This is a genomic window from Thiomonas bhubaneswarensis, from assembly GCF_001418255.1.
GTDB classification, from domain to species: domain Bacteria; phylum Pseudomonadota; class Gammaproteobacteria; order Burkholderiales; family Burkholderiaceae_C; genus Thiomonas; species Thiomonas bhubaneswarensis.
This window is the reverse complement of record NZ_LIPV01000006.1, coordinates 111,591-167,995: the sequence shown is the minus strand read 5'-3', so window position 1 is coordinate 167,995 and position 56,405 is coordinate 111,591. Positions and strand designations below refer to the sequence as shown.

Annotated in this window: 53 protein-coding genes (2 of these 53 cut by a window edge); 20 read left to right on the top strand and 33 right to left on the bottom strand. The window is 63.9% G+C overall.

From position 1 onward, the window contains the following. Positions 1–642: the 3' portion of a metallophosphoesterase gene (locus ASC45_RS09690; RefSeq protein WP_055450832.1), read on the top strand. Its footprint begins 126 nt before the window's first position; only the last 642 of its 768 coding nucleotides appear in the window; its start codon lies beyond the left edge, outside the window; it ends in the stop codon at positions 640–642. Positions 643–681: 39 nt separating this feature from the next. Here the strand turns inward: ASC45_RS09690 and tsaD are convergent, their stop codons facing one another. Next, positions 682–1,710 (bottom strand): tRNA (adenosine(37)-N6)-threonylcarbamoyltransferase complex transferase subunit TsaD, encoded by a 1,029-nt coding sequence (tsaD, locus tag ASC45_RS09685; RefSeq protein WP_055450831.1) that lies wholly within the window; start codon positions 1,708–1,710, stop codon positions 682–684. On the opposite strand from tsaD, the gene ASC45_RS09680 reads away from it, so the two are divergent. The 9 genes from ASC45_RS09680 (at position 1,709) to ftsB (ending at position 9,336) form a co-directional block, all read left to right on the top strand. Beyond that, positions 1,709–2,950: a BaiN/RdsA family NAD(P)/FAD-dependent oxidoreductase gene (locus tag ASC45_RS09680; protein ID WP_055450830.1), complete on the top strand. Its 1,242-nt coding sequence runs from the start codon at positions 1,709–1,711 to the stop codon at positions 2,948–2,950. The genes tsaD and ASC45_RS09680 overlap by 2 nt on opposite strands. Before the next feature lie 164 nt (positions 2,951–3,114). Next, the gene (gene rpsU / locus ASC45_RS09675; RefSeq protein ID WP_055450829.1) at positions 3,115–3,327 is read left to right on the top strand and encodes a 30S ribosomal protein S21; all 213 of its coding nucleotides are present in this window, start codon (positions 3,115–3,117) and stop codon (positions 3,325–3,327) included. 97 nt (positions 3,328–3,424) lie between these two features. After that, a complete protein-coding gene (locus tag ASC45_RS09670) occupies positions 3,425–3,874 on the top strand; it encodes a GatB/YqeY domain-containing protein (protein ID WP_055450828.1) in 450 nt (149 codons plus the stop codon). A gap of 37 nt (positions 3,875–3,911) precedes the next feature. Further along, positions 3,912–4,745: an alpha/beta fold hydrolase gene (locus ASC45_RS09665; protein ID WP_055450827.1), complete on the top strand. Its 834-nt coding sequence runs from the start codon at positions 3,912–3,914 to the stop codon at positions 4,743–4,745. Positions 4,746–4,773: 28 nt separating this feature from the next. After that, the gene (locus ASC45_RS09660; protein WP_055450826.1) at positions 4,774–6,423 is read left to right on the top strand and encodes a CTP synthase; all 1,650 of its coding nucleotides are present in this window, start codon (positions 4,774–4,776) and stop codon (positions 6,421–6,423) included. Positions 6,424–6,437: 14 nt separating this feature from the next. After that, entirely contained in the window at positions 6,438–7,304 is an 867-nt protein-coding gene (gene kdsA, locus ASC45_RS09655; protein ID WP_055450825.1) for a 3-deoxy-8-phosphooctulonate synthase, read from the top strand. A 13-nt stretch (positions 7,305–7,317) separates the two neighbouring features. Then, positions 7,318–7,605: a DUF1330 domain-containing protein gene (locus ASC45_RS09650; protein ID WP_055450824.1), complete on the top strand. Its 288-nt coding sequence runs from the start codon at positions 7,318–7,320 to the stop codon at positions 7,603–7,605. Between the two features lie 73 nt (positions 7,606–7,678). Beyond that, positions 7,679–8,962, top strand: coding sequence for a phosphopyruvate hydratase (eno, locus tag ASC45_RS09645; protein ID WP_055450823.1), 1,284 nt, complete (start codon positions 7,679–7,681; stop codon positions 8,960–8,962). A 26-nt stretch (positions 8,963–8,988) separates the two neighbouring features. After that, positions 8,989–9,336, top strand: coding sequence for a cell division protein FtsB (gene ftsB / locus ASC45_RS09640; RefSeq protein WP_055450822.1), 348 nt, complete (start codon positions 8,989–8,991; stop codon positions 9,334–9,336). On the opposite strand, the gene hslO is transcribed toward ftsB, so the two are convergent. After that, positions 9,330–10,271, bottom strand: a complete 942-nt coding sequence (hslO, locus tag ASC45_RS09635) for an Hsp33 family molecular chaperone HslO (protein ID WP_055450821.1) — start codon at positions 10,269–10,271, stop codon at positions 9,330–9,332. The two genes, ftsB and hslO, sit on opposite strands and share 7 nt — an antisense overlap. Continuing rightward, positions 10,268–10,795 carry a gamma carbonic anhydrase family protein gene (locus tag ASC45_RS09630; RefSeq protein ID WP_055450820.1) on the bottom strand — a complete coding sequence of 176 codons (528 nt, stop codon included), beginning with the start codon at positions 10,793–10,795 and terminating at the stop codon, positions 10,268–10,270. Before ASC45_RS09630 ends, hslO begins: the two co-directional genes overlap by 4 nt. A 24-nt stretch (positions 10,796–10,819) precedes the next feature. On the opposite strand from ASC45_RS09630, the gene aat reads away from it, so the two are divergent. Beyond that, positions 10,820–11,563 carry a leucyl/phenylalanyl-tRNA--protein transferase gene (aat, locus tag ASC45_RS09625; protein ID WP_055450819.1) on the top strand — a complete coding sequence of 248 codons (744 nt, stop codon included), beginning with the start codon at positions 10,820–10,822 and terminating at the stop codon, positions 11,561–11,563. Next, positions 11,560–12,315, top strand: coding sequence for an arginyltransferase (locus ASC45_RS09620; RefSeq protein ID WP_055450818.1), 756 nt, complete (start codon positions 11,560–11,562; stop codon positions 12,313–12,315). The genes aat and ASC45_RS09620 overlap by 4 nt, the downstream gene beginning before the upstream one ends. Positions 12,316–12,327: 12 nt before the next feature. Here the strand turns inward: ASC45_RS09620 and ASC45_RS09615 are convergent, their stop codons facing one another. Both ASC45_RS09615 and ASC45_RS09610 read right to left on the bottom strand, forming a co-directional pair. After that, complete coding sequence (locus ASC45_RS09615; RefSeq protein ID WP_055450817.1) at positions 12,328–13,749, bottom strand: LutB/LldF family L-lactate oxidation iron-sulfur protein; 1,422 nt, start codon at positions 13,747–13,749, stop codon at positions 12,328–12,330. A 2-nt stretch (positions 13,750–13,751) separates the two neighbouring features. Further along, a complete protein-coding gene (locus ASC45_RS09610) occupies positions 13,752–14,483 on the bottom strand; it encodes a (Fe-S)-binding protein (RefSeq protein WP_055450816.1) in 732 nt (243 codons plus the stop codon). A 171-nt stretch (positions 14,484–14,654) separates the two neighbouring features. Between ASC45_RS09610 and ASC45_RS09605 the strand changes: the two genes are divergently transcribed. After that, positions 14,655–15,464: an IclR family transcriptional regulator gene (locus tag ASC45_RS09605; protein WP_055450815.1), complete on the top strand. Its 810-nt coding sequence runs from the start codon at positions 14,655–14,657 to the stop codon at positions 15,462–15,464. Positions 15,465–15,548: 84 nt separating this feature from the next. Here ASC45_RS09605 and pbpG read toward each other — a convergent pair whose 3' ends face one another. The 11 genes from pbpG to acuI form a co-directional block, all read right to left on the bottom strand. Further along, the gene (gene pbpG / locus ASC45_RS09600) at positions 15,549–16,892 is read right to left on the bottom strand and encodes a D-alanyl-D-alanine endopeptidase (RefSeq protein WP_055450814.1); all 1,344 of its coding nucleotides are present in this window, start codon (positions 16,890–16,892) and stop codon (positions 15,549–15,551) included. A gap of 228 nt (positions 16,893–17,120) precedes the next feature. Beyond that, entirely contained in the window at positions 17,121–18,860 is a 1,740-nt protein-coding gene (gene soxB / locus ASC45_RS09595; RefSeq protein WP_055450813.1) for a thiosulfohydrolase SoxB, read from the bottom strand. Positions 18,861–18,944: 84 nt separating this feature from the next. Further along, positions 18,945–19,595 carry a sulfur oxidation c-type cytochrome SoxX gene (gene soxX, locus ASC45_RS09590; RefSeq protein WP_055450812.1) on the bottom strand — a complete coding sequence of 217 codons (651 nt, stop codon included), beginning with the start codon at positions 19,593–19,595 and terminating at the stop codon, positions 18,945–18,947. Between the two features lie 16 nt (positions 19,596–19,611). After that, the gene (gene soxA, locus ASC45_RS09585) at positions 19,612–20,460 is read right to left on the bottom strand and encodes a sulfur oxidation c-type cytochrome SoxA (protein ID WP_055450811.1); all 849 of its coding nucleotides are present in this window, start codon (positions 20,458–20,460) and stop codon (positions 19,612–19,614) included. A gap of 70 nt (positions 20,461–20,530) precedes the next feature. Continuing rightward, on the bottom strand, positions 20,531–20,842 hold the full coding sequence (gene soxZ / locus ASC45_RS09580) for a thiosulfate oxidation carrier complex protein SoxZ (protein ID WP_055450810.1): 312 nt from the start codon (positions 20,840–20,842) through the stop codon (positions 20,531–20,533). Between the two features lie 75 nt (positions 20,843–20,917). Then, the gene (gene soxY / locus ASC45_RS09575) at positions 20,918–21,391 is read right to left on the bottom strand and encodes a thiosulfate oxidation carrier protein SoxY (protein ID WP_055450809.1); all 474 of its coding nucleotides are present in this window, start codon (positions 21,389–21,391) and stop codon (positions 20,918–20,920) included. A gap of 50 nt (positions 21,392–21,441) precedes the next feature. After that, positions 21,442–22,566: a c-type cytochrome gene (locus tag ASC45_RS09570; protein WP_055450808.1), complete on the bottom strand. Its 1,125-nt coding sequence runs from the start codon at positions 22,564–22,566 to the stop codon at positions 21,442–21,444. Further along, on the bottom strand, positions 22,544–23,923 hold the full coding sequence (soxC, locus tag ASC45_RS09565) for a sulfite dehydrogenase (protein ID WP_055450807.1): 1,380 nt from the start codon (positions 23,921–23,923) through the stop codon (positions 22,544–22,546). Before soxC ends, ASC45_RS09570 begins: the two co-directional genes overlap by 23 nt. Before the next feature lie 14 nt (positions 23,924–23,937). Continuing rightward, positions 23,938–24,336: an ArsR/SmtB family transcription factor gene (locus ASC45_RS09560; RefSeq protein ID WP_055450806.1), complete on the bottom strand. Its 399-nt coding sequence runs from the start codon at positions 24,334–24,336 to the stop codon at positions 23,938–23,940. A gap of 83 nt (positions 24,337–24,419) precedes the next feature. Further along, positions 24,420–26,348, bottom strand: coding sequence for a propionate--CoA ligase (locus tag ASC45_RS09555; protein WP_425427621.1), 1,929 nt, complete (start codon positions 26,346–26,348; stop codon positions 24,420–24,422). Positions 26,349–26,390: 42 nt separating this feature from the next. Further along, positions 26,391–27,368, bottom strand: coding sequence for an acrylyl-CoA reductase (NADPH) (acuI, locus tag ASC45_RS09550; RefSeq protein WP_055450804.1), 978 nt, complete (start codon positions 27,366–27,368; stop codon positions 26,391–26,393). An 81-nt stretch (positions 27,369–27,449) separates the two neighbouring features. Here acuI and ASC45_RS09545 point away from each other — a divergent pair, with 81 nt between their 5' ends. Next, complete coding sequence (locus ASC45_RS09545; protein WP_055450803.1) at positions 27,450–28,106, top strand: C40 family peptidase; 657 nt, start codon at positions 27,450–27,452, stop codon at positions 28,104–28,106. A 53-nt stretch (positions 28,107–28,159) separates the two neighbouring features. Here ASC45_RS09545 and lpdA read toward each other — a convergent pair whose 3' ends face one another. The 3 genes from lpdA to aceE are packed head-to-tail and all read right to left on the bottom strand — an operon-like array spanning position 28,160 to position 34,168. Next, positions 28,160–30,007, bottom strand: a complete 1,848-nt coding sequence (lpdA, locus tag ASC45_RS09540; protein WP_055450802.1) for a dihydrolipoyl dehydrogenase — start codon at positions 30,005–30,007, stop codon at positions 28,160–28,162. A 13-nt stretch (positions 30,008–30,020) separates the two neighbouring features. Further along, on the bottom strand, positions 30,021–31,451 hold the full coding sequence (aceF, locus tag ASC45_RS09535) for a dihydrolipoyllysine-residue acetyltransferase (RefSeq protein WP_281173298.1): 1,431 nt from the start codon (positions 31,449–31,451) through the stop codon (positions 30,021–30,023). Next, a complete protein-coding gene (gene aceE, locus ASC45_RS09530) occupies positions 31,448–34,168 on the bottom strand; it encodes a pyruvate dehydrogenase (acetyl-transferring), homodimeric type (RefSeq protein ID WP_055450801.1) in 2,721 nt (906 codons plus the stop codon). The genes aceF and aceE overlap by 4 nt, the downstream gene beginning before the upstream one ends. 205 nt (positions 34,169–34,373) lie before the next feature. Here aceE and ASC45_RS09525 point away from each other — a divergent pair, with 205 nt between their 5' ends. The 5 genes from ASC45_RS09525 to ASC45_RS09505 all read left to right on the top strand — a co-directional run bounded on the left by ASC45_RS09525 (position 34,374) and on the right by ASC45_RS09505 (position 41,370). Further along, the gene (locus ASC45_RS09525; RefSeq protein WP_245610017.1) at positions 34,374–36,899 is read left to right on the top strand and encodes a PAS domain S-box protein; all 2,526 of its coding nucleotides are present in this window, start codon (positions 34,374–34,376) and stop codon (positions 36,897–36,899) included. 30 nt (positions 36,900–36,929) lie between these two features. Then, on the top strand, positions 36,930–37,544 hold the full coding sequence (locus ASC45_RS09520) for a response regulator transcription factor (RefSeq protein ID WP_055450800.1): 615 nt from the start codon (positions 36,930–36,932) through the stop codon (positions 37,542–37,544). 107 nt (positions 37,545–37,651) lie between these two features. Beyond that, positions 37,652–38,512 carry a bifunctional methylenetetrahydrofolate dehydrogenase/methenyltetrahydrofolate cyclohydrolase FolD gene (gene folD, locus ASC45_RS09515; protein WP_055450799.1) on the top strand — a complete coding sequence of 287 codons (861 nt, stop codon included), beginning with the start codon at positions 37,652–37,654 and terminating at the stop codon, positions 38,510–38,512. 44 nt (positions 38,513–38,556) lie between these two features. Further along, entirely contained in the window at positions 38,557–40,620 is a 2,064-nt protein-coding gene (locus tag ASC45_RS09510) for a M3 family metallopeptidase (protein WP_055450798.1), read from the top strand. 105 nt (positions 40,621–40,725) lie between these two features. After that, the gene (locus ASC45_RS09505) at positions 40,726–41,370 is read left to right on the top strand and encodes a glutaredoxin family protein (RefSeq protein WP_245610016.1); all 645 of its coding nucleotides are present in this window, start codon (positions 40,726–40,728) and stop codon (positions 41,368–41,370) included. A gap of 33 nt (positions 41,371–41,403) precedes the next feature. On the opposite strand, the gene rpiA is transcribed toward ASC45_RS09505, so the two are convergent. Further along, positions 41,404–42,066 (bottom strand): ribose-5-phosphate isomerase RpiA, encoded by a 663-nt coding sequence (gene rpiA / locus ASC45_RS09500; RefSeq protein ID WP_055450797.1) that lies wholly within the window; start codon positions 42,064–42,066, stop codon positions 41,404–41,406. Positions 42,067–42,141: 75 nt separating this feature from the next. Between rpiA and ASC45_RS09495 the strand changes: the two genes are divergently transcribed. Next, positions 42,142–43,188, top strand: a complete 1,047-nt coding sequence (locus ASC45_RS09495; protein WP_055450796.1) for a quinone-dependent dihydroorotate dehydrogenase — start codon at positions 42,142–42,144, stop codon at positions 43,186–43,188. A gap of 108 nt (positions 43,189–43,296) precedes the next feature. On the opposite strand, the gene ASC45_RS09490 is transcribed toward ASC45_RS09495, so the two are convergent. The 13 genes from ASC45_RS09490 to ASC45_RS09430 form a co-directional block, all read right to left on the bottom strand. After that, entirely contained in the window at positions 43,297–43,554 is a 258-nt protein-coding gene (locus tag ASC45_RS09490; RefSeq protein ID WP_055450795.1) for a hypothetical protein, read from the bottom strand. Positions 43,555–43,696: 142 nt separating this feature from the next. Beyond that, the gene (gltX, locus tag ASC45_RS09485) at positions 43,697–45,106 is read right to left on the bottom strand and encodes a glutamate--tRNA ligase (protein ID WP_055450910.1); all 1,410 of its coding nucleotides are present in this window, start codon (positions 45,104–45,106) and stop codon (positions 43,697–43,699) included. Positions 45,107–45,154: 48 nt separating this feature from the next. After that, a complete protein-coding gene (locus ASC45_RS09480) occupies positions 45,155–46,369 on the bottom strand; it encodes an O-succinylhomoserine sulfhydrylase (protein ID WP_055450794.1) in 1,215 nt (404 codons plus the stop codon). Beyond that, positions 46,366–47,868, bottom strand: a complete 1,503-nt coding sequence (purF, locus tag ASC45_RS09475) for an amidophosphoribosyltransferase (protein ID WP_055450793.1) — start codon at positions 47,866–47,868, stop codon at positions 46,366–46,368. Before purF ends, ASC45_RS09480 begins: the two co-directional genes overlap by 4 nt. 39 nt (positions 47,869–47,907) lie before the next feature. Then, positions 47,908–48,399, bottom strand: a complete 492-nt coding sequence (locus ASC45_RS09470; protein WP_055450792.1) for a CvpA family protein — start codon at positions 48,397–48,399, stop codon at positions 47,908–47,910. Next, entirely contained in the window at positions 48,396–49,259 is an 864-nt protein-coding gene (locus ASC45_RS09465) for an SPOR domain-containing protein (protein ID WP_055450791.1), read from the bottom strand. Before ASC45_RS09465 ends, ASC45_RS09470 begins: the two co-directional genes overlap by 4 nt. Continuing rightward, positions 49,256–50,662, bottom strand: a complete 1,407-nt coding sequence (locus ASC45_RS09460; protein ID WP_055450790.1) for a bifunctional folylpolyglutamate synthase/dihydrofolate synthase — start codon at positions 50,660–50,662, stop codon at positions 49,256–49,258. Before ASC45_RS09460 ends, ASC45_RS09465 begins: the two co-directional genes overlap by 4 nt. 48 nt (positions 50,663–50,710) lie before the next feature. Next, the gene (gene accD / locus ASC45_RS09455; RefSeq protein ID WP_055450789.1) at positions 50,711–51,586 is read right to left on the bottom strand and encodes an acetyl-CoA carboxylase, carboxyltransferase subunit beta; all 876 of its coding nucleotides are present in this window, start codon (positions 51,584–51,586) and stop codon (positions 50,711–50,713) included. Positions 51,587–51,598: 12 nt separating this feature from the next. Further along, positions 51,599–52,396 (bottom strand): tryptophan synthase subunit alpha, encoded by a 798-nt coding sequence (trpA, locus tag ASC45_RS09450; protein ID WP_055450788.1) that lies wholly within the window; start codon positions 52,394–52,396, stop codon positions 51,599–51,601. Beyond that, positions 52,393–53,625, bottom strand: a complete 1,233-nt coding sequence (gene trpB, locus ASC45_RS09445) for a tryptophan synthase subunit beta (protein ID WP_055450787.1) — start codon at positions 53,623–53,625, stop codon at positions 52,393–52,395. The genes trpA and trpB overlap by 4 nt, the downstream gene beginning before the upstream one ends. Positions 53,626–53,673: 48 nt before the next feature. Then, a complete protein-coding gene (locus ASC45_RS09440) occupies positions 53,674–54,327 on the bottom strand; it encodes a phosphoribosylanthranilate isomerase (RefSeq protein ID WP_055450786.1) in 654 nt (217 codons plus the stop codon). Between the two features lie 6 nt (positions 54,328–54,333). Beyond that, entirely contained in the window at positions 54,334–55,110 is a 777-nt protein-coding gene (gene truA, locus ASC45_RS09435) for a tRNA pseudouridine(38-40) synthase TruA (RefSeq protein WP_055450909.1), read from the bottom strand. A gap of 34 nt (positions 55,111–55,144) precedes the next feature. Next, a protein-coding gene (locus ASC45_RS09430) for a motility hub landmark protein FimV (RefSeq protein ID WP_072243029.1) crosses the window boundary here: on the bottom strand, positions 55,145–56,405 show its 3' end. It continues 1,406 nt past the right edge of the window; 1,261 of the gene's 2,667 nt are visible here — the last part of the coding sequence; its start codon lies off the right edge, out of view — the gene reads right to left on this strand; its stop codon occupies positions 55,145–55,147.

The following is a 56,405-nucleotide window of genomic DNA, read 5'->3' as shown; positions in this document are numbered from 1 at the left end:
TTTCGCGACTGGCCGGTTCCGGTCATCTACATCGTCGGCAATCACGAGCACGACCGCAAGGATTTCGATCAAACCATCGACGCCTTGCGGGAGAGGTGCCATCGCCTGGGGTTCACCATGCTGCATCGTGAGCAGACTCGGCTCGTTCACGAGGGAAGAAAGATCCGGGTGCTCGGCACCACGCTCTGGAACGACTTCGAACTGTTTGGCCCGGAGGGCGTCGAGCGCAGCATGCGCGCGGCTCGCTACTTCGCCGAACAGGTGCAATGCGCCACGCGCCACGGCCGCCCCATGGGCGTGGCCGAACTGCGCGAGGAGGGCGTGCTCTGCCGCGACTGGCTGCGAGACCAGTTGACCAATCCCGCGCATCGTTCAGACCAGGACGATGCGACCCTGGTCATCACCCACTTCGCCCCCAGCCTGCGCAGCAACGATGCCCGCTATCCCGTCAACGCCTCGACCGCGAGCTTCTGCAACGCCTACGACGACCTGATTCCCCATTGCACCCTCTGGATGCACGGGCACTTGCACTGCCGCCACGACTACCGCGTGGGCCAGACCCGCGTGGTATGCAATTCCCGCGGCCTGGCAAGCAAGGGCGAAGACAGTGATTTCCAGCCGCAAGGGGTTTGGGAAATCTGATCCACCCGGCTACCGTAACGGGTTGCTCTTCCTGACGGTTCAGACCGAACCGGCCTGCGTCAGATCCCATCTCGGCAAAACGTCGAACGCCCCGGCGGGGCGAGCCGCTTGCGGATTTGCCGCCAGGCGCATGGCACCGGCCAGCGCGATCATTGCGCCGTTGTCGGTGCACCATTCCAACTCGGGGAAGAACAAGGCCACGCCGCGCGCCGAAAAGACGGCGCCGAGTTTCTCGCGCAAACGCCGGTTGGCCCCGACGCCGCCCGCCACCACCACAGTGCGCCTTCCCGTCACCTGCTGCGCGCGCGCCGTCTTGTGCGCCAGCACGTCGGTGATCGCCTCCTGCGCTGCTGCGGCCAGGTCGGCCCTGGCCTGCTCGCACAGACTCGAGCCCAGTTTGCTCACCTGGGTCAGCACGGCCGTCTTCAGGCCCGCGAACGAAAAATCCAGATCGGGGCTGTGCATCTTGGGGCGCGGAAGATCGAAAGAGGCCGGCTGGCCAAAAGCGGCCAGCCGGGCAAGCTCCGGCCCGCCGGGATAGCCGAGTCCCAGCAACTTGGCAGACTTGTCGAACGCCTCGCCAGCCGCATCGTCCACCGTCTCGCCCAGCAGGGTGTACCTGCCGAAGGCCTGAACATCGAGCAGCATGGTGTGCCCGCCGGACACCAACAGCGCCAGAAACGGAAAGTCGGGCGGCTGTTTCGACAGCAGCGGCGACAACAAATGCCCCTCCAGATGATGCACGCCGATCAAGGGTATGCCCAGCGCCATGCCCAGCGCCGAGGCCACTCCGGCCCCGACCAGCAGCGCCCCGGCCAGCCCCGGCCCGCGGGTATAGGCAATCGCATCGATCTGCTTCAAGCTCACGCCCGCCTGTTTGAGCGCGAGGTCGGTCAGGGGCAGGAGTCGGCGGATGTGATCGCGCGAGGCGAGCTCGGGCACCACGCCACCATAGGCTTGGTGCATGTCGACCTGCGAATGCAGCGCGTGACCCAGCAGCCCCGCTTCGGTGTCGTACAGTGCGGCGGCGGTTTCGTCGCACGAGGTTTCCATTCCAAGAACCAGCATGACCGGCAGTCTAGCCTTCCCATCCCCTTCCCGCCCCGCGAGTTCGTCGCCGTCGCCACGCTTCGATGCCATTGTCATCGGCGCCGGGGCTGCCGGCCTGCTCTGCGCGGCGATCGCCGGTCAGCGCGGGCGGCGGGTGCTCCTGCTCGATCACTGGCCCAAGGTGGCCGAAAAAATCCGCATCTCGGGCGGAGGCCGCTGCAACTTCACCAATCTGCACACGCAGCCTGAGAACTTTCTCTCCGACAACCCTCACTTCTGCAAATCGGCCCTGTCGCGCTTCAAGCCGCAGGACATCATCGCGCTGCTGCGCAAGCACCGCATCGCCTTTCACGAAAAACACAAAGGACAGTTGTTTTGCGACGACTCGGCAGAGCAGCTCATCACCGCCCTGCTCGACGAATGCGCCGCGGGTCAGGTGACACACTGGCAACCCTGCGCCGTCGAAGCCGTCGAGGCCACTCATCCCGGCTTTCGCGTGCGAACGGCCAAGGGTTGGGTGAGTGCGCAAGCGCTGGTCGTCGCCACCGGAGGACTGTCGATCCCGCAAATCGGCGCCAGCCCGTTCGGTTACCGGCTCGCCGAACAGTTCGGCCTGCCCATCGTGCCTCCGCGTCCCGCCCTGGTACCCCTGGCGTTCGATCCGGCACAGTGGGCGCCGTTTGCCGACCTCAGCGGCGTTTCGCTCGAAGTCGATATCGAGACGGATCATGCACACCGCGTGGTGCGCTTTCGCGAAGACCTGCTGTTCACGCACCGCGGGCTCAGCGGCCCGGCGATTCTGCAAGCGTCGAGCTACTGGCAGCCGGGCCAAGCCCTGCGCATCGACCTCATGCCGGGCCTGTCCGAGATGGCATGGATCCAATCCAAACACGGCAATCGCCGCACCCTTGTGGGAGAACTCGGCCAGCACCTGCCGCAACGCCTCGCGCATGCCTTGTGCGCGCAGACCGGTGAAGCCGATCGCCGCATGGCCGATTTCAGCGACAAAGCCCTGCGCGCGCTCTTGCAGCACTGGCACGCCTGGCCGGTGCGCCCCAGCGGCACTTTGGGTTGGCGCAAGGCCGAAGTCACCGCGGGCGGCGTGGATACCCGCGCCCTCTCCTCCACCAGCATGATGGCGCTGAACGTCCCAGGCTTGCACTTCATCGGCGAAGTGGTCGACGTGACCGGCTGGCTGGGCGGATACAACTTTCAGTGGGCCTGGAGCTCTGCGGCGGCCTGTGCGCAGGCTCTATGAGCGCCCCCCGTGAAGCTCGGGGCGGCCCTGCGTTTCGCGGTGAGCGCCACCGAAGCGAAGCGGTTGTCCTGTCAGCATTTTGCAGGTATCATCTTCAGCTTTTATTTTCAACACCCGACGCGGCTGGCTTTTTCAGCCTGCCTCTTCCAGTCTGAAATACATCGATGACCACCATTCGCGTTAAAGAAAACGAGCCTTTCGACGTCGCTCTGCGCCGCTTCAAGCGCACCATTGAAAAACTCGGCCTGCTGACCGAACTGCGCGCACGCGAGTTCTATGAGAAGCCCACCGCCGAGCGCAAGCGCAAGAAGGCCGCTGCGGTCAAGCGCCATTACAAGCGCATCCGCAGCCAGATGCTGCCCGAGCGCAAATACTGAATTCGAGCGATCCGATGCGCGCCCATCCATTCGGCGCTCAGCGGAACACGCATCAAACAGCCCGCCTTCGCCGCGGGCTTTTTGCATTGGACCTGCCATGACAATCAAAGACCGTATTCAAGATGACATGAAGGCCGCCATGCGCGCCAAAGACGCGCCCCTGCTCGGCACCATCCGCCTGCTGATGGCGGCGATGAAGCAAAAAGAGGTGGACGAGCGCATCGACCTCGACGATGCGGCCATCGTGGCGATCATCGACAAGATGATCAAGCAGCGGCGCGACGCCATCGCCCAGTTCACCACGGCCGGTCGGCAGGATCTGGTGGACAAGGAGACCGCCGAGATCGGCGTGCTCGAGCGCTACCTGCCGCAGCGTCTGGATGCCGATGCGATCGATGCCGAAATTCGCACCTTGATGGCCCAGACCGGCGCGAAAGGCCCTCAGGATTTGGGCAAACTCATGGGGCCGCTCAAGGCGCAGCTCGCAGGCCGTGCCGACATGGCGCTTGCAGCAGCACGCGCCAAAGCCCTGCTCAGCGGTACTTGAGCGCGCGTGAGGCGCCGTGAACCCATCTTCCGACGTCATGCCCCGACCCTTGTTGGTGTTCTCCCACGCCAACGGCTTTGCAGCCCCGGTCTATCGCAAACTGTTCCAGGCGCTGGACCCTGCCTTTCGGGTTCGGGCCGTACCGCTCTACGGACACGACCCCCGCTATCCCGTGCGCGACGGCTGGAAGGCGCTGGCGCAACAGCTCGCCGATTACCTCAGGAACGACTGCCACGGCGAGCCCGCCGTGCTGGTGGGGCACTCGCTCGGCGGCTACCTCAGCCTCATGGCGGCGCTAGCGCACCCCGAACTGGCCCGGCAGGTCATTCTGCTCGACTCTCCCGTGGTGGCCGGTTGGCGTGCGCGGCTGCTGTGGCTGTCCAAACGCACGGGGCTGGGCGAGCGTTTCTCGCCCGCTGCGGCAGCCAAGCGGCGGCGCACGCAGTGGCCCGATCTAGAGGCCGTGCGCGCGCATTTCGCCTCGAAGGCGGCCTTTCGGCAGTGGGACCCCGACATGCTCGACGACTACTCGGCTTTTGGCACCACGGCGGCTGCGCAAGGCCGGTCGCTGGCCTTCCGGCGCGATATCGAATACCGCATCTACAAGACCCTGCCTCACCAGCTTGGCGCCCTTGCACGCCGACCATTTCCGGTGCCGGTGAGCTTCATCGGCGGGCGCTCGTCACGCGAAATCCGCATGGCCGGTCTGGGGGCGACCTTGCGACTGGCACGCCATCGCGTGCACTGGATCGACGGCTCGCATCTGTTCCCGTTCGAGTCGCCACTTGAAACCGCCCGGCTCATCGAGCGAGCCTACGAAGAAGTGGCCGCAGGGCCGTGTCATCCAAGTCTCAAAACCTGCTCCCTATAATGCGCTTTTACCGGCATTCGTCGCGGCTATGACCAAATATGTGTTCGTCACCGGCGGAGTGGTGTCCAGCCTAGGCAAAGGCATCTCATCCGCATCTCTGGCTGCGATTCTCGAATCGCGCGGCCTCAAAGTCACCCTCATCAAGCTCGATCCCTACATCAACGTCGATCCGGGGACCATGAGCCCATTCCAGCACGGCGAGGTGTTCGTCACCGAAGACGGCGCGGAAACCGATCTCGACCTGGGCCACTACGAGCGTTTCATCACCACCCGCATGCGTCGGGTGAACAACTTCACCACCGGCCAGATCTACGACAGCGTGCTGCGCAAGGAGCGCCGCGGCGAATATCTGGGCAAGACGGTGCAGGTGATTCCTCACATCACCAACGAAATCCAGGATTTCATCCGTCGCGGCGCGGGCGAAGGCACCGCCGACGCGGTGGATGTCGCCATGGTCGAGATCGGCGGCACGGTGGGCGACATTGAATCGCTGCCTTTCCTCGAAGCCGCGCGGCAGATGAGCCTGCGCATGAAACGGGGCGACTGCGCCTTCGTTCATCTCACCCTGGTGCCCTACATTCCGGCGGCCGGTGAACTCAAGACCAAGCCCACCCAGCACAGCGTGCAGAAGCTGCGCGAGATCGGCATCTCGCCCGACGCCCTGCTCTGCCGTGCCGACCGCCCGATTCCGGATGACGAACGCGCCAAGATCTCCATGTTCTCGAACGTGCGCGAAGACGCGGTGATCTCGGTGTGGGACGTGGACACCATCTACAAGATTCCGCAGATGCTGCACCAGCAGCATCTCGACGACATTCTCTGCGACAAGCTCGGCATCACCGCGCCGCCCGCCAACCTCAAGGTCTGGGACGATCTGGTGCAGGCGCTCGAACATCCCACGCACACCGTGCGCATCGCCATGGTGGGCAAGTATGTCGATCTGTCGGACTCGTACAAATCGCTCAACGAAGCTCTGCGACACGCCGGCATCAAGACCGGTTCGCGCGTCGAGATCACCTACCTCGATTCCGAAACCCTGGAACCCGCCAACATCGCCCAGCTCGAGGCTTATGACGCCGTGCTGGTGCCGGGCGGATTCGGCAAGCGCGGCATCGAGGGCAAGATTCTCGCCGCCCAGTACGCTCGCGAACACCGCATTCCCTACCTCGGCATCTGCCTCGGCATGCAGGTGGCCACCATCGAGTTCGCCCGTCATGTGGCCGGGCTGCCGCAGGCCAACAGCACCGAGTTCGATCCCGACACACCGCAGCCCGTCATCGCGCTGATCGACGAATGGCTCGACCGCGACGGCAGCGTGCAGAAGCGCCACGCCGGGTCCGACCTCGGCGGCACCATGCGCCTGGGCGCCCAAAGCTCCGATGTGAAGCCCGGCACCATCGCGCACAGCATCTACGGCAATGTGGTCACCGAACGCCATCGCCACCGCTACGAGGCCAATGAGCACTATCTGGCTGCGCTGCAAAAGGCCGGGCTGGTCATCTCGGCCATCACCCAGCGCGAGCACCTCACCGAAATGGTCGAACTGCCCCAGGCGGTGCACCCGTGGTTCGTCGGCGTGCAGTTTCACCCGGAGTTCAAATCCACCCCCTGGGGCGGCCACCCGCTGTTCACCGCCTTCGTTCAGGCCGCGCTGCAGCGCCACGCGGCCCGGGCCTGAACCGACCTCACGCCATGTCCAACACTCAGAAGCTCTGCGGATTTCCGGTCGGTCTCGACCAGCCTTTTTTCCTCATCAGCGGCCCCTGCGTGGTCGAGTCCGAGCAGTTGCAGATGGACGTGGCAGGGCAACTGCGCGACATCTGCCGCTCGCTCGACATTCCGCTGATTTTCAAATCCAGCTACGACAAGGCCAACCGCTCCAGTGGCACCTCCTTTCGCGGGCCAGGCATGGAGCAAGGGCTGGAGATCCTGGCCAAGGTTCGGCGCGACATCGGCGTGCCGGTGATCACCGATGTGCATACCGCCGAGGAAGCGCCGCGTGTGGCCGAAGTGGTTGACGTGCTGCAGACCCCGGCCTTTCTCTGCCGCCAGACCGATTTCATCCATGCGGTCAGCAGCTTGGGCAAGCCGGTGAACATCAAGAAGGGGCAGTTTCTCGCGCCGGGTGACATGAAAAACGTCATCGCCAAGGCGCGCGCCGCCGCAGCGCAGGCAGGGCATCCCGACACCCTGTTCATGGCGTGCGAACGCGGTGTGAGCTTTGGCTACAACAATCTGGTCTCCGACATGCGTGCGCTAGCCATCATGCGCGAAACCGGCAGCCCGGTGGTGTTCGATGCCACCCATTCGGTGCAGTTGCCCGGTGGGCAGGGCACGAGTTCAGGCGGGCAACGGGAGTTCGTGCCCGTGCTGGCCCGCGCCGCGGTGGCCGCTGGCGTCAGTGGGGTGTTCATGGAAACCCACCCCGACCCGGCCAAGGCTCTGAGCGACGGGCCCAACGCCGTGCCGCTGCACCACATGCGCGCCCTGCTCGAAAGCCTCAAAGAGATCGACGCCGCCGTCAAGCGCCGCGGCTTTCTCGAAACCCACTTCAACTGAAGAACACTTCGCCATGAGCGCCTACATCATCGCCGACGTCGACGTGACCGACCCGCTGCAGTACGAGCAGTACAAGGTGCTGTCGTCCAGGGCCATCGCTGCGCATGGCGCGGAAATCTGTATCCGTGGCGGCGCGGTCGAGGTGCTCGAAGGCGGCTGGTCGCCCAGCCGCATCGTGCTGCTGAAGTTTCCCGACATGGCTGCTGCGCGCGCCTTCTACGACAGTGCCGAATACCACTTGGCAAAGCAGGCGCGTGCGGGAGCGGCCACCATGCGCATGATTGCCGTCGAGGGTCTGTAGGCCACGGCCACGCGCTTCCCGTTGCGAATGCCTTTTATCTTCCCTTTTCACATTTCCCCGAACAGGAGTTTTCATGAGTGCCATCGTTGACCTCACCGCACGCGAGATTCTCGACAGCCGCGGCAACCCCACCGTCGAATGCGACGTGGTGCTGGAGACCGGGTTCATCGGCCGCGCCGCGGTGCCGTCCGGGGCTTCCACCGGCACGCGTGAAGCCATGGAGCTGCGCGACGGCGACAAGTCGCGCTATGGCGGCAAAGGCGTGCTGCGTGCGGTCGAGCACATCAACACCGAAATCACCGAAGCGGTGATGGGCCTGGACGCCACCGAGCAGACCTTCCTCGACCAGACCCTGATCGACCTCGACGGCACGCACAACAAGTCGCGCCTGGGCGCCAACGCCATCCTCGCCGTCAGCATGGCGGTGGCCAAGGCCGCGGCCGAAGAGGCCGGCATGCCGATCTACCAGTACCTGGGCGGTTTTGCCGCGCGCGAGCTGCCGGTGCCGATGATGAACGTGATCAACGGCGGGGCCCACGCCAACAACAGCCTGGACATGCAGGAATTCATGATCATGCCCGTGGGCGCGCCCAGCTTCCACGAAGCCCTGCGCTATGGTGCCGAGGTGTTCCACGCGCTCAAGGGCATTCTGAACGATCGCGGCATGCCCACGACCGTGGGCGACGAAGGTGGCTTCGCCCCCAACGTGGCCAACCACGAAGCGGCGCTGCAACTCATCGTCGAGGCCATCGAAAAGGCGGGCTATCGTCCCGGCGAACAGATCGCCATTGCCCTCGACCCGGCTTCGAGCGAGTTCTACAAGGACGGCAGGTACCACCTCGAAGGCGAAGGCCTGGTGCTCTCCACCGAGGAGATGGTCGATTTCTACGACAACTGGCTGGGCAAGTATCCCATCGTGTCGATCGAAGACGGTCTGGCCGAGCAGGACTGGGACGGCTGGAAACTGCTCAATGAGCGCCTGGGCAAGAAGGTGCAGCTGGTGGGCGACGACATTTTCGTCACCAACACCTCCATTCTGAAAAACGGCATTTCCGACAAGCTGGCCAACTCCATCCTCATCAAGGTGAACCAGATCGGCACCCTGACCGAGACCTTTGCCGCCATCGAGATGGCCAAGCGCGCGGGCTGGACTGCGGTCGTGTCGCATCGCTCGGGAGAAACCGAAGACAGCATCATCGCCGACATCGCCGTGGCCACCAACGCCGGGCAGATCAAGACCGGCTCGCTGTCGCGCAGCGATCGCATCGCCAAGTACAACCAGTTGCTGCGCATCGAGGAAAACCTGGGCGAGACCGCCCGCTTCCTCGGCCGTGACGTGTTCTACAACCTGCGCTGACCACGCCACGTGAGGCCGATCGCACCATGCGCTGGGTCACCATCCTGCTCGTCAGCCTGCTGGTGCTGTTGCAGTGGCCGCTGTGGTTCGGCGAGCGGGGCTGGTTTGCGGTGCAGCGCCTGGAAAACCAGCTCAGCCAGCAAAATCAGGCCAACGCGCTGGCGCAGCAGAGCAACGACCGCCTAGCCGCCGAGGTGCATGATCTGAAGGAGGGCCTGGGCGGCGTGCAGGATCAGGCCCGGCGCGAGATGGGCATGGTCAAGCCCGATGAAATCTTCGTGCAGATCGTGCCGCCCAAGGGGGCCGCACCCGCCATGCCCAGCACGGCGGCGGCATCATCGCCGACTGGAACGTCGGCGTCGGCCCATCAATGACGGTTTGAGGTCACCGGCGGCTGCGCGAGGGTGTTGACGAACACCTGCGCTGCGTCGATGGCATCGAAGGCGTAGCCCTGACCGCAGAACTCGCAGCGCACGTCCACCTCGCCCTGTTCTGCCAAAATCGCTTCAACCTCTTCTCGGCCCAGCATCCGCAGCATGCCGGCCACCCGGTCGCGCGAGCAGGTGCAATGAAAGCGCGGGGTCTGCGGTTCGAAAACCCGGGCGTTCTCTTCCCAGAACAGGCGTCTGAGAATCTCCTCGGGCGCAAGCTGCAGCAACTCATCGTCAGACAGGGTGGCGGCCAAATGGCGGGCCCGGCCGAAGTTCTCATCGGCCTGCTCGGCGTCGTCGGGGCTCTGCGACGTGCCGGGCATGCGCTGCAGCAGCAGGCCGCACACGGCCTGGTCGTTGCTGGCCAGCAGGAGCAGTGAATCGATCTGTTCCGACTGCGCCAGATATTGCTCGAGCATGGCCGCCAGCGAAGGCAAGGTCTGCCCCTTCGCGTCGGTCAGCGCCACGATGCCTTGATACGGCTGCAAACCCGACTCGGGGTTGCGCGGATCCAGGGTGATGGCGCACCGCCCCTTCCCATGCGCGTTGACCCATGCGGCGAGGTCTTTCGGCAACGGTGCATCGTCCTGGCCCTCGTCGGCCATCTTGGCCGTCGCCCGCAGGCCGAAATCAGGCTGGCACTCGGCGACCGCGAGCTTCAGCGGGCCGTCGCCCTGAATCTGCAGAATCAACGCGCCGTCGAACTTCAGGCTCCCCGAGAGCAAGGCGCTGGCCGCTGCCATCTGCCCGACCAGCGCAGCGATGGGTTTGGGGTAGGTGCGGCGCTTCTGCAGTTCGGCCCAGGTGGCCTCGAGGCGAACGAGAACGCCGCGAACATGGCCAGTGCCCAGCATGAATTTGACGAGTTGATCGTTCATGGATGAATCGGTTGAAGTTCCTGAGCGAAGCGCCGGGCGCGTTCGACATAGTGCTGGGCGTTGGCTTGCATGGCTGCAATGGCCTCCGGGCTGAGTTCGCGCGCCACGCGCGCGGGCGTGCCCAGAATCAGCACACCGTCGGGAAACACCTTGCCTTCGGTCACCAGCGCGCCCGCGCCCACCAGACAATTGCGGCCGATCTCGGCACCATTCAAGACCACTGCGCCGATGCCGATGAGGCTGCTCTCGCCCACAGTGCATCCATGCAGCATGGCTTGATGCCCGATGGTCACGCGCGCGCCCACGGTCAGCGGAAAACCCGGATCGGTATGCAGTACCGCGCCGTCCTGCACATTGGCCTCCTCGCCGATGTCGATGAACTCGTTGTCACCGCGCAGCACCGCCGAAAACCAGACACTGGCTCGGGCATGCAGGCGCACCTTGCCCATGACATGAGCCCCTGGCGCCACATAGGCATCGGCCGCGATTTCGGGCCGCCAGGCACCGTATTGGTAAATTGACATGATGAAACACTCCAGACATGGTTCATGAACTGGCAAATTGCCCGACTGGCGCCGGGTGAGGATTTTCCGCCCGCATCGCAGGCTCTACCCGCATTGTCGCCTTTCCCCGGCCTGCTTGCCGTTGGCGGCCGGCTCGATGCCGACACGCTGGAGCGCGCCTATCGCCGGGGGATCTTCCCGTGGTTCAGCCCGGGTGAGCCCGTGCTGTGGTGGAGCACCGATCCGCGCATGGTGCTGCAGCCCGAACGACTGCACGTCACCCGCTCGCTCAAGCAATCAGCGCGGCGATTCGCCCGTGCGCAGGACTGGCATGTTCGGATCGACTCCGCGTTCGAGCTCGTCATGCAGCAGTGCGGCGCCGTGCGCGCCGCCGAGGGCACCTGGATCACCCCCGACATGCTGCAGGCCTACGGCGCACTGCATGCTCGCGGTCTGGCGCACAGCTTCGAACTGTGGGAAAACGATAAGCTGCGCGCCGGGCTCTATGGCGTTTGCATCGGCCGCATGTTTTACGGCGAGTCGATGTTCACCCAGGTTTCCGATGGCTCGAAAACACTGCTGATGGCGCTTTGCGGTTTCTGCCTGCGCCAGGGCATCGAGCTGATCGACTGTCAGCAGCAGACCGAGTATCTGGCGCAAATGGGTGCAGCGCCGATTGCGCGCGACGAATTTTTGGACCATGTCGCCAAGTCCACCCGCCTGCCGCCGGTACCGAGCTGGCAGTATGATGATTTGACCTTTCTCACCGACTGCGCACGCTGGCTGTGACCTACCCCAAAGAGCTTCCGCTCACGACCCTGCAGTTCTACGCCACGGCGAGCTATCCATGCAGCTATCTGCCGGGTCGCATGGCGCGTTCGCAGGTCGCCACGCCCAGTCACCTCATCAATGCCGATGTCTATTCCGACCTGGTGCGTGCCGGGTTTCGACGCAGCGGCCTGTTCACCTATCGGCCGCAGTGCGAGGACTGCCAGGCCTGCCTACCCATTCGCATCCTCGCCTCGCGGTTCTCGCCCAACCGCACCCAGCAGCGCGTGTGGAAGCGGCATGGCGACCTGACGGTACGCGTGCTCAAGCTCGGCTTCATTCCCGAGCACTACCAGCTTTATCTGCGCTACCAGGCCGCCCGCCACTCGGGCGGCGGCATGGATCACGACAGCATCGATCAATACGCCCAGTTCCTGCTGCAAAGCCGGGTGAACACCCGCTTGGTGGAGTTCCGCGCCCCCGCGCCGGACGGCGAGACGCTCGGTGCGCTCAAGATGGTTTCCGTGGTCGATGTGCTCTCGGACGGTCTGTCGGCGGTCTATACCTTTTTCGAGACCGCAGACGAGCACAGCAGCTACGGCACCTACAACATCCTCTGGCAGATCGAACAGGCGCGGGCCATGCAGTTGCCCCACGTCTACCTCGGCTACTGGATCGCCCACAGCCGCAAAATGGCGTACAAGTCGAACTTCACGCCGTTTGAAATTCACAAGGAAGGTCGCTGGTTCGATCCGCTCGAAAACAGTGCCTGATGCACCCGGCGATTACACCGGATTTCTGTCCTTGGCACGTTGCGCGAATTGCTGCTTGAACGTCGCCTGAGACGGCGTGGGCAGATCGCGATAAGACGTCCAGCCCGCGGCACCCGCGAGATGATGCACGCGCCCGCGCTCCCCACCCAGCAAGCGCAGAAACCGCGAGGCCAGCCTCGCTCCCGGCCGGTAAAGCCAGGGATGGCGGGCGGCATAGCTCCACAGGCGCAAGGCCCAGCGTTCCATGCCCGGGCGCAGGTCGCGTTCGAACTGTTGCTCGCGCATTTTGCGCAGCAGATCGGGCAGGGGAATTTTCATCGGGCACACGACCTGGCACTGCCCGCATAGCGTGGCGGCCTGCGGCAAGTCCTGCGTGCTCTCGATGCCTTGGTAACTCGGCGTCAGCACCGAACCCATCGGGCCCGGGTAGACCCAGCCGTAGGTATGGCCGCCGATCTTCTGATACACGGGGCAATGGTTCATGCAGGCGCCGCATCGAATACAGCGCAGCATCTCGGCAAATGCGCCGCCCACCAGACTGGTACGCCCGCCATCGAGCAGCACCACGTACATATGCTCCGGGCCGTCGCGGTCGCCCTCGCGGCGCGGCCCGGTCAGGACGGAAAAGTAGTTGCTGATGGTCTGGCCCGTGGCCGAACGGGGCAGCAGACGCATCACCGCGGCCAGATCTTCAAGTGTGGGCAACACCTTCTCCACACCCGTCACCGCCACATGCACCCGGGGCAAGATGGTGCACATACCTTCGTTGCCTTCATTCGTCACGAGGGCGACGGAGCCGGTCTCGGCCACGACGAAATTGCCGCCGGTGATGCCCATGTCGGCCGACAAAAACTTCGCCCGCAGCACCTCGCGCGCCTCACGCGTCATCTCGGGAATATCGGTCTTGCGCGCCGTGTGGTGGGTGCGCGCGAACAGATCGGCGATTTCCTCTTTGTCCTTGTGCACCACGGGCGCGATGATGTGGGACGGCGGCTCGTTGCCGTTGATCTGCAGGATGTATTCGCCCAGATCGGTCTCCGTCACCTGCACCCCGGCCGTCTCGAGCGCTGCGTTCAGGCCCATTTCTTCCGACACCATGGACTTGGTCTTGATCGCCTGTGTGCAACCGTGGTTGCGCGCGATTCTCACCACCAGATCGGCGGCCTCCTGCGGAGTCTGCGCCCAGAGCACGGTGGTACCCCGGCGCTTGGCCTCGGCTTCGAAACGCTCCAGCCAGACATCTAGGGTGTTCAGGGCGACATTGCGGCGTTTGACCGCGGCGTCCCGTATCTGCTCGAAGCCGTCGAGCGCGGCGATCGCAGCCGCCCGGCCGGTCACGAACTTGGTCGAGAGCTTCTTGAGATTTTGCTGCAGACGCTGATCGGCCAGTTTCTGGCCTGCGCGCGCTTTGAAGTGCAGAGTCTGTGATTCCATGGTCAGCGCTTTCCCGTGAGGACTTCGGCGATGTGCAGCACCTGCGTCGTGTTGTCTCCCTGCCGACGCAAGCGCCCCTCGATCTGCATCATGCAGCCCAGATCGCCCAGAACCACGGCTTGCGCCCCGGTGGCCTTGATGTTGGCGCACTTGTCATCTGCGATGGCCGCTGAAATATTGCCGTATTTGACCGCGAAGGTGCCGCCGAACCCGCAGCATTGTTCGCATTGCTCCATTTCCTTCAGGCTCAGGCCGGGCACGAGCGCCAACAGCTGCCGCGGCTGCTGCTTGATGCCCAACTCGCGCAGACCCGAGCAAGAGTCGTGATAGGTCACTTCGCCTTCGAAGCGACCGGGCACCTCGGCCACCTTGGCCACACGAACCAGAAAATCGGTCAGCTCGAACAGCCGGGGCTGCAGGGCCGCGAAACGGCGCAGCAGATCGGGCTGATCCTTGAGCACATCGGGATAGTGAGTCTTGATGGTGCCCATGCACGAGCCCGATGGCGCGACCACGTAGTCGAAGGCCTCGAATTCATCGAGAAACTTTTCGGCCAGCGCCAGGGTGGTGCGACGATCACCCGAGTTGTAGGCCGGTTGGCCGCAGCAGGTCTGCGACATGGGCACGTGCACTTCGAAGTGTGTCGCCTCCAACAGTTCCACGGCCGCCATGGGAATGCCGGGTCGCATGACATCGGCAAGACAGGTAATGAACAGACCCACACGTTTTTTCATGGGCGCATTATCGATCGACGAACTTTCGGCGGGTTGACACTCTGTTAGGAGCCAGTCGTGCTTGGGTCGTGATCCTCAAGCCCGACAGGCTCCGAGGGGGGCAGAAGAAGCCATTGCCATCCCCGTCATTCCGATATACAAAAGCTCATTCCAAGATATAAAATTTTTGCAATGCAGCATTCTTCCCACTCCCGCAAGCCAGATCCGCCCGCATCGACCGCAGAGCCCGCCATTCAGGTGCTGGGACGCGCTTTTGCGCTGCTGGATGTGCTGGCGCAGAACCCCGATCCGATGCAGCTCAAGGACATCGGCGCCGCAACCGGCCTGCACCCCTCCACCGCGCATCGCATCCTCAACGATCTGGTCGTCGGCCGCATGGTCGAGCGGGTCGATGCCGGCACCTACCGCCTGGGCATGCGCCTGCTCGAGTACGGCAATCTGGTCAAGGCCCGCCTGAGCGTGCGCGATGCGGCGCTCGGGCCCATGCGCGAACTTCACCGGCTGACGCATCAACCCGTCAACCTGAGTGTGCGGCAAGGCGACGAAATCGTCTATATCGAGCGCACGTTCAGCGAGCAGTCGGGCATGCAGGTGATCCGCTCCGTCGGTGGCCGCGCGCCCTTGCACCTGACCTCCGTGGGTAAGCTCTTCCTGGCGGCGGACGACGCGGCTCGCGTCAAGGCCTACGTTCTGCGCACCGGACTTGCTGGTCAGACGCGCAACAGCATCACGCAACCGCAGCAGTTGGAGCGCGAGCTGGGAAAAGTCCGCGTCGACGGGTTTGCACGCGACAACGAAGAACTCGAACTGGGGGTGCGATGCATGGCCGCCGGCATCTACGACGACGCGGGCGATCTGGTGGCGGGTCTTTCACTTTCCGCCCCTGCCGACCGTCTGATGGAAGACTGGCTGGAGAAAGTTCAACTGACCGCGCAACGCATTTCCGCATCGCTGGGCTACAAGGGAGCGCGGCGCAAATGAGGCCAGGTGGGCTTTCGTCGTTGAACGGTGCGTCGCCCTGCTCGCGCCTAATGAACAATCTGGGCTGAACCTACCGCATCAGGCTCACTCACCCATACGGGCAGGCGAGACCTTCTCAATGTAGGCGGTACGCACCAGAGTCGGATGGCCCACACCGCGATCCACACCGGCGCTGGCCAATGGATCGCGCAGGCCGTCAAAGCCCTTGGCCTCGAGCCAGTTGCGAATGCGCTGGGCATCGCCGAAGTGCGAGTACTTGCCCCAGGCATCGAGCAACACCACGATCACGCGCCGTCCTTCGAACTTGGTCTGAAGCACGAGGCAATGGCCGGCCTCGTTGATGTAACCGGTCTTCTGCATCAGGATGTCCCATCCGCGATTGAACACCAGATGATCCGTGTTGCGGAACTGCAAGGTTCGCTGCCCCACATCGACCTCGCTCTCGGGATGCGTGGAGAACTCGCGGATCAGGGGGTAGTGATAAGCCGCCTTGACCAGCAAAGCGAGGTCATGCGCGGTCGACTCGTTTTCCGGTGACAGGCCCGTTGGTTCCACATAGCGCGTGGAGTTCATCCCAAGCGCACGCGCCTTGGCGTTCATCGCCGGAATGAAGGCCGCCAGACCGCCCGGATAATTGCGGGCCAGTGCATGCGCGGCGCGATTCTCGGAGGACATGAGCGCCAGTTTGAGCAACTCTTCGCGCGTGAGCTTGGTGCCGGGGCGCAAACGCGAGGAACTCCATTTCAGGGTGTCGATATCGGCATCCGTGATTTCGATGACCTGATCCATGGGCTGATGCGCGTCGAGAATGACCGCGGCCGTCATCAACTTGGTCAGCGAGGCGATCGGACGGGCGGTATCGGCATTTTTGCTGAGGAGCACCCGATCCGTTCCCTCGTCGACGACAAGGGCGGAACCCGATCGAAGTGCCAGCGGATCATCGTTGCTTGCCGTCGACGCGGCAGAAACCTGCAGCTTATCCGTTGCGCGCACCACTGAAGAAGCGGCACCAGAGACGAGTGCCGTCTTCAGCATTTGCGGATCCGGACGCCTTGCCGCGGTCCGGGTCGCCTCCACTCGCCGCACCACTCGGGGAGTCTTGTCGCGCCGCACCGTGGAGGTTCGCTTCTCGGCCGCGACCTTTGTTGCGACGCCTCGGCGCTTGGCCTGCTGCATGGCCCTGCGCTGTGGGCGGGCCTGCTTGTCGACCGTCTTGCGCTCGACACTCGCCTCGGAGTTGATGCGAGCGCGCTGACTTTGACGGGACTGCTGCGCCGACTGCTTCTTCGCATCGATGCTCTTCACCGAACGCGCCGCCTCGGTATTCGTTGCCGCCATCGTGGGCAGCGCCGACATCAGGAATGCAAACAGCGCAGCGAGCAGCAGACCCGACCGGAACGACACAACGCGAGAATGAGGCAACTGCATGGCACCAGCGGGGCAAGATGAAAAGAATGTGACTAGCCTAACAAAGGCCTTAAAAACAAGCAAGATCAAAAACTTGGATAGAGTTTTTGAACTCAAATGATTGAATCGAGAAGCTGGGGTCTTGTCAAGACTCGTTGAAAAACAGCTAGAGGGCCTGCGCATACGGCAGGAACAAAGCAAACGGCCCACATTCGGAATGTGGGCCGCGTAGCTGAAGCAGGTCAGCGATCAGAACATCTTGTTGTAGTTCGCAAGACCCGGGTTGCCCTTCACGCCGATGAGCTTGGGCTCATTGACCTTCAAGGGCTTGATGACCTTCTGGTGCTTCAGATACTCCTCGACGATATCCCAGATCGGTGGATTTTCGGGCGTGGCGCTGGCCTGCTGCACAGGTGCCCAACCCGCGACCTTGTAGGTCTTTTTCGGATCGATGGGCTTGCCGCCCAGACGCATGTCTTGAATGCGGTTGCCGATCTTCTCCTTGGGCGCGCAACTGTACTCGAGCGCGCCAAGGCGCACCATGTCGCCGCCCTGCTGGTAGTAAGGATCAGGGTTGAACAGGTTGTCGCACACGTCTTCCATCACGTTCTTGACCGTCTCGCCAGTCATTTCGGAGAGGGTGCAGTACGGATAGGTGATGGCGAGTTGGGTCATCATGTCCTCGCGGGTGATCGGCGAGTTCGGCAACAGGCTGCCGCCCCAGCGGAAGCCCGGCGAGAAGGCCAAGTCGCCTCCGCGCACAGCCAGCATCGCATCGACGACGAGTTGATCCCAGGTGCCGTTGAAGTTGCCGCGGCGGTAGAGCAAGCCTTCAGTGTGCGCCAGCACTTCAGTGAGCTTGCTCTCATAGGGGGCGCGCAGTTTGTTGATCAGCGCCTCCATTTCCGGATCGGCGGGCAGCAGTTCGGAGAACACCGGCAGCAGGCGGTACTTGTAGCCCACCATCTTGCCGCCTTGGACATCGAAGTCCATCACGCCCATGAACTTGCCATGTGAACCGGCGTTCGTCACCAGCGTCATGCCGCCCGAAGGACGGCGGATTTCGACAGCGACGGCCTCGCCGTCATGCGTGTGGCCGCCGAAGATGCAGTCGATGCCTTCGACCAGGCTGGCCATCTTGCGGTCGACGTCCATGCCGTTGTGCGAGATGACCACGACCAGCTGCGCACCCTTCTGCTTGACTTCCTTGACCACCTTCTGCATGTGATCGGTGTCAATGCCGAAAGTCCAGTCGGGAATCAGATAACCGGGGTTGGCTATCGGGGTGTAGGGGAAGGCCTGGCCGATGATGGCGACCTGCACGCCGTTCATCTGCTTCATCACATAGTTGGGGAACACCGGATCGCCGAAATCGGCAGTCTTGACGTTCTGGGCGACGAAGTCGATCTTGCCCTTGAAGTCCTTGTTGACGATTTCCTTGACGCGGTCCTGGCCGTAGGTGAACTCCCAGTGCGCGGTCATCACATCGACCCCGAGCTTGAGCTGGGCGTCGACCATGTCCTGGCCCTTGGTCCACAGCGACAGCGCTGTGCCCTGCCAGGTATCGCCGCCATCGAGCAGCAGGGCACCAGGGCGCGAGGCCTTGAGCTGCTTGACCAGCGTGGCGATGTGAGCGTAGCCGCCCATCTTGCCGTACTGCTTGGCCGCACGCACGAAATCGAGATAGGTGAAGCCGTAAGACTCGCGAGTATTGGGCTTGAACCCGACACGCTTCAGATAGTTGGTACCGACGAGGTGAGGCAGATGCCCCTCCATGGTGCCGATGCCGATGTTGACATTGGGCTCACGGAAATACACGGGGCGCAAATGAGCATGACTATCCGTCATGTGCAGGAAGTGCACATTGCCGGTCTTCGGCGGGTTGTACAGATTCTTGACCTCGGCAGCGGTCGCTTCACGGGTCATGGGGAAACCAGTGGCTGCTGCAGCTGCAAGCACACCCATAAATTCACGACGGGTCAGGCTCATTCAAATATCCTCATCAAAAAATAAAAAGCCCGCCAAATCCATAGCGATCAGGCGGGCGCCACTCAAATTGGAGCTTTTTTATTGTTAGTTTGCGTTGACGGGCGACTTCGGATCCATCAGCAGCGCCATGACATCCTTCATCTGTTGCTCGGTGAGGATCTTGTGCGCGCCGAAAGAGGGCATCCAGCTGCAGGCGTTGAAGGCGGCAGAGTCATAGATGCGGCCCCAGGTGTATTTGAGGATCGCCTCACTGTTGCCACGCAGCTTGCCGTAATCGACCAGCGAAGGGCCGATATTGCCTTGCGACGGATCGTTTTTGACCATCTCATGGCAAGCCAGGCAGTTGCCACCGCTGGGCTTGTCGGGATTGTCACTCCACTGCTTGCCCTTACCGTCCTGGGCAATCTTCAGACCAGCCTTCCAGTCGCCCAGATATTGGTTGTCTTTCGGATAGACGATGCCCGCGAGCGCTTCGGATTCAAGCTTCTTGCGCATGTCTTCAGGCATGGGCTTGCCCAGATACTCGTACTTCGAGCACTCGTATTGCTGCTTGGTCTGCACCAGGCGATCCAGACCGGCCTGACCTTTCGCTTGGAAGTCGTTTTTCAGAATGCTCTGAAAAGAGGCGGTCGCAAAGGGGTCGCCACCGCTGGAGGCGGATTGGTTCATGCCAGCACAGCCGCCCAGCACGCCGGCCGCTGCCGTCATGAGCACGAACAAAGTGGTTCTTTTCATGTTGTCTCCTCAGGTCTCAGCGCTTGAACGACGGCGTGTGCAGCGTGGCGCCGTTCGAATTCACACCCATGTAGGTAATCAGGTCGATAACGGCATTGGACGTCATCTTCGGCATGGGGAAGCGTTGCTGGCGGAAGCAGGCCAACATACGCCATTCGAGCGTACGGGCGACGCCCTGCGAGTTCGGATAAGCCGGCCAAGTAGCATACGACACACGAGCACCGTTCGGGCCGCTGTCAACCAGATCCGGCAGGGCCGAGATCTTGATGCGCTTACCCTTTTCCGAGTGGCAGGTGGCGCAGGAGAAGCTGAACGGGCCGCCACGGTAGAAGAACAGCTTCTTGCCGTTTTCATAGGCCAGCTTTTCTTCAGGCGTGTTCTGCGGAATGTCGATCTTCATGCCATCGGACTCGTGCGCGACGTACATGGCCATGTTGACCAGTGGCGTGGCGTTTCCGCTTTCCTTGGCAAAGGCGTCATGCTCGGCCTGTTGTTCGGTGAAGCCCTGCAGTGTTTCCATGCAGGTGATCAGACGGGATTCGAGATCCTGCACTTTGCCGGTATCGGCAAAGTAACGGGGAAGTTGAGCGTAAGCGCCCTTGAGCACGCCGGGGCCGAGGCCCAGGTTGCATTGCTCCATCGTGGCGTTCTTGGGGCCGCGCTTCTCTTTCCAGAGTTTCTTGCCGTCATCGATATTGAAGTCAGCGGGGTTGCCACCCATTTCGTTCATCAAGGCAAGATAGGCGTTGCCTTCCTGGGTAACGGATTCGGCGGCCTGCGCCTGATGGGTCAGTGCACCCGCCCACATCATGGCAGGCAGAGCAACACCGGCCAGCATTGCAGCTTTTTTTGTACGGTTTCTCATAGTCTCCTCGCAGCGGTGAATAAATCAGAATGCGCGAGACCGAAGGTCTCAGCCTCGCGCACAAGATGCATCAGGACACCGTGGTGTCTGCAGTGGACGTATCGCCCTTGTTGTCGATCCAGGACACGGTCACCTTGTCGCCGGACTTGCCGCCCTTGAAACGGAACTCCAGGAATGGGTTCTTGGAGATGGCCGTACCCCAGTCGCAGGTCAGCACCGTCTTGTCACCGCTTTTGCAGGTCACGGTCTGGATGAAGTGGGCGGGAATGATCTTGCCCTCTTTGTCTTTCAGAAGGCCAGTTTCTTCGGGGTGGGTCATCAGCACGCGCACCACAACTGCGTCGCCTTCGACGTTTGCCCGCATACGCATCGGGAAAGCCATAGTCTTACTCCTTTATCTGAGTGAGTGCCGTGTTGTCAGCACCCAAAATTTCGATGAAAACGCGTTGAGGTGCGATCAGCCGCCGCAGCCACCGAGGGTGACCTTGATCTCTTTCTTGGTGTACAGCAGCTTGTCACCCACTTTCGCGACAGCGTAAACGTTGGAGGTTTGCGCCATTTTGATGCGGGTGGCCACATTGGGCACAGACGCATCGGTCATGTTGAACTGGGCAACCAGCGAAGTCGGGTTTTTCTCGACCACAATGCCCAGCGCCGTGGTGCCGGCTGCGTTGCTCTTCACACCCACCGGAACCACGGCACCGTTTTCGGCGATGTCCGGACCGATGATGGAGACATCGGTGCTTTCCGTGGGCGTGGCACCCCAGATCTTGGCCACGTCGGCGAACGACTTGGCTTCGAACAGCGGAGCATTCCAGCCCGGGGCGTCAGCGGCCAGGGCGATATTGGGCATGAGACCAGCGGTTGCAGCAACGCCCATGGCAGCAGCGCCTGCACCGATCTGCATGACCTGGCGACGAGTTTGATTCATCAGTCTTCTCCTTAAAGTGAACAGGACGGGTCCTGCATCTTGATAACGTATTACTGCTTCGCGCCGTCGACAATCCACTGCGCAATCATCTTGGCATCGGCTTCGCTGATGGTCTGCGGCGGCATGGGGATGGAACCCCAGACACCTGAACCGCCCTTGATGATGCGTGTGGTCAGCTCGGCGACCATGTCCTTCTTGCCGCCGTATTTGGCCGCGACTTCCTTGTAACCAGGCCCGACCAGCTTGGTGTCACCCAGGCTGTGGCAAGCCAGGCAGGACTTGTCCTTCAAAAGAGCAACCACCTTGGCACCGGGATTATCGGCAGCCGCGGCTTTTTCCTTGGCTTTCTTTTCCTGCTCTGCGGCCGACTCGGTCACCATGCCGCGGATCGGACCCCAGGTACGGTATTGATCCGCGAGGTTACCGTTGTTGTTCAGCGCAAACTCAGGAATGAAGCTGGTGATTTTGGGAGCTGGAGCGCAGTTTTTCATGCAATCCTTGTTGTGGGTATCCGGGATACCCCCATTCCCGATCTCCTTGCCGGGCCACATGCCGTGGTTCCAGATCATGCCATTGCGGTTGGGCAGCATGTCTTGAACCTGTTGCACGTTGTCGCGGGTCAGCACGAAGTTGCTGGGCACCACGTTCGCCAGGTTCAGCAGATAGGCGACCAGCGCGTAGGTGTCGTCCCAGGTGAGCGAGCCAGGCTCGTTCCAGGGCATGGCACGGTGGATGTAGTCGAACAGCGTGGACACCGTGGACAGCTTCTCGATGGTGGTTGCCCCATCGTTGATGTCCGCCAGCTTGGCGACACGACCCGTCTTGATGTCCTGCTTGGTGGCCTGGTAAGCGCCAACCAGGGGAGGGAACACCGCGTTGGAGTCGGCGAAATCACCGTGGCAGGACGCGCACTTGGCTTCCCACAGCTTGGTGCCCGTGGCGACACTGCCGGAGCCAGCGGGCAAGCCCTGGAAGTCGGGACGCACGTCGATGTTCCACGCCTTGATTTCATCCGGCGTGGCAGCACGGCCCAGGCTGCCGTCGAGCTTGACATCCTTTGCAGGAACTTGGGGATGGATCGGCACACCTGCGGCCTGCGCCAGCGTGGCACCGGCGGTGAACACGCCACCCAGAATGACCGCCAGCGCGGCTTTACGAATTCGCGAGTTGGACATTGCGAACATCTCCATTTTCTTCAACTTGCCAGGTTTGGATTGCGTTGTTGTGATAGACAGACCGGGTGCCGCGCACTTTGCGCAACTCTTCGTAGGTGGGTTGCACCATGCCGGTTTCGTCGATCGCACGACTCTGCATGAAGGCGACTTGGCCTTTCCAGACCCAGGGAACATTGAATCGGGTGAAAGCTTTGCTCTGGATGGGGCCTTCAAGGCGGGCAGGCTGCCAGTTCACGCCACCATCGAACGACACATCGACGCGCTTGATCTTGCCACGGCCCGACCAAGCCAGGCCCGAGACGTTGTACAGACCTTTGTCGAGCAGCACCTGGCCACCGGAAGGCGATGTGATCACCGACTTGACTTCCATCACCGAGGTGTACTGGCGCAGACGGCCGTCCGGCATCAGATCGACGTAGCCCACGGTTTCGTCCTTGGTGGCGAAAGGCTGGGTGCCGAGCTTGATGCGACGCAGGTACTTGATGTTGGACACACCTTCGACACCCGGCACCACCAAGCGCAGCGGGTAGCCGTTTTCAGGGCGCAGCATTTCGCCGTTCTGACCGTAGGCCACGAGCACCTCGCCGGACAGCACGAGCGACATCGGGATGGTGCGGTTTTCGGTGGAACCGTCCGCGCCTTCGGCCATGATGAAGCGCACACCCTTGAGGTCGGCGCCGCAGTCTTCGAGGATGTCGATCAGCGGCACGCCGGTGAACTCGGAGCAGGACACCATGCCGTGCGTGTATTGCACGGTTGGCAGGGCCACGTTACCCCATTCCATCGCGGAGTTGGCGCCGCACTCGATGAAGTGGAAACGCGACACCGGCTGCATGCGCATGATGTCGCCCACGGTGTAGACCTTGGGATTCTTGATGAGGTTCTTCTCACCCATCACCATGAAGCGGAAATCTTCAGGGTTGATGTCGTACCAGCCCTGGTGCGAGCGGTTGAAGTGCAGACCCGCGGGAGTGACGATGCCGAACATGCCCTGCAGCGGCGCGAAGGCCACGTTGGCCTGATTCACCGCGGCCAGACCGGGGCTGATGCGGCGGACCAGGTCCTTTTCGTACTTGGACGGCATGCCGTAGGGCGGCTCGTTGACCGGGGCGCCTAGAGTGGTGCGCCACTCCTGTTCCTTGAGGATGAACTTGCTGCCCTTGTCACCCTCCCAGTCCTTGCGATCCGCGGCATAGACATTCGCTGCACCTCCAGCGGCCATGGTGGCGCTGGCGGTCAGAAATGCCTTACGCAAAAAATCGCGGCGGCCTCCCTGAACCTGGGCAATCTGCTCAGCGCTCAGGAAGTTTTCCGGTGCTTTACGCAGCCGGCCTAGCTTCTTTGTGTAGTCACTCATCCTCTTTCTCGCTCTTAGTAAGCACGTCGGGCCAGTCGATCCGTCTGCGAAACCGATTCGGGATCATCGAGCTCGATGGCAATTTGAGTACACACGGTCCGGCACAACTGCACTGCCTTCTCGCTCTGCACACGGTAATAAACCAGATTGCCGACGCGGCGCTTGGCGACGACACCGGCTTGATACAACACCTTGAGATGCTGGGACACGTTGGGCTGGGTCGAATCGACCGAGTCCATGATTTCTGTCACGCTTTTTTCGCCTGTACAGATGGAATTGAGGATGCGCAAGCGCAGGGGGGTGGCGAGGACACCGAAGAGTTCGGCGGCTGAATCGAACACCCGTTCCGCGTCGACCGAGAGATCATCTGCGGGCGGCGTCACCAGTTCCGGGAGCGTGTCGTTTTGCGGCATATGGATTTGCTTATAAGCAAGCACTGATATTTTTCAAACCATCCCCAGGCTTGTCCACCCTTGTCGGCTAGGAGTTTCCCTAGTCAGGGACGCGCAATTGCATCTGGAATTTGCTGGAGGGCAAGCGGGTCTTCCAGTGTAGTGAGGTCGCCGGGGTCACGGCCTTCACAGATCGCCTGAATGGCACGCCGCAGCATTTTGCCGGAGCGGGTCTTGGGCAAGGCCGTGACCAGGCAGATGCGCTGCGGACGGGCCACGGCGCCGAGCTGGGCATCGACATGAGCGGCGATGGCGGCTTGCAACGACGCCTCGGAAACACTCTCTTGTCCCGGGCGTGGCACCACGAAGGCCCAGGCCGACTGCCCCTTGAGCGCATCCTGCACGCCGACCACTGCCACTTCAGCCACCGCCGGATGCGCGCTGATGCTCTCTTCGATTTCGCGGGTGCCGAGGCGGTGGCCGGCCACGTTGATGACGTCGTCGGTACGTCCGAGGATGTAGATGTAGCCGTCCGCATCCTGGCGCCCCCAGTCGAAGGTCGAATACACCTGCCTGTTGGGGTATGTACTCCAGTAGGTATTCACATACCGCGTGTCATCGCCCCAGATGGTTTGCAGACACCCGGGAGGCAGCGGCCAGTCGATGGCCAGGACGCCCTTCTCGCCGACCCCGACCGGAGCGCCGTCGGTCTCGTTGCGCAGACAGACCTTGTACCCCGGCATCGCCACGCCCGGCGAGCCCATGCGAGATGAAACCTCCGGAAAGGCTTGGGGGGTCGCCAGAATGGGCCACCCGGTCTCGGTCTGCCAGTAGTTGTCGATCACCGGCTTGCCCAGAGACTCGGCCACCCAGCGCCCGGTGGGCTCGTCCAGCGGCTCACCGGCCAAAAAGATCGCCCGCAAGCTGGAGAGATCGTGCCGATGCAACAGGGACGGGTCGTGGCGTTTGAGCACCCGCATCGCCGTGGGCGCGGAAAACATCAAATTGGCGCGGTACTGTTCCGCCACCCGCCAGAACACGGCAGCATCGGGGCGCAGTGGCGTGCCCTCGTACAGAATGGTGGTCATCCCGCACAGCAGGGGCGCATAGACGATGTAGCTGTGCCCGACGACCCAGCCGATGTCGCTGGTGCAGAAAAAGGTCTCTGCCGCCTTGCCGCCGAACACCGCTCGCATTGAAAGTTGCAGGGCCACGGCATACCCCCCGGTATCGCGCTGTACGCCCTTGGGTTTGCCCGTCGTGCCCGAGGTGTAGAGGATGTAGCTCGGATGGGTGGACTCGACCCAGACGCAAGGCACCTCGGCATCGTGGTGCTGCGCCCGCAGATCGGCATAGCTGATGTCGCGCAAGGCCTCGCGCGCCCAGCCGACCAGACCGCGATCGACCACGACAACTTGCTTGGGCGGATGTTGCGACAGACGCAGCGCCTCGTCGAGCAGGGGCTTGTACGGAATGACCTTGCCCCCGCGCGAACCGGCATCGGCGCTGATGATGGCCTTGGGACGCGCGTCGTCGATCCGCGCGGCCAGGCTCACCGAGGCGAAGCCGCCGAACACCACCGAATGCACTGCGCCCAGACGCACGCAGGACAGCATGGCGAAGACGGCTTCGGGAATCATCGGCATATAGATCAGCACGCGATCGCCGCGGCCCACGCCCAGACTCTGCAGACTCGCCGCCATGATCTGCACTTCGCGGTGCAGGTCGGCATAGCTGTAAGTGCGCTCCTGGCCGGTTTCGGTCGAGACATAGACCAGGGCCGCTTGATCGGCTCGTTCTGCCAGATGCCGATCAACCGCGTTGTGACAGAGATTGGTCTGCCCACCCACAAACCAGGCAGAAAACGGCGGATGGCTGCGATCGAGCACCGTATCCCAGGGCCGATGCCAGTCGATGGCCTGGGCCTGCTCGGCCCAGAACGACTCCGGCGCATCGATGCTGCGGCGATAAAAATCGGCGTAAGTCCCGTCGGCCATGGCGTGATCTCCTCTGATGTTGTTTGCGCGAACCAGCCTAGGAACGGGCGCTGACGCCGGACTGACGCGACTCCGACTTCAGATTTTCACGACGATGCGCCCGCGCACCTGACCATCGAGCAGGTTCTGCGCCGCCGTCGCGGCCTGATCGAGCGGAATTTCCTGCATGATGCGGTCGAGCACGGCCGCGTCGATCTGTTCGCTCAGCCTCTGCCAGGCCTTGAGCCGGGCGTCCCGGGGTTGCATCACGCTGTCGATGCCCGCCAGCGTGATGCCGCGGAGAATGAACGGCGCCACCGTGGTCGGAAAATCCATGCCTGCGGCCAGCCCGCAGGCGGCTACCACCCCGCCCCAGCGGGTCTGGGCGCAGGCATTGGCCAGGGTGTGGCTGCCCACCGTATCCACCACGGCGGCCCAGCGCTCTTTCTGCAGCGGCTTGCCCGGAGACGACAGGGTGTTGCGGTCGACGATCTCGGAGGCACCGAGTGCGCGCAAGTACGCCTCCTCCTGCAACTTGCCGGTGGAAGCCGCAACCGTCCAGCCCGATGCAGCCAGCAACGCCACCGCCACACTGCCCACGCCGCCCGTCGCGCCGGTGACGAGCACTGTACCCTGCGAGGGCTGGGCGCCCTGACGTTCGAGCGCCAGCACGCACAGCGCCGCGGTGTAGCCCGCCGTCCCCAAGGCCATGGCCTGGCGCGCCGTGAACGCCTTGGGCAACGGGATCAGCCAGTCGGCCCGCAGTCTCGCCCGCTGGCTCAGGCAACCCCAGTGCGTCTCACCCACGCCCCAGCCGTTGAGCAGCCAGCGGTCGCCCGCTCGCCAATCCGGGTGCTTGCTCTCGATGACGGTTCCGGCTCCATCGATCCCGGGCACCATCGGCCATCGCCGCACGACCGGCCCACGGTTGGTCAGCGCCAGGGCGTCCTTGTAATTCAGGGTGGAATACTCCACCGCCACCGCCACATCCCCGTCGGGCAGTTCGCTGTCCTCGCATGGAACCAGAGCGGCCTTGAAGCCCTGATCGGTTTGTTCGAGTCGCCAAGCGGTAAACATGATTCGGTCTCCTCACGGGCGCCCGTGTTGCGCCGCACAATGTTTGACACAAAAGGCCAATTTACCTAAATTCGCGCGCTTATGCGCGTCAATCCCCTGTTCGTCCAGATTGCCTTGGCCTGCTGCCTGATGAGCGGCACGTCGGCACGGGCCGATCCGACGGCGCTGCCTCGGGTCGACCCTGCCCAGCCCTCGGAGCAGGCGGTGCGCGACGTGCAGAACGCCCAGCGCGATGATGCCTCCCTGCGCCAGTGGCTGACGCAGAACGGATTCGTGCATCAGGTCTCGACCCGCGCCTCCGATCTGGTGGTCAATGCGCTGAGCTTTCTTGGCGTGAAGTATCGCTACGGGGGCGATTCGGCGCGCAGCGGCTTCGACTGTTCGGGTTTCGTGCGCTACGTCTATGAAGAAACGCTGGGCACGGTCTTGCCCCACAATGCCGCGCAGCAGGCCCGGGAAGGCGAGAAGATTTCGGAGAATCAGCTCAAGCCCGGTGATCTGGTGTTTTTCAACACCTTGCGCCGGGCGTTCTCGCATGTGGGCATCTATATCGGCAACGGCCAGTTCGTTCATTCGCCTCGCCCGGGCCAGACCGTCCGGGTGGAAAATCTGGACTCGCCCTACTGGGCGAAGCGCTTCGATGGCGCACGCCGCATCTTGACGGGGCAGCAGACGGAAGTGGCGCAGGACGACGCCACCAGCGCTTCTGGAAACGTGCCGGTGCCGAGCGGTCAGTAGGTCGCGCCTGCCCCCGGCAGGCCGCGAGCGCAGCTGCCGCCACGCCTCGATTTTTATCGCCTGGGCGGCGGCAGGTCGGTACAACTTCCCTCGGCCGCCTCGGCGGCCAGACCGATCGACTCACCCAAGGTGGGGTGAGGATGCACGGTGCGACCGATGTCCACCGCGTCCGCCCCCATCTCGATCGCCAGCGCGATCTCACCGATCAGATCGCCCGCATGGGTGCCGACGATGCCGCCGCCGACGATGCGGTGCGTGGCCTTGTCGAACAGCAGCTTGGTGAAACCCTCGTCACGCCCGTTGGCGATGGCCCTGCCCGATGCCGACCAGGGAAACAGCCCCTTGGTCACGGCGATGCCCTGCGCCTTGGCCGCGTCTTCGGTCAGGCCGACCCAGGCAATCTCCGGGTCGGTATAGGCCACGCTGGGAATCACCCGCGCATCGAAGGCCGTCTTGGCCAGCGCCTCGTCATCCTTGAGTTCGCCCGCGCAGACCTCGGCGGCGACATGGCCCTCGTGCACCGCCTTGTGCGCCAGCATGGGCTGACCGACGATATCGCCGATGGCGAAGATGTGCGGCACGTTGGTGCGCTGCTGCACATCGACGGGAATGAACCCGCGCTCGTTCACCGCCACCCCCGCCTTGTCGGCGGCGATCTTGCGGCCATTGGGCGAGCGCCCGACGGCTTGCAGAACGAGGTCGTAGCGCTGCGGCTCTGTCGGTGCGCCATCGCCCTCGAAGGTCACCCAGATGCCGTCGGGTCTGGCTTCGGCCGCAACAGTCTTGGTGCCCAGCATGATGCGGTCGAAGCGCCTGGCATTGATCTTCTGCCAGACCTTCACCAGATCGCGGTCGGCGCCCGGCATCAGACCTTCGAGCATTTCCACCACGTCGAGGCGCGCCCCGAGGGTGGAATAGACCGTGCCCATCTCCAGCCCGATGATGCCGCCGCCGACGATGAGCATATTCTTCGGCGCATGGTCGAGCAGGAGAGCGCCGGTGGAATCGACGATGCGCGGGTCTTCGGGCAGGAAAGGCAGGCGCACGGCCTGCGAGCCTGCGGCGACGATGGCCCGTTTGAACTGCACCGTCTGCGTGGCGCCGGTCTTGTTCTGGCCTTCGCCCTCGGTCAGTTCCACCTGCACATGATGCGCATCGACAAAAGCGCCGTAGCCGCGCACCACCGTGACCTTGCGCATTTTGGCCATGGCGGCAAGGCCACTGGTGAGCTTGCCCACCACCTTGCCCTTGTGCGCGGCGAGCTTGACCCGGTCGACCTTGGGCGGCTCGAACGTCACGCCAAGCTCGGCGAAATGCGCGGTTTCGTCGATGACCGAAGCGACGTGAAGCAGCGCCTTGCTGGGGATGCACCCCACGTTGAGGCAGACCCCGCCCAGCGTGGCGTAGCGCTCGACCAGCACCACGTTCAGACCGAGATCGGCGGCACGGAACGCGGCTGAATAGCCGCCCGGACCGGCACCCAGCACGAGCACATCGCAGCTCAGATCGACCTTGCCGTCGTAGGCGGCGGTCGTCCGTGGTGTCGGCGGGGTTTCGGATGCCGCCGCAGGAGTCGCGGAGACTGCGACCGACGCCTGCTGCGCGGGCGCAGCCGACGCGGCAGGGGATGCGTCAGGTTTTGCGTCAGTCTGAGCGCCAGCGCCCTGCGCCTCGACTTCGAGCAGCACCGAGCCCTCGCTGACCTTGTCGCCCAGCTTCACCCGCACGGCCTTGACCAGCCCCGCCGTGCTGCTGGGAATCTCCATGCTCGCCTTGTCACTCTCCACCGTGACCAGCGACTGATCCACCGTGATCGTGTCCCCGGCTTTCACCAGAACCTCGATCACCTCCACATCCTTGAAATCCCCGATGTCGGGAACCTTAACTTCGACTGTCGCCATGCCTCGCCCCCGATCAGATCAGCACACGCCGCAGATCGGCGAGCAGATCGCCGAGCAGGGTGGTGAAACGCGCCGCCATCGCGCCGTCGATGACGCGGTGGTCGTACGACAGCGAAAGCGGCAGCATCAGCCGCGGCTGGAACGCAGCGCCATCCCAGACCGGTCTGATCTGCGACTTGGACAAGCCGAGAATGGCCACTTCCGGCGCATTGATGATGGGCGTGAAGGCCGTGCCCCCCACCCCGCCAAGGCTGGAGATGGTGAAGGTCGCGCCCTGCATGTCCGAAGGCTTGAGCTTGCCTTCGCGCGCCGTGGCGGCGAGTTCGCCCATTTCCTTGGCGATCTGCGCCAGGCCCTTCTTGTCCACATCCTTGAGCACCGGCACCACGAGGCCCTGCGGCGTGTCGGCGGCGAAACCGAGGTGGATGTAGTCCTTCAGGATGAGGTTCTCGCCGGTTTCGTCGAGCGAACTGTTGAACGCCGGCATGGTCTTCAATGCCGTCACGCATGCCTTCATCACGAAGGCCAGCATGGTGAGTTTCACGCCCTGCTTGGCCATGCGCTCGTTGCTGGCCTTGCGGAATTCCTCAAGCTCGGTGATGTCGGCCTCGTCGAACTGAGTGACATGCGGAATCATGGCCCAGTTGCGCGCCAGATTGGGGCCGGAGAGCTTTTTGATGCGCGACAGCGGCTCGGTGCGAACCGGGCCGAACTTGGCGAAGTCGACCTTGGGCCAGGGCAACAGGTTGAGCCCGCCAAGCGTTCCGCCCTTGCCCGCCGAACCCGCTGCGCCCACACCTGCCGATGCCGCAGCCTGGGTGACCGCCTGGCCAGCCATCACCGCCTTGACGAAGGACTGCACATCCTCAGCGTTGATGCGACCTTTCGGGCCGCTGCCCTTCACTTCGGCCAGCGGCACGCCCAGCTCGCGCGCCAGCTTGCGCACGCTGGGCGAGGCGTGCGGCAACTGCGCCGCAGAAGCCGCGGGGACTGGCGGTGGCAGAGCGGCAGTAGGCGGCGTGTGCTGACGCGGCTCGGAGGCAAAACCCACGCCGACGGCAGCGGGTGCCACGGCAGGCGTCGTCACCTCGGGCTCGGGCGTGGCTTCGGCCGCCGCAGGTTCTACGGCAGCTGAGGCAACGGGCGTCGCGGCCGCAGCATCGCCTTCGGATTCAACTTCGAGCAGCACCGAGCCTTCGCTGACCTTGTCGCCCAGCTTCACCCGCACGGCCTTGACCAGCCCCGCCGTGCTGCTGGGAATCTCCATGCTCGCCTTGTCACTCTCCACCGTGACCAGCGACTGATCCACCGTGATCGTGTCCCCGGCTTTCACCAGAACCTCGATCACCTCCACATCCTTGAAATCCCCGATGTCGGGAACCTTGACTTCGACGACAGCCATCTTGCGTGTCTCCTGTTGTGTGTGCGTGCGGCCGTCGCTCAGGCGTAGAGCGAGAACATCTTTTCCGTGTCGATGCCGTACTTGGCAATGGCCTCGGCGAGCTTGGCCGCTGGCAGCGTGCCGTCATCGACCAGACCTCGCAGGGCGGCCAGCACGATGTAGTGGCGATCGACCTCGAAGTGACGGCGCAGTTCGGTGCGGGTGTCCGAACGGCCGAAGCCATCGGTGCCGAGCACGCGGTAGCCGCGCCCCTTGGGTAGGAAGGGACGGATCTGCTCGGCGAACAGGCGCACATAGTCGGTGCTGGCCACCACGGGGCCCGCATGTTTTTCCAGCTGCTGCGCGACAAAAGGCACGCGAGGCGTCTCGCCAGGATGGAGCAGGTTCCAGCGCTCGGCGGCCTTGCCGTCGCGCGCCAGTTCGTTGAAGCTGGGGCAGCTCCAGACGTCTGCGGCCACGCCCCAGTCCTGTTCCAGCAATTCCTGGGCAGCGAGACTCTCGCGCAGGATGGAACCCGAGCCGAGCAACTGCACGCGCTGCTTGACGCGGGCCTTGCCCGGCTTGCACAGATACATGCCCTTGAGAATCTGCTCCTCCGTGCCCTTCTGCAGCCCGGGCTGGGCGTAGTTCTCGTTGAGCAGGGTGAGGTAATAGAAGACGTCTTCCTGGTTCTCGACCATGCGCTTGAGACCCGCGTGCAGGATGACCGCCACCTCGTGCGCGAAAGTTGGGTCGTAGCTGATGCAGTTGGGCACGTTGGCCGCCATGATCTGGCTGTGGCCGTCTTCGTGCTGCAAACCTTCGCCATTGAGCGTGGTGCGCCCGGAAGTGCCGCCCAGCAGGAAGCCACGCGCCAGCATGTCACCAGCGGCCCAGATCAGGTCGCCGATGCGCTGGAAGCCGAACATCGAATAGAAAATGTAGAAGGGAATGGTGATGCGGTTGCTGTGCGAGTAGCTGGTGGCCGCGGCAATCCACGAACTCATGCCACCGGCCTCGTTGATGCCTTCCTGCAGGATCTGGCCCTGCTTGTCCTCGCGGTAATACATCACCTCGCCGCGGTCGACCGGGGTGTATTTCTGCCCTTCCGGGGCGTAGATGCCGATCTGGCGGTAAAGACCCTCCATGCCGAACGTGCGGGTTTCGTCCACCAGGATGGGCACCACGCGCGGGCCCAGCGTCTTGTCGCGCAGCAACTGGTTGAGGCAGCGCACGTAGGCCTGGGTGGTGGAAATCTCGCGACCTTCGGCCGTGGCCTCAAGCATGGGCTGGAAGATCTCCTTCAGATCGGGCACCGGCAGGTGCTCGTCGGCCTTCTCGCGGCGCTGCGGCAGCGGGCCGCCCAGCGCCTTGCGGCGCTCGAGCAGATACTTCATTTCCGGGGTATCGTCGGCCGGCTTGAAGAAGGGCAGTTTGGGCAGGTCGCCGTCGGAGATGGGAATGTTGAAGCGGTCACGAAACTCGCGGATGTCGTCGTCGGTGAGCTTTTTCACCTGGTGGGCGACGTTGCGCGCCTCGGCCGCGCGGCCCATGCCGTAGCCCTTGATGGTCTTGACCAGCAGCACCGTGGGCCCGCCCTGATGGTGGGCCGCAGCGTGGAAGGCGGCATAGACCTTTTGCGGATCGTGGCCGCCGCGGTTCAGGCGCCAGATGTCCTCGTCGCTCATGTGCTCGACCATTTTCAGCAGGCGCGGATCGCGGCCGAAGAAATGCTTGCGCACGAAGGCGCCATCGTTGGCCTTCATCGCCTGATAGTCGCCGTCGAGCACGTCCATCATCACCTGGCGCAGGATGCCGTCCTTGTCGCGCGCCAGCAGCGGGTCCCAGTACGAGCCCCAGATCAGCTTGATGACGTTCCAGCCCGAGCCACGGAACTCGGCTTCGAGTTCCTGGATGATCTTGCCGTTGCCGCGCACCGGGCCGTCGAGCCGCTGCAGGTTGCAGTTGACGACGAACACCAGGTTGTCGAGCTTTTCACGCGCCGCCAGGCCGATGGCGCCGAGCGACTCGGGTTCGTCCATCTCACCGTCGCCGCAGAACACCCAGACCTTGCGCTTGCTTGTATCGGCGATGCCACGGGCATGCAGATACTTGAGAAAGCGCGCCTGATAGATGGACATGATCGGTCCCAGGCCCATGCTCACCGTGGAAAACTGCCAGAAATCGGGCATCAGCTTGGGATGCGGATAACTCGACAGGCCCTTGCCTCCGGCTTCCTGCCGGAAATGCGCCAGTTGCTCTTCGCTCAGCCGCCCTTCCATGTAGGCGCGGGCGTAAATGCCTGGCGAACTGTGACCCTGGAAGTAGATCAGGTCGCCGCCATGCTCGGCCGTGGGCGCGTGCCAGAAGTGGTTGAAGCCCGTGCCGTACATGGTGGCCAGCGAGGCGAACGACGCCATGTGCCCGCCCAGATCGCCCCCATCCGCCGGATGCAGGCGATTGGCGCGCACCACCATGGCCATCGCGTTCCAGCGCATGTACGCCCGCAGACGTTCCTCGATCTCGACGTTGCCAGGGCTGCGCACCTCTTCATCGGTGGCGATGGTGTTGACGTAGGCGGTGTTGGCCGAAAAGGGCATGTCCACCCCGCTCTGGCGTGCCTCGGAAATCAGCGACTCCAGCACGAAATGCGCCCGCTGCGGGCCTTCGGCGGCGATCAGCGCATCCAGCGCGTCCAGCCACTCGCGGGTTTCCTGCGGATCGGTATCTCCCGTCGCAGCGGACAATGAGCTGGGTTGCATTTCGGGTAAGGCAGCCATGATGTTCTCCTCGTAAGTGTTCCGCAGTATCGCAAACAAATTTTCAAATCACAATAATGAATTCCGCAATGCGAAATTCAGCGCCGTCTTTTTTGCGGCATATCCATCTCTCCGGGCAGCCTCGTGCACGGAGCTGCGCCAACGCAATTTCCGACCCGCAGATCCGGCAGTCCGACCGTCTCGTTACAAGCCCTAGACTGTGACCGTGGATCATCCCAAGCCCCTCACCCCCCTGCGTCGCCGCAAATGGTCCCAGCGTCTGGGTGTGCTGCGCGCGCGCGCGCTGCTGCGGCGCATGCAGTCCGACCGCGTGCTGCTGGTATTGCCCTTGGTCGTGTTCATTCTGTTTCTGGCGGCCATGGCCGCGTTGGTGAGTTACTCCCAGCAAGCCGATCTGCAACGCGACAAGGACAATCTCCAGCGCGACAGCGAATGGGCGCAGCAACGCATCAGCCTCGACCTCACCCTCGCCCAGGATCAGGTGCAGGCCATTGCCAACAGCCTGTCCCTGCACGAAGACCGTCCTGGCCCCTTCGACGTCCAGTCCCTGCGGCTGTTGCGGCGCTACCCGCAGATCTTCCTCGTCTATTACGCCCATGCCGATGGCACCGTGGTCTTCAAGAAGGGCAGTCCCAATCTCGCCACCGAGCAGATCAACTCCCTGGTCGGCAAGACCCTCAAGCGGGCCAACAGCCTGCAATTGGTGCAACAGGCTTTGGTTAGCCAGAAAACCGCCTACTCGACACCTTTCAAGAGCGCAGACAACGGCTGGCTGCTGGAAACCGCCACCCCCGTCATGCGCAACGATCAGCTCGCCGGTGTCGTAGGGGTGGTTTACTCCGTCGAGGGCATTCTGCGCAACTCGGTTCCTGAAGACCTCAACGCCAGCTATGCCGTTTCGCTGCTCGGCCCCGACAACCAGTTGATCGCCAGCGCCTCGAGCCAGCCCATACGCGACAAGGCCCTTCAATACCGGGCGCCGTTGCCGCCCTTCGAGCCCGGCCTGGTGCTGCAGGTCAGCAGCTACCGCAGCAGCCCGAGCTGGACGACCAAGGGGCTCTACTGGAGCGTCTTTCTCCTGTCTGCCCTCACGCTCTGGACGCTGCTGACAAGCTGGAACCAGCTGCGCCAGCGCCTCAGCGCCCAGGAGGCGCTCACCCGCGAAACCGCGTTCCGCCGCGCCATCGAAAATTCGCTATCCACCGGCATGCAGGCGGTGGACATGCAAGGACGCATTCAATATGTGAATCTGTCGTTCTGCCGCATGACCGGCTTTGAGGACAGCGATCTCATCGGCAGCCAGCCGCCCTACCCCTACTGGCCGGCGCAGCAGGGCGCCGAAATGGCCCTGGCCATCCAGCAAAGCCTCGACGGTCTGGCGCCGCCTTCGGGCTTTGCGCTCAAGATCCGCCGCAAGAACGGCAGCGAGTTCGACGCGCGCGTGTACGTCTCGCCGTTGATCGATGTGCGCGAGAAGCAGACCGGCTGGATCATGTCGGTCACCGACATCACCGAACCCACCCGCATCCGCCAGGAACTCGCCGCGTCGCACGAACGCTTCGTCGCCGTGCTCGAAGGGCTGGACGCTGCCGTCTCCGTGATCTCGCTGGGTACCGAAGAGCCGCTGTTCGCCAACAAGCTCTACCGTCAGTGGTTCGGCGCCTCGGTGCATGGCCACCTGATGCTCAACGGGGGTCAGATGACCTCGGTGGGTGACGACGATCACGCCGACACCGTCGATTCCTTCGCCGGCCTGCCCGCCGACGAAATTCTCGAAGGGCACGCGAATGCCCACGAAACCTACGTCGAAGCGCTCGATCGCTGGTTCGACGTGCGTCAACGCTACATGCAGTGGGTGGACGGCCGCGTGGCCCAGTTGCTCATCGCCACCGACATCACCCCGCGCAAACGCGCCGAAGAAACCGCGCGCAAGCAGGAAGAGAAGGCCCAGATCACCAGCCGCCTCATCACCATGGGCGAGATGGCCTCGTCGCTTGCGCACGAACTCAATCAGCCACTCACCGCCATCAGCAACTATACCTCGGGCATGATCGCCCGCGTCAAGACGCACGGCATGGCGCAGCATGAACTGGTGGATGCGCTGGAAAAGACCGGCAGGCAGGCGCAGCGCGCCGCCGGGGTCATCAAGCGCGTGCGCGACTTCGTGAAAAAGAGCGAGCCCGCGCGCGTGTCCTGCCGCGTGCAGGACATCGTGCGCAACACCCTGGAGCTGGCCGAGATCGAACTCACACGTCGCAACGTGAGGCTGCTCAACTTCGTTGCGCCGGGCATTCCCACGCTGTATGCCGACCCCATTCTGATCGAGCAGGTGCTGCTCAACCTGTTGCGCAATGCCGCCGAGTCGGTGGACAAGGCCGGGCGGCAGGGCAATCTGCGCAGCATCGAGCTCAAGATCATGCACGACACCGAGCGCGTGACCTTCACCGTCAAAGATCACGGCACCGGCATCGACGAAGCCGTGATGGAGCGGCTGTTCGAGGCCTTCTACACCACCAAGGCCGAGGGTCTGGGCATCGGCCTGAACATCTGCCGCTCGATCATCGAGTATCACCAGGGGCGTCTCTGGGCCGAGAATTACTACAATCAGGGCGTCATCGCAGGGTGCATTTTCAGCTTCACCCTGCCACTCGGAGCCCCCCGGGAGCGGCCTCGGCCACCCGCCCCTGCGGGCGATTCGGCGCCCCCTGATTTCCTTCCGTCACGGTTCTGACGTTCTGCTTCCCACACCTATCGATCGCTTATGAAAACTGCCAACAAGGGTACCGTCTATGTCGTGGATGACGACGAGGCCGTACGCGATTCGCTGCAGTGGCTGCTCGAAGGCAACGACTACCGCGTGCGGTGCTTCGATTCTGCCGAGAGCTTTCTGACCCGTTTCGATCCGCGAGAAATTGCCTGCCTCATCGTCGATGTGCGCATGCCCGGCATGAATGGCCTCGAACTGCAGGACGAGCTTCTGCGACGTGGCTGCACCATGCCGCTGGTCTTCATCACCGGCCACGGCGATGTGCCCATGGCGGTGGACACCATGAAAAAGGGCGCGATCGACTTCATCGAAAAACCGTTCAACGAAGTGGTGCTGCGCGACCTGGTCGATCGCATGCTGCAAAAGGCGCGTCTGACCGCCGATCAGCAGCAGGCCGAAGCCAGCCGAGGCGCCTTGCTGGGGCGGCTCACCGCGCGCGAATCGCAGGTGCTCGAACGCATCGTGGCAGGCCGCCTCAACAAACAGATCGCCGACGATCTCAACATCAGCATCAAGACGGTCGAGGCGCACCGTGCCAACATCATGGAAAAGCTCAACGTCAGTACCGTGGCCGACCTGCTGAAGATCGCACTCGGCGCCCCCAAGTAAATCCGGGCAGCGTCCCCACATCCGGCCCGCGTCCAGGGGCTGAAGAGATCCCGGGTCGGTTCGGGGTCTGTGTGGCGGGCCTTGACCCCTTCCACAAGCCCCCTCCCATGACAGCCCAACGCATCGACGGCCTTGCCCTCTCCGCCCAGATCCGCCAACAGGTCGCCCAGCGCGCCCAGGCCTGCGCCGCAGCCGGACATCCGCCCGGTCTCGCCGTCATTCTGGTCGGCGACAACCCGGCCAGCCAGGTCTACGTGCGCAACAAGATCAAGGCCTGCGAGCAAACCGGCATCCGCTCGGTGCTCGAGCAATACGGCGCCGACCTCGAGGAGGACGCGCTGCTGCAGCGCATCGCCGCGCTCAATGCCGACCCTGGCATCCACGGCATCCTGGTTCAACTGCCGCTGCCACGGCACATCGACGCGCACAAGGTGATCGAGGCGATTGATCCGACCAAGGATGTCGACGGCTTTCACGTCGCCAGCGCTGGCGCGTTGATGGTGGGCCAGCCGGGCTTCAAGCCCTGTACGCCCTATGGCTGCATGAAAATGCTCGAATCCATCGGCCTGCACGATTTGCGTGGCAAGTCCGCCGTGGTGGTCGGGCGTTCGAACATCGTCGGCAAGCCCATGGCGCTGATGCTGCTGGCGGCCAATGCCACCGTCACCATCGCGCACAGCGGCACCAGCGATCTGAGCGCCGTCTGTCGCCAGGCCGACATCCTGGTGGCCGCCGTCGGCCGCGAGAACCTCATCACGGCCGAGATGGTCAAGCCAGGCGCCGTCGTCATCGACGTGGGCATGAACCGCAACGCCGCTGGCAAGCTCTGCGGTGATGTGGATTTCGAGGGCGTGAGCGAAGTCGCGGGCTGGATCACCCCGGTGCCCGGCGGCGTGGGGCCGATGACCATTGCGATGCTGCTGGTCAATACCCTGGAGTCGTGCGAGCGAGCCCACGCCCGCCCATAATCGACTCATCTTCCTTCACCCGCCGCACAGCCCCGATCGACACCATGACGCCTGCACTGCCCACCGACAACCCACTGTGTGATTTCAGCGGGCTTCCCAACTACGCCGCCGTCAAGCCCGAGCACATCGAGCCCGCCATCGACGCGCTGATGCGCGCGGCCGAGCAGACTCTGGATCAGGTCACCGCCGAATCCACACCGGCCACCTGGCCGGACGTGATCGAACCTCTGGAACGCGCCACCGAACAACTCGGACGCGCCTGGGGTGTCGTGGGGCATCTCAACGCCGTGGCCGACACCCCCGCCCTGCGTGCGGCCTACAACGCCATGCTGCCCCGAGTCACCGAGTTCTGGACCCGCCTGGGCCAGAACGAAGGTCTGCTGCGCAAGTACCAGGCCCTGCATGACGGCGCCGACTTCCGCCATCTGAGCGCAACGCGCCAACGCATCATCGACCATGCCCTGCGCGATTTCCGCCTCAGCGGTGCACTGCTCGAAGGCCCCGCACGCACCCGCTATGCCGAAATCCAGGAGCGCCTAGCCGCGCTCAGCCAAACCTTCTCAGAGCATGTGCTCGACGCCACGGCAGCGCATGCGGAGTATGTCGGCGAAAGCGAGATCGCGGGCATTCCCCCCGACGTGCTGCAGGCCGCGCGCGAAGCCGCCGAACGCGACGGCAAACCCGGCTACAAGTTCACCCTGCACTATCCGTCGTACATGCCGGTGTTGCAGCATGGCGAACACCGACCGCTGCGCGAGCGGCTGTACCGTGCCTATGTCACCCGCGCAAGCGAGCTGGGCAATCCGCAGTTCGACAATTCTGCGGTCATGGCCGAAATCCTCGCTCTGCGGGACGAAGAAGCGAAGCTTCTGGGCTACAAGAACTACGCGGAAGTCTCGCTGGTGCCGAAGATGGCCGACACCCCCGAGCAGGTCATGCACTTTTTGCGCGACCTCGCCAGCCGCGCCCGGCCCTTCGCTCAGCGCGACCTCGACACCCTGCGCGCCTTCGCCAAGGACGAGCTGGGCATGCCCGAGCTCGAAGCCTGGGACATCGCCTGGGCGTCGGAGAAACTGCGCCAGTCGCATTACGCCCTGTCCGAGCAGGAAGTCCGCCAGTACTTCACCCTGCCGACCGTGATTGCCGGGCTCTTCCGCGTCATCGAAACCCTGTTCGGCGTGAAGCTACGCAAGGTCGAGGGTGACATCCGCGCCTGGCACGCCGATGTCGATCTGTACGAGATTGAGGGCGCCGGGGGTCAGAGCGTCGGCCTGTTCTATCTCGATCTCTATGCCCGGGACGGCAAGCGCTCCGGCGCATGGATGGATCATGTGCGTTCGCGCTGGCTGCGAAGCGACGGTGCGCTGCAAACGCCGGTCGCCACGCTGACCTGCAACTTCCCCTCACCCGTCGGCGGCAAGCCCGCGCTGCTCAGCCATGACGACGTGCAGACCCTGTTCCACGAATTCGGGCACGGCCTGCATCACATGCTGACCCAGGTGGACGACATCGCCGTGTCGGGCATCTCGGGCGTGGAATGGGATGCCGTGGAACTGCCCAGCCAGCTCATGGAAAACTTCTGCTGGGAATGGGAGGTACTGCGTTTTCTCACCCGCCACGTCGATTCCGGCGAGCCCATGCCGCGCGCGCTGTTCGACAAAATGCTCGCGGCCAAGAACTTCCAGTCGGGCATGCAGACCCTGCGCCAAGTCGAGTTTTCGCTGCTCGACATGCGCCTGCATCACGACCTGTCGGCCTTCACGCCAGCCGCCATCGAGGCCCTGGTCGAAGAAAACCGCCGCGAAGTGGCCGTGCTCCAGCCCCCCGCGTTCAACCGCTTCGTCTGCAGCTTCTCCCACATCTTCGCCGGTGGCTATGCCGCCGGGTACTACAGCTACAAATGGGCCGAGGTGCTCTCCGCAGATGCCTACGAGCGCTTCGAGGAGGAAGGCCCGCTCAGCCCCGCAGTCGGCCAGAGCTACCAGCAAACCATACTCGCAGTCGGCGGCAGCCGCGACGCGATCGACTCCTTCAAGGCCTTCCGTGGCCGCGAACCGCGCATCGACGCCCTGCTGCGCCATGGCGGCATGACAGCCCAGGCCGCCTGAGACATCCCGACCGCCCCGTCTGTGGCGAAAACACCGCGCCGCGTCCCCGGCGCGGTGCACTCGTGGCAAACTTGCGGCTTGCGCCTTCACCATCTGTCCAGAGTGATGAAACCTACCTTACGCAGTGCGTCCCTGTTGTCCGCCGCCTTCGCGCTGAGCCTGGCGGCCACGACTCCGGCCTGGGCCATTTACAAGATCGTCGGCCCCGATGGTTCCATCACCTTCAGCGACGTTCCGCCCACCGATGCGCAGGGTCAAAAGGTGCAGTCACTGTCGGCCACTGGCGCGCCCGCCCCGAGCTCGATCGACCGTTTGCCCGCGGGCCTGCGTGAAGCGGCACGAAAATATCCGGTCACGCTCTACACCGCCCCACAGTGCAGTGCCTGCGACGCGGCACGCGATTACCTGAAGCAGCGCGGCATTCCGTTTTCGGAAAAGACCATCACCACCAACGCCGACATCCAAGCCTACAAGGCCCTTTCGGGCGGCAGCGACAAGCTGCCCTTGGTCATCATCGGGAGCACCAAACTCACCGAGGGATTCAGTTCGAGCAACTGGGATATCGCGCTCGACGCGGCGGGCTATCCCAAGAAGAACGAGTTGCCGCGCGATTTTGTTCGCCCTCAGCCTACCCCGCTCGTTCCGCCGGCCGCGCCGCAACAGGCCGCCAGCAAACCCGCAAGCACCCCGGCGTCGCCGCCGGTCCTGCCTCCGCCGAATCCGAACGCCCCGAAGGGCTTTCAGTTCTGACGGGCAACGAGTCGCGGTTCAGCCAAGCTTAGGTCAAACAAAATCTTTACGCTGCACACCCTCTGCGGTACCGATCAGGGCCACATTGGCGCCACGCAGCGCGAACAGACCGACGGTCACGACGCCGGGAATCTGGTTCACCCGGGCTTCGAAGTCGCGCGGCTGCGCGATTTGTAGCCCATGCACGTCGAGAATCAGATTGCCGTTATCGGTGATGTAGCCTGAGCGCTCGCGCGGGTCGCCCCCAAGAGCGCGCAAACGACGGGTCACCAGCTCGCGCGCCATCGGCACCACTTCGACCGGCAAAGGAAATTTGCCCAGCACCGGGACCAGCTTGCTCTGATCGACGATGCAGATGAAGCGCTCAGCGGCTTCGGCGATGATTTTCTCGCGGGTCAGAGCACCGCCGCCGCCCTTGATCATCGCGCCGCTGGGGTCGATCTCGTCGGCACCATCGACATAAACCGAGAGCTTCTCGACCTCGTTGAGATCGACCACGGTGATGCCATGCGCACGCATGCGCTCGGTCGAGCGCTCGGAGCTCGACACGGCGCCCTTGATTCGGTCCTTGATGCCCGCCAGCGCATCGATGAAGAAATTCACCGTCGAACCTGTGCCGACGCCAATGATTTCGCCGTGTGGCACATGGGTGAGCGCGGCCGCGGCGACCTGCTGTTTGAGTTCGTCTTGCGTCATGTCGGGTCTTCACGAAAAATGTCAGTCTTCATTATCGCTGCGCCATCCGGGCCGCGGCGACCTTCCCTGTCCTCCATGCCGATCTCCTATCGCCTGATTCGCCCGATTTTGTTCCGCCTCAATCCCGAATGGGCGCATCAGCTCACGCTGAACGGCATTCGCCTGGCGCATTCTGCCGGGCTGTCGATTCTGTATGCCCACCCGATGGTGCGCGATCCCGTGGAACTGCTCGGCCTGCGCTTCGCCAACCGCGTCGGCCTGGCTGCCGGGCTCGACAAGAACGGCGAGGCCATCGACGCGCTCGCGGCCATGGGTTTTGGTTTTGTCGAGGTTGGCACCGTCACGCCACGGCCGCAGCCCGGCAACCCCAAACCGCGCATGTTCCGGATACCGCAGGCTCAGGCCCTGATCAATCGCATGGGGTTCAACAATGCCGGGCTCGAAGCCTTTTTGCGGCATGTGCGGCGCAGCCACCGGCCCGTACCCATCGGCCTGAACATCGGCAAGAATGCCAGCACCCCGGTCGAGCAGGCCCTCGACGACTATCGCATCGGTCTGGAAGGGGTGTACACCCAGGCTGACTATGTCAGCATCAACATCTCTTCGCCCAACACCCGAAATCTGCGACAGTTGCAAAGCGATGCGGCCTTGCAGGGCCTGCTCAGCGGACTCGCCGAAACCCGGGAGCGCCTGAGCCAACAGCACGGCCGCCGCGTGCCCATGCTGCTGAAAATCGCGCCCGACCTGGACGACGCCGACATCGACGTCATTGCCGACCAACTGCTCGCGCATGGAATGGACGGCGTGATTGCAACGAACACGACCCTTTCCCGCGAGGCGGTGTCGGGCATGGCGCATGCGCAAGAGGCGGGCGGCCTGAGTGGCCCGCCCGTGCGCGAGGCTTCGGTGCGCGTGATCGCGCGGCTGCGGCAGCGTCTGGGTAGGCAGGTGCCCATCATCGGCGTCGGCGGCATTCTGACGGGGGCTGATGCCGTTGAAAAGCTGCGCGCCGGTGCCGATCTGGTGCAGCTCTACACCGGCCTGATTTATCGCGGCCCGGAACTGGTGAGCGAATGCGCCAGGGCTTTGGCGCTGGAGGCCAATCAAGGTGGACAACGATAGAGCGGAGTGATCCGCCCGAAAAACCGCCCAAAGAAAAGCGCCTGCAAATTGTGTTTGCAGGCGCTTTTTCTGAGTGAATCCAAAGGGCCGGAGCGGCCGGCGGGTCGGTTATTTTTGCTTCAGCCGGGTCTTGTTGGCCGTGATGTGCTCATAGATTTCGCGGGATCGCTGGGAAAGCGGCCTACCGAAACCTTCGCGCCAAGGCGAAGACACTTTCACCTGCGGGCGCTTGCGGAAAGTGGAAGCCACTTCTTCCGCGTTCTGCATCATCAAATCCCAGGGATCTGCCGATTTTGCGGAGGTGGAGGAGTTTGACTCTTCGAGTTCAACACCGTTGGTTTTGCCTGTGGTCGTCGCTTTTGCCACGTTTACCCCTCTGATGGAACTGTGGGACGCACTGTCTGCCGCATACCACATGCAACAGAAAAATTGCCCCGTTAAACACCGTCAAATTATAACCGGAAGTATGCTCCAGCGCCCAGTCGGTCCGAGCAAAAACCGCTGTCTATCAGTCGAGGAATGGGGCAAGCCGCTGCAGCACGACCTCGCGACCCAGCAGGGCCAGAACCGCGTCGACAGCTGGCGTCTGCTCACGCCCCGTCAGCATGAGACGCACGGGCATGGCCAGTTGTGGCATCTTCAAGCCATGCTGCTTGAGCACGGCCTTGAACGCGGCGGCAATCGCCTCGCGTGTCCATTCCGGCAGGTCGGCCAGTTGCTGGCGCAGATCGATCAGGGCCGGTTTTGCTTGCGCACTCAGATGCTGTTCGAGCGCAGACGCATCGGGCTGGGTCGGCCGGTAGAACAACAGGGTCTGTTGTGCCAATTCAGGCAACGTCTGGGCGCGGTCATGCAGCAGCGCGCAGACGGCTTGCAGATCGGGGGACTGCGCGGTGATCCCGTCGCGCTCCAGCAGCGGGCGGACGAGCGCGGCCAACTGATCCGGAGGCGTGTGTTTGATGTAGTGCGCGTTGACCCAACGCAGCTTGGCCTCGTCGAACTGCGCGGGCGAACTGCCCAGATGATCGAGGTCGAACCACTCCAGAAACTGCGCCCTGGAGAAAATCTCCGCGTCGCCGTGAGACCAGCCCAGACGCGCCAGATAGTTGACCACGGCATCGGGCAGATAGCCTTCGTCGCGATACTGCAGCACGCTCTTGGCGCCATTGCGCTTGGAGAGCTTTTCACCCTGCTCGTTGAGCACGGTGGGCAGGTGTGCATAACGCGGAGGTTGGGCGCCAAGCGCATGGAAGATGTGCAGTTGCCGCGGGGTGTTGTTGACGTGATCGTCGCCACGAATCACGTCGGTGATGCGCATGTCCATGTCGTCCACCACGACGCAGAAGTTGTAGGTCGGCGTGCCGTCGGGTCGGGCCACCACGAGGTCGTCGAGCTCCTCGTTGCGGATATCCACCCTGCCCTTGACAAAATCGTGCCAGCCCACGACGCCCGTCGTTGGCGTCTTGAAGCGCCATACCGGCTGGACACCCTTGGGAATCGGCGGCAGCACCTTGCCCGGCTCTGGGCGCCAGGTGCCGTCGTAGCGCGGCTTCTGTTTGGCCGCGGTCTGGCGCTCGCGCAGGGCATCGAGCTCGGCGGTGGACATATAGCAGGGATAGACCCAACCCGCCGCGCGAAGCTGATCGAGCACCTCGCGGTAACGCGGCATGCGCTGCATCTGATAGAACGGGCCTTCGTCATAATCGAGGCCAAGCCAGTCCATCGCCTGAAGGATGACCTGCACGGCCTCCTCGGACGAGCGCTCGGTATCGGTGTCCTCGATACGCAGGATGAAATCACCGCCGTGGTGGCGAGCGAACGCCCAGGGATAGAGCGCCGAACGGATGTTGCCGAGGTGGATGAATCCGGTAGGGCTGGGAGCAAATCGGGTGCGGACGCGGTGCGGCTCGGTGGTCATGGTCAGGTTGGCAAAGTCATGTGAGGCCAATAAAGCGATGGGGTACGGTCAAACCAGGGTCTGCAGCCCCCGGCTCAGATCGCGCTGAAGGTCGCTCACATCCTCCAGCCCCACGGCCAGACGAATCAACCCCTGGCCGATGCCCGCAGCCTGGCGCTGCGCTTCGCTGAGGCGCCCATGCGTGGTCGTCGCCGGGTGGGTGATGGTGGTTTTGGTGTCGCCCAGATTGGCGGTGATGGAGCAGATGCGCGTCTGGTCGATGACGTGGAACGCCCGCGCCTTCGCCTGTTGCGCATCGGCGGCCTTGAGCTCGAAAGACAGCACCGCGCCCCCGGTCTTCTGCTGACGCATGGCCAGCGCGTGCTGCGGATGCGACTCCAGGCCGGGATAGAACACCCGGCCGACAGCGGGTTGCGTCTGCAGCCACTGCGCCATCGCAAGGGCCGCCGCGCTGTGCGCCTGCATGCGCACGCCGAGGGTTTCCATGCCCTTGAGCACCACCCAGGCGTTGAACGGCGAGAGCGAAAGCCCTACGGTGCGCTGCACCGGCAGCAGCTTGTCGTGGATCGGCGCGGCCTTGCCGCACACCGCGCCGGCGATCACCCGTCCCTGTCCATCCAGATACTTGGTGCCCGAATGAATCACCCAGTCGGCGCCGAAATCGAGGGGCCGCTGCAAGGCCGGGGAGCAGAAACAGTTGTCCACCACCAGCTCGGCGCCTGCGCCGTGGGCCAGATCGGCCAGCGCGGCAATGTCGCAGACCTCGGTCAGCGGATTGGACGGTGTTTCGGCAAACAGAAGACGGGTGTTGGGACGCAGGGCCGCCGCCCACTGACTCACATCGGTCTGCGAGACGAACGTCGTTTCCACGCCGAATCGCGCGAGTTCGCGGCCGAACAGATTGATCGTGGAGCCGAACACGCCCTGCGAGCAGATCACATGATCGCCAGCCTTGAGCATCGCCATGGCCAGCAGCAGGATGGCCGCCATGCCGCTGCCCGTGGCCATGCAGGCCTCAGCGCCTTCGAGCGCGGCGAGCCGCCGCTCGTAACTCGATACGGTGGGATTGGAAAAACGCGAATAGACGAAGCCTTCCTGCTCGCCAGCAAACCGTGCGGCCGCAGTGGCGGCGTCGGGATGGACGAAGCTGCTGGTCAGAAACAGCGCCTCGCTGTTTTCACCGTAGGGTGTGCGCGGCAAGGCCTCGCGCACCGCGAGGGTGTCGAGCGCCAGCGGAGCGCCGTTTTGATCGTCCACCGTCATGACGGCTGCCCCTGCTCCTCGCTGCCTTGCAGGCTGAGCCTCCCCGTGTTGGGCGCAACGACGGCACCCCGGTTATGGCCCTCCTCGGGCGGCAGGGTGCCCGCGATGTAGTTGCCATCGAAGCACGAGGCCTCGAACTCGGTGATGTCGGGGTTGACCTCGCGGATCACCCGCTTCATCGCGTCGAGATCCTGGTAGATGAGCACATCGGCGCCGATGATCTGCCGGATTTCTTCGACACTGCGGTTGTGCGCCACGAGTTCAGACGCCGTGGGCATGTCGATGCCGTAAATGTTGGGATAGCGCACCGGCGGCGCCGCCGACGCCAGATAGACCTTGCGCGCCCCGGCCTCACGCGCCATCTGCACGATCTCGCGCGAGGTGGTACCGCGCACGATCGAGTCGTCCACCAGCAGCACATTGCGCCCAGCGAACTCCTGGCCGATGGCGTTGAGCTTCTGCCGCACCGACTTCTTGCGCACCGCCTGTCCAGGCATGATGAAGGTTCGCCCCACATAGCGGTTCTTCACAAAACCCTCGCGGTAGGGGCGACCCAGCTTGTGCGCCAGTTGCATGGCCGACGGTCGGCTCGACTCGGGAATGGGTATGACCACGTCGATCTCGCTGGGCGGCAGCACCGAGATGACCCGCTGCGCCAGCGTTTCGCCCATGCGCAGGCGGGCGCGGTAGACCGACACGCCGTCGAGCACGGAGTCGGGGCGGGCAAGATAGACGTACTCGAAGATGCAGGGATTGCGCTGCGCTGCGCTGGCGCATTGCTCGCTGTGCACCCGGCCTTGCAGGTCGACGAAAATCGCCTCGCCCGGCGCGATGTCGCGCTCGAACTTGTAGCCCGTGCCTTCCAGCGCGACCGACTCGCTCGCCACCATCACCTCGCCACCCTCGCCTGCGGTGCCGAAGCACAGCGGACGAATGCCGAACGTATCGCGAAACGCCAGCAGCCCGTGCCCCGCGATCAGCGCCACCACGGCATACGAGCCGCGCAAGCGTTGATGCACCGCGCGCACCGCGGCGAAGATGTCGTCGATCGCCAGCGTCAGGCCGTGGGTGCGGCGCTCGAGCTCATGCGCGAGCACGTTGATCAGCACCTCCGTGTCCGACTCGGTGTTGATATGGCGGTGATCGACATCGAACAGCTCACGCTTGAGCGCCACCGCGTTGATCAGGTTGCCGTTGTGCGCCAGCACCAGACCGAACGGCGCGTTGACGTAGAAGGGCTGCGCCTCCTCCTCGCTTTCGGCATTGCCCGCCGTCGGATAGCGCACCTGCCCAATGCCGTAATCGCCCGGCAGCGCGCGCATATTGCGAGTGCGGAACACATCGCGCACCATGCCCCGCGCCTTGTGCATATAGAGCTTGGAGCCCGAGCCCGTGACGATGCCCGCAGCGTCCTGGCCGCGGTGCTGCAGCAGCAGCAGCGCGTCGTAGAGCAGCTGGTTCACGGGTTGTTGCGAGATGACACCGACGATGCCGCACATGGAGTTGATCTTTCAGGAAACGAGGAGAGAGCCGGCCCGTCAGCCTTGCGGCAAACGGGTCACGAGAGCCATCGGCAGCCAGGGCCGGATCGCCAGCAGCAAAGACTGCGCCGGCGGAATAAGCACGGCGGTTTTCCACATGGTGCTCTGCGCCAGCGCCGTCTGAGCCGCCAGCGCGACGAGCAGCAGGCACAGCGCAACGCCCTTGGCCAGACCGATCAGCGCGCCCATGCTGCGGTCCAGAATGCCAAAACCCGTCGCACGCAACAGCAGACGCAACGCCGACGCGAGGATGCCCGCGCTCAGCACCACCACGACGAAGCACATCGCATAGGCCGCAAGCATTCGCATCTCGGCATTGTCGATGGCCTGCAAATACCTTGCACCCAGGCTGGGCGCGAAATGCGCGGCAAACCAGACGCCGCCGATCCAGCCCAGCAGGGTGACGATTTCATAGACCGCGCCTCGCAGCAGGCTGATCAGCACGCTCAAGCCCACCACGACCAGCAGGAAACCGTCCAGCGGGCTCACAACGTCAACACCGCGCCGCTCAGTCCGAGCGCCTTGAGTTTGTGCAAAGCCCGCTCGGCCTCGTCGCGCGAAGCAAAGGGCCCTACTCGCACCCGCACCCGCTTGCCTTGCGGCGTATCGACCACCTGGGTGTAGGTCTTGAAGCCGGCTTTCTCGATCTTGGCCCGGACCGACTGGGCGGCATGCGCATCGGCGAACGCCCCGGCCTGCACCACGAACCGCGCCTTGGATGGGGCTGCGTCTTCCGGCGCCGAAGTCTTCTTGCTCGCAAGCGCCGCTTCAGCCTGCGCCGTGGAAATCTGGTCGGGTGACTTGCCCTCCAGCGCAGCGAGCGCCTGGCGTGCGCTGGCCAGTTGACGAGCCTGATCAGGCGATGGACTCGTCGGCTTGGTCACAGGCTGGGCGGGCGCGACAGCCTCAGGCTTAGGCGGCGGCGCCGCAGGTTTAGGCACAACCGGCTCGACTGCGGCGGGCTTGGGCGCGGCTGCCGGAGCGGGCGTCGTCGAGGGCGCAGCCGTCTGCGCAGGCGTGGAAGCCGCGCTTGCGGTGTGCGCCGCGGCTGAGTGCTCCCCCGCTGGCACCGCGACGCTGGACGCCGCAGGCAGCACGGGCGCCGAAGCGGGTACCGCCAGGCCGGGCGCCTTGGTCTGCGAGGGAATGTCGAGCGCGATGTTCGACGGCACCGGTTTGGGCTTGGAGTCGAACACCAGCGGAAACACGATCACCCCCAGCAGAACCAGCGCCACGGCGCCGATGAGCCTCCTGCGCGCGCGCGTGCGCAGGGTGTCCTGGCTTTGCGAGTCTGAGTTATCGCCCCGGGAGGTGCGACGGGCGGAATTGCGGGGAGCGCCGAGAGTCATTGCGGGGAGGATTCGAGATGCTTGCCGTGAAGTCGGGGCAGCCCCTTCTGCATCACACCACCGACGGTGTAGAAGGAACCGAAAACCACGATTCTATCGGCCAGCTCCGCCTCGGCAGCCGCTGCCTCCAGTGCCTGAATCGGGTCGGCGTGCAACACGATGCGAGCCTGCGGCTTGAGGGCGATCAGGCTCTCGGCGATCTGTTGCGCTGTGGCGGCACGCGGCGTGGGCAGGTCGCAGAGATGCCAGACGTCGATCAGCGGCAGCATGCGCCTCAGCATGCCCGCAATATCCTTGTCGGCCATGGCGCCGAACACGGCATGGGTGACGGGGAAGTAGCCCATGCTGTCGAGGTTTTCCGCCAGCACCGCGATGGCGTGCGGATTGTGACCGACATCGAGCACCAGCGTGGGCTGGCCTGCGAGCACCTGAAACCGTCCGGGCAGCTCCGCCCGGGCAAAACCCTCGCGCACCGCCTGCGCGGCCACGGGCAGCGAGGCCTGCATCGCCTCCAGCGCCGCAAGCACGCCGCTGGCGTTGAGCAACTGATTGGCACCACGCAGCGCCGGAAACGCCAGGCTGTGCCGACGCTGCGCGCGTCCCTGCCAGCTCCATTGCTGCGGCAGGTGGGTGTAGTGGAAATCGCGTCCTGCCAGCCAGAGGTCGGCGCCGATGGCTTTGGCGTGGGCCAGCACCGAGGCCGGCGCCTGCGGATCGCTGACGATGGCCGGTTTGCCGGAGCGCATGATGCCGGCCTTCTCCCGTCCGATCGCCTCCCGGTCGGGCCCGAGGTATTCCATATGATCGAGATCGATGCTGGTGAGTATGGCGCAATCGGTGTCGATGACGTTCACCGCATCGAGGCGACCGCCCAGACCGACTTCGAGGATGACCGCATCGAGACGCTCGCAAGGAAACGCCAGGCCGTCCCAAGTTTCCTTGACCCCCTCGGGGGGCGGGCTGGGCGCAGCCCTGCCCTCGGGGCGCTCACTCGCCAGCAGCGACAGAATCGCCAGGGTGGTGAACTCGAAATAGCTCAGGCTCACCGCCGTTGCGCCCGGGCCAGCCGTCAGGCGAGCGCGCTCGACCGCGGCGAAATGCGGCAACAGATCCTGAGCCTGCACCGCCTGGCCGTCGATGCGGCAGCGTTCCTCGAAATGCACCAGATGCGGCGAGGTATAGACCCCGACGCGATAGCCTGCGGCCAGCAGGATGGCCTCGAGCATCGCGCAGGTCGAGCCCTTGCCGTTGGTCCCCGCCACGGTGATGACCGGGCAGACGAACTGAAGCTGCATGATCTCGCGCACCCGCTGCACCCGCTCCAGCCCCATGTCGATGGCGCGAGCGTGGATCGACTCGGCATGGGACAGCCAGCCGTCCAGAGTGTGGGGTGTGGGGGCCATACGGAACAACCGCCGCGCGCAACAACGCGCGGCGGGAAGTCTTGAGAATCAGGAAGCGATCGAATCGGCAGGTTGCCGCAGCAGCATGGCCAGCATCTGCGCCAGTTCCCGGCGCAGTTCGCGGCGATCAACGATGCGATCGACCGCGCCTTTTTGCAGCAGGAATTCAGCGCGCTGGAAGCCCTCGGGGAGTTTTTCGCGCACGGTGTTCTCGATCACCCGCGGGCCGGCGAAACCGATCAGAGCCTTGGGCTCGGCCAGAACCACGTCACCAATGAAGGCAAAGCTGGCCGAGACGCCGCCCATGGTCGGGTCGGTCAGCACGCTGATGAACGGCAACCCTGCCGCGCTGAGCTGAGTCAGTGCGGCGTTGGTCTTGGCCATCTGCATCAGGCTGAGCAGCCCCTCCTGCATGCGCGCACCGCCCGTGGCGGTAAAGCAGATGAACGGCACCTTCTGCTCGATGGCCGCCTGCACCCCGCGCACAAAACGCTCGCCGACGACCGAGCCCATGGAGCCGCCCATGAACTCGAACTCGAAGCAGGCCACCACCACGGGCAGCGTTTGAATGGCGCCGCCCATGACGACCAGGGCATCAGTCTCCTGGGTGTTTTCCAGCGCTTCCTTGAGACGGTCGGGATATTTGCGGCTGTCCTTGAATTTGAGCGGGTCGATCGGCAGGACTTCCTGGCCGATCTCATACCGGCCTTCGGGGTCGAGCAGGGCGTCGAGCCGGGCGCGCGCGCCGATGCGCATGTGGTGACTGCACTTCGGGCAGACATTCTGGTTGAGCTCCAGATCCGACTTGTACAGCACGGTTTCGCAAGACGGACACTTGACCCATAGACCTTCGGGCACCTGGCGCCGGTCTTGCGGGCTGGTCTGTTGAATCTTCGGAGGAAGGAGTTTCTCAAGCCAACTCATGTGCGTCTCTCCTCAGGCGTCGAGGGCCTGGCGAATGTCTTGAATGAAGCCGCGCGCAACGACCGCCGCCTGCTCGGCGGGCTGCGCCTCCATCAGTTCGATCAGACGTGAACCGATGACCACGGCATCGGCCAACTGGCCGATCGCTCGCGCGGTCTGCGCGTCGCGGATGCCGAATCCTACTCCCACGGGCACGCTCACCTGGGCGCGGATGCGGGGCAGCATGGCGGCCACGGCGGAGGTGTCGAGATGGCCCGCGCCCGTCACACCCTTGAGCGAGACGTAGTACACATACCCGCTGGCGATGCGGCCGACATCGGCCATGCGGGCGTCAGTGCTGGTGGGTGCGAGCAGAAAGATCGGGGCGATGTCGACCGCCTTGAGCGCCGCGGCAAAGGCCTCGCTTTCCTGCGGCGGATAGTCGACGATGAGCACACCGTCGACACCGGCCGCCTTGGCAGCGGCCACGAAGGCCTCGACGCCGAAGCGCTCCACCGGATTGGCATAGCCCATCAGCACGACGGGGGTGACATCATCGGTCTGGCGAAATTCGCGCACGAAGTCGAGCGCTTGGGGCAGGCCGATGCCACGGGCAATGGCGCGCTCGGTGGCACGCTGGATCACCGGCCCGTCGGCCATGGGGTCGGAAAACGGCACGCCGAGTTCGATCACGTCGGCGCCGCCCTGCACCAAAGCGTGCATGATCTCCACCGTCGCCGACGGGGCGGGATCGCCCGCGGCGATGTAGGGTATGAGCGCCTTGCGGCCCTGGGCGCGAAGCTGGGCAAAGCGTTGGTCGATGCGATTCATCGTGCGCTCCGGTTGGCGGCGAAAAGAGTGTCGAAGTTCACGCCCTCGCGCTCGGCCACGGTGTTGATGTCCTTGTCCCCGCGCCCCGACAGGTTGACCAGGATGATCTGGTCGCGGCGCATTTGCGGCGCCAGCTTGATGGCATGCGCCAGGGCGTGGCTGGATTCCAGCGCCGGGATGATGCCCTCGACGCGGCACAGCTCGTGGAAAGCGGCCAGCGCCTCGTCGTCAGTGATGCCCACATATTCGGCGCGCCCGAGGTCATGGAGCCAGGCATGCTCGGGGCCGACGCCGGGATAGTCGAGCCCGGCAGAGACCGAATGCGTCTCGATGATCTGGCCGTTGACGTCCTGCAGCAGATAGGTGCGGTTGCCATGCAGCACGCCGGGGCTGCCCGCGGAAATCGATGCGGCGTGCTTGCCCGTGTCGAGGCCGTGACCGGCGGCCTCCACACCGATCAGACGCACGTTTTCATGCGGAATGTAGGGGTAGAAAATTCCCATCGCATTGCTGCCTCCGCCCACGGCGGCGATCACCGCGTCGGGCTGGCGGCCGGTCATCTCGGGCATCTGCTGCAGACATTCGTCGCCGATGACCCGCTGGAAGTCGCGCACCATCTGCGGGTAAGGATGCGGCCCGGCCACGGTGCCGATGATGTAGAAGGTGTTTTCCACATTCGTCACCCAGTCGCGCAGCGCTTCGTTGAGCGCATCCTTGAGCGTTTTGCTGCCCGACTCGACGGGCACCACGCGCGCGCCCAGCAGATTCATGCGGTAGACATTGGGCGACTGGCGCTTGACGTCCTCGCTGCCCATGTAGACCACGCATTCCATGCCGTAGCGCGCGGCAATGGTGGCGGTGGCCACACCGTGCTGACCCGCGCCGGTTTCGGCGATCACGCGGGGCTTGCCCATGCGCCGCGCCAGCATGGCCTGGCCGATGGTGTTGTTGATCTTGTGCGCGCCGGTGTGGTTGAGGTCTTCGCGCTTCAGATAGATGCGCGCACCGCCGAGCTTGTCGCTCAGACGGGCGGCGTGGTAGATGGGCGAGGGGCGACCGACGAAGTGCTTGAGTTCGTAGCGGAATTCGGCGAGGAATTCCGGGTCGTTCTTGTAATGGTCGTAAGCGGCCCGGAGCTCTTCCAGGGCATGGCTTAAGGTTTCGGCGATGAAGCTGCCGCCGTAGGGACCGAAATGGCCCTGGGCATCGGGGTAGGCGTATTCGAACATGATGGGGTCTCGTCTGGCACCAGACGGGCGCTGCGCACCGGCTGGGATCTACTGGTCTGCAGCGCGAACCGCGGCGATGAATTCGGCGATGCGCTGCGCGCTTTTGATGCCCTTGGACGCCTCGACGCCGGAACTGACGTCAACGGCCCAAGGACGCAGTTGCCGGATGGCATGCGTCACATTTGCAGCATGCAACCCACCAGACAAAACGAGGGGATGCGCGACGTTTGCAGGAATGCGTGACCAATCGAAGACCTCTCCCCCACCCCCGTATCCGGGCTGATCGGCGTCCATAACGAGGGCCTGGGATGTGGAAAAACGAGAGGCGAAGTCTAACAAATCCAGCCCCTCGCGCATGCGCGCAGCGCGAATGTAGGGATGGCCATAGCGGGTACAGTCTTCGGGCGTTTCATCGCCGTGGAACTGCAGCAGCGCGGGCCGCACCTGATCGATCACTTGTTCGACAAAGTCCGGTGCGGCATTCACGAACAGCGTGACGACCGACACGAAGGGAGGCACGGTAAGCGCGATCTCCCGCGCCTGCGCCACGCTGACATGACGCGCGCTGGGCGGATAGAACACCAGGCCGATGGCATCGGCGCCAAAGCGCGCAGCGTCCTGGGCGTCCTGAACCCGAGTGATGCCGCAGATCTTGATGCGAGTCCGCGCATGCGCGGGTGACGAAGAAGGCGTGTCGGACATGGGCGATCAGAAGAGCAGACCAATGTGGTCAGGCGGCGATGGAAGGCCAAATTCTGCCGGGTAATCCGGCCCGAGGAAATAGAGGCCATCGGGCATGAAGGTCGGCGCGGCCAGCCGCCGGTCGCGGCTGGCGAGCACATCGGCAAGCCAGCTCAGCGACTTGGAGCCATTGCCCACGGCCAGCAGGCTGCCCACGATGTTGCGCACCATGTGGTGCAAAAAGGCGTTGGCGCGCAGATCGAACACCACATAGTCGCCATGACGCTCGATGTCGATCGCATGCAGGGTCTTGACTGGGCTGCGCGCCTGACATTCGCTGGAACGGAAAGCGCTGAAATCATGTTCGCCCAGCAGCGTCTGTGCGGCGGCTCGCAGGCGGTCGAGATCCAGCGGCCGGTGCGTCCAGCCGACGCGCCCTTCATCGAGCGCAGGGCGCACGGGGTGGTGGCGCAAGACGTAGCGGTAACGCCGCTGAAAAGCGCTGCGACGCGCATCGAAGGCCGGTGAAAGACCCGTTCTGGCCCATTGCACGGCCATGTCCCTGGGCAGGAAGGCGTTGACACCGCGCACCCACGATTGCGCCTCGCGTTGCAGGGGCGAGTCGAAATGCACCACCTGCCCGAGCGCATGCACCCGTGCATCGGTGCGTCCGGCGCAGGCCGTGCGCGGCGGCGCGCTGCCGAGAAACTGGCCGAGCGCTCGCTCGAGGTGATCCTGCACGCCGCAACCGCCGGGCTGGCTCTGCCAGCCGCAATACGACGTCCCGCTGTAGCTCAGGCCCAGCGCCACGCGGCTCTGGGTCTGAGACCTCGCAACTTCAGCGGCCAATCTTGTCCAGCATGTCCTGCGCGCGCTGCTTGAGTTGCGGGTCACCTTCGGCGATGACTTCGCTCAAGAGATTGCGCGCCGACTCGGTATCCCCGATGGCCATGCTCTCGGCCGCCAGTTCCAGGCGCAGGTCAAGCGAGGGCCTGGACTCGCTGAATTGCGGCTCCAGCTTGGGCGGTTCGGTTTGTGGCTCGGCGTAGGCCTTGGCCTCGTTGTCCTGCAGGGAAATGCTGCTGAGGTCGAAATCGAGGCCGCCGTCGTGACCGGAAGACGGCGTCGGCTTGGCCTCTTCTGCCGCCGCCAGGGTCGAAGCGGGCGCACCAAAGTCGGACGGCACATTGAAATCGAGACCGCCCGACATCAGAAAGTCGGCGTCCGCCGACTTGGTCGGCTCGGCGGATTTGGACGTAACCGAAGTGGGTGCAGCGGGAATCTCGATCTCGGGCAGAGGGGCCGTGGCCTGCGGCGCCGGTGCGCTTGCCGGTGCACCAGCCGGTGCGGGCTCGCCCATGGGCAGACTCAGATCGAGATCCAGATGCTCGGGCAGGGCAGTCTTGGACGCGGACGTTTCCACGGCGGACAGCATCTCGGTGCTGGGCAGGGTCTGCGGCGTCAATGCCGCCAGCGCCGTCGGCGTAGCCACGGGAAATTCGGTCTGCGGCATGGTCGAGGGCTGGCCCAGCGTGCTCGGCAGCACCGTGTTGTGATAGAGCGGGTTGACGGGGTCGAGGCTGCGGCCCAGATCCTGCGCGCGCTTCCAGTCTTCGCCCACACCCTGGGTCAGCGCGAACAACTCGGCGGCGCCGACCTCGAAGGAACGCGAATCCTTGCGCTTGGCGTAGATCTCGAGCAATTTGAGACGCGCGGCCAGACGATCCGGGTTGGCCTTGACGGCTTCCTTGAGAATCTCCTCGGCCTGCAAATCGCGGCCGTAGGCCAGATACACGTCGGCCTCGGCCACCGGATCGACATCGTTGGTGTCGAGCTGGCTGGAAGAGAAGGTGGAACTCATGTTGCCGTTGCGGGTATCTACCCGTTCGCCACCGGTGCCGCCGAAGAAGCTGTCGGCCACGCTCATGCGGCTGTCGAACACCGAAACGTCACGCTGGGACTTCGCAGCCTTCTTGCGCTGCGCCAGCCAGGCCAGCAGCAACAACAGCACCACCAGCCCACCCCCGGCAGGCAGGAGCAGAGGGTTGGCCAGGAGACTGCTGAGGAAGCCCTCTTGCTCCGGCGGGGCCGTGGGCTTG

Excerpts from the sequence above, each read along its gene's own strand:
- ASC45_RS09505 (WP_245610016.1), top strand. The coding sequence starts at position 40,726 with ATGAAACCTACCTTACGCAGTGCGTCCCTGTTGTCCGCCGCCTTCGCG.
- ASC45_RS09630 (WP_055450820.1), bottom strand. The coding sequence starts at position 10,795 with ATGTCAATTTACCAATACGGTGCCTGGCGGCCCGAAATCGCGGCCGAT.
- lpdA (WP_055450802.1), bottom strand. The coding sequence starts at position 30,007 with ATGGCGACAGTCGAAGTTAAGGTTCCCGACATCGGGGATTTCAAGGAT.
- ASC45_RS09520 (WP_055450800.1), top strand. The coding sequence starts at position 36,930 with ATGAAAACTGCCAACAAGGGTACCGTCTATGTCGTGGATGACGACGAG.
- ASC45_RS09660 (WP_055450826.1), top strand. The coding sequence starts at position 4,774 with ATGACCAAATATGTGTTCGTCACCGGCGGAGTGGTGTCCAGCCTAGGC.
- hslO (WP_055450821.1), bottom strand. The coding sequence starts at position 10,271 with ATGAACGATCAACTCGTCAAATTCATGCTGGGCACTGGCCATGTTCGC.
- soxZ (WP_055450810.1), bottom strand. The coding sequence starts at position 20,842 with ATGGCTTTCCCGATGCGTATGCGGGCAAACGTCGAAGGCGACGCAGTT.
- tsaD (WP_055450831.1), bottom strand. The coding sequence starts at position 1,710 with ATGCTGGTTCTTGGAATGGAAACCTCGTGCGACGAAACCGCCGCCGCA.
- rpiA (WP_055450797.1), bottom strand. The coding sequence starts at position 42,066 with ATGACGCAAGACGAACTCAAACAGCAGGTCGCCGCGGCCGCGCTCACC.
- ASC45_RS09650 (WP_055450824.1), top strand. The coding sequence starts at position 7,318 with ATGAGCGCCTACATCATCGCCGACGTCGACGTGACCGACCCGCTGCAG.
- ASC45_RS09670 (WP_055450828.1), top strand. The coding sequence starts at position 3,425 with ATGACAATCAAAGACCGTATTCAAGATGACATGAAGGCCGCCATGCGC.
- eno (WP_055450823.1), top strand. The coding sequence starts at position 7,679 with ATGAGTGCCATCGTTGACCTCACCGCACGCGAGATTCTCGACAGCCGC.
- ftsB (WP_055450822.1), top strand. The coding sequence starts at position 8,989 with ATGCGCTGGGTCACCATCCTGCTCGTCAGCCTGCTGGTGCTGTTGCAG.
- ASC45_RS09605 (WP_055450815.1), top strand. The coding sequence starts at position 14,655 with ATGCAGCATTCTTCCCACTCCCGCAAGCCAGATCCGCCCGCATCGACC.
- pbpG (WP_055450814.1), bottom strand. The coding sequence starts at position 16,892 with ATGCAGTTGCCTCATTCTCGCGTTGTGTCGTTCCGGTCGGGTCTGCTG.
- ASC45_RS09545 (WP_055450803.1), top strand. The coding sequence starts at position 27,450 with ATGCGCGTCAATCCCCTGTTCGTCCAGATTGCCTTGGCCTGCTGCCTG.
- trpB (WP_055450787.1), bottom strand. The coding sequence starts at position 53,625 with ATGTTCGAATACGCCTACCCCGATGCCCAGGGCCATTTCGGTCCCTAC.
- aceE (WP_055450801.1), bottom strand. The coding sequence starts at position 34,168 with ATGGCTGCCTTACCCGAAATGCAACCCAGCTCATTGTCCGCTGCGACG.
- ASC45_RS09465 (WP_055450791.1), bottom strand. The coding sequence starts at position 49,259 with ATGACTCTCGGCGCTCCCCGCAATTCCGCCCGTCGCACCTCCCGGGGC.
- ASC45_RS09570 (WP_055450808.1), bottom strand. The coding sequence starts at position 22,566 with ATGTCCAACTCGCGAATTCGTAAAGCCGCGCTGGCGGTCATTCTGGGT.
- accD (WP_055450789.1), bottom strand. The coding sequence starts at position 51,586 with ATGAGTTGGCTTGAGAAACTCCTTCCTCCGAAGATTCAACAGACCAGC.
- soxC (WP_055450807.1), bottom strand. The coding sequence starts at position 23,923 with ATGAGTGACTACACAAAGAAGCTAGGCCGGCTGCGTAAAGCACCGGAA.
- ASC45_RS09560 (WP_055450806.1), bottom strand. The coding sequence starts at position 24,336 with ATGCCGCAAAACGACACGCTCCCGGAACTGGTGACGCCGCCCGCAGAT.
- rpsU (WP_055450829.1), top strand. The coding sequence starts at position 3,115 with ATGACCACCATTCGCGTTAAAGAAAACGAGCCTTTCGACGTCGCTCTG.
- ASC45_RS09495 (WP_055450796.1), top strand. The coding sequence starts at position 42,142 with ATGCCGATCTCCTATCGCCTGATTCGCCCGATTTTGTTCCGCCTCAAT.
- folD (WP_055450799.1), top strand. The coding sequence starts at position 37,652 with ATGACAGCCCAACGCATCGACGGCCTTGCCCTCTCCGCCCAGATCCGC.
- soxX (WP_055450812.1), bottom strand. The coding sequence starts at position 19,595 with ATGAAAAGAACCACTTTGTTCGTGCTCATGACGGCAGCGGCCGGCGTG.
- ASC45_RS09680 (WP_055450830.1), top strand. The coding sequence starts at position 1,709 with ATGACCGGCAGTCTAGCCTTCCCATCCCCTTCCCGCCCCGCGAGTTCG.
- ASC45_RS09460 (WP_055450790.1), bottom strand. The coding sequence starts at position 50,662 with ATGGCCCCCACACCCCACACTCTGGACGGCTGGCTGTCCCATGCCGAG.
- soxY (WP_055450809.1), bottom strand. The coding sequence starts at position 21,391 with ATGAATCAAACTCGTCGCCAGGTCATGCAGATCGGTGCAGGCGCTGCT.
- aat (WP_055450819.1), top strand. The coding sequence starts at position 10,820 with ATGAACTGGCAAATTGCCCGACTGGCGCCGGGTGAGGATTTTCCGCCC.
- ASC45_RS09665 (WP_055450827.1), top strand. The coding sequence starts at position 3,912 with ATGCCCCGACCCTTGTTGGTGTTCTCCCACGCCAACGGCTTTGCAGCC.
- ASC45_RS09610 (WP_055450816.1), bottom strand. The coding sequence starts at position 14,483 with ATGAAAAAACGTGTGGGTCTGTTCATTACCTGTCTTGCCGATGTCATG.
- ASC45_RS09480 (WP_055450794.1), bottom strand. The coding sequence starts at position 46,369 with ATGACGGTGGACGATCAAAACGGCGCTCCGCTGGCGCTCGACACCCTC.
- kdsA (WP_055450825.1), top strand. The coding sequence starts at position 6,438 with ATGTCCAACACTCAGAAGCTCTGCGGATTTCCGGTCGGTCTCGACCAG.
- soxA (WP_055450811.1), bottom strand. The coding sequence starts at position 20,460 with ATGAGAAACCGTACAAAAAAAGCTGCAATGCTGGCCGGTGTTGCTCTG.
- purF (WP_055450793.1), bottom strand. The coding sequence starts at position 47,868 with ATGTGCGGCATCGTCGGTGTCATCTCGCAACAACCCGTGAACCAGCTG.
- acuI (WP_055450804.1), bottom strand. The coding sequence starts at position 27,368 with ATGTTTACCGCTTGGCGACTCGAACAAACCGATCAGGGCTTCAAGGCC.
- gltX (WP_055450910.1), bottom strand. The coding sequence starts at position 45,106 with ATGACCACCGAGCCGCACCGCGTCCGCACCCGATTTGCTCCCAGCCCT.
- trpA (WP_055450788.1), bottom strand. The coding sequence starts at position 52,396 with ATGAATCGCATCGACCAACGCTTTGCCCAGCTTCGCGCCCAGGGCCGC.
- ASC45_RS09440 (WP_055450786.1), bottom strand. The coding sequence starts at position 54,327 with ATGTCCGACACGCCTTCTTCGTCACCCGCGCATGCGCGGACTCGCATC.
- soxB (WP_055450813.1), bottom strand. The coding sequence starts at position 18,860 with ATGAGCCTGACCCGTCGTGAATTTATGGGTGTGCTTGCAGCTGCAGCA.
- ASC45_RS09615 (WP_055450817.1), bottom strand. The coding sequence starts at position 13,749 with ATGGAATCACAGACTCTGCACTTCAAAGCGCGCGCAGGCCAGAAACTG.
- ASC45_RS09510 (WP_055450798.1), top strand. The coding sequence starts at position 38,557 with ATGACGCCTGCACTGCCCACCGACAACCCACTGTGTGATTTCAGCGGG.